The organism is Paenibacillus sp. FSL E2-0178 (assembly GCF_038593005.1).
Classification (GTDB): Bacteria; Bacillota; Bacilli; order Paenibacillales; family Paenibacillaceae; genus Paenibacillus_AQ; species Paenibacillus_AQ phytohabitans.
The window spans coordinates 3,573,860-3,631,173 of sequence record NZ_CP151953.1 but is presented as its reverse complement, the minus strand read 5'-3'; the positions used below and the strand labels follow the sequence as shown (position 1 = coordinate 3,631,173).

General features: G+C 53.6%; 54 protein-coding genes (2 of these 54 running past the window's edge). 31 read left to right on the top strand and 23 right to left on the bottom strand.

Annotated features, from left to right (window positions below):
• The 4 genes from rarD to MHI42_RS15850 form a co-directional block, all read right to left on the bottom strand.
• Positions 1–244, bottom strand: partial view of an EamA family transporter RarD gene (rarD, locus tag MHI42_RS15865; protein ID WP_340989131.1) — the start only. It extends 635 nt beyond the left edge of the window; only the first 244 of its 879 coding nucleotides appear in the window; it begins with the start codon at positions 242–244; the stop codon falls past the left edge of the window.
• A 193-nt stretch (positions 245–437) separates the two neighbouring features.
• Positions 438–788, bottom strand: coding sequence for a nuclear transport factor 2 family protein (locus MHI42_RS15860; protein WP_076247214.1), 351 nt, complete (start codon positions 786–788; stop codon positions 438–440).
• A gap of 138 nt (positions 789–926) precedes the next feature.
• Positions 927–1,709 (bottom strand): YwqG family protein, encoded by a 783-nt coding sequence (locus MHI42_RS15855; protein WP_342424409.1) that lies wholly within the window; start codon positions 1,707–1,709, stop codon positions 927–929.
• 207 nt (positions 1,710–1,916) lie between these two features.
• Positions 1,917–2,834: a helix-turn-helix domain-containing protein gene (locus MHI42_RS15850; RefSeq protein WP_171720617.1), complete on the bottom strand. Its 918-nt coding sequence runs from the start codon at positions 2,832–2,834 to the stop codon at positions 1,917–1,919.
• A gap of 127 nt (positions 2,835–2,961) precedes the next feature.
• Here MHI42_RS15850 and yicI point away from each other — a divergent pair, with 127 nt between their 5' ends.
• The 3 genes from yicI (at position 2,962) to MHI42_RS15835 (ending at position 7,183) form a co-directional block, all read left to right on the top strand.
• The gene (gene yicI / locus MHI42_RS15845) at positions 2,962–5,283 is read left to right on the top strand and encodes an alpha-xylosidase (protein ID WP_342424408.1); all 2,322 of its coding nucleotides are present in this window, start codon (positions 2,962–2,964) and stop codon (positions 5,281–5,283) included.
• Positions 5,284–5,635: 352 nt separating this feature from the next.
• Positions 5,636–6,811, top strand: a complete 1,176-nt coding sequence (locus MHI42_RS15840) for a GDSL-type esterase/lipase family protein (RefSeq protein WP_342424407.1) — start codon at positions 5,636–5,638, stop codon at positions 6,809–6,811.
• An 87-nt stretch (positions 6,812–6,898) separates the two neighbouring features.
• On the top strand, positions 6,899–7,183 hold the full coding sequence (locus MHI42_RS15835) for a hypothetical protein (protein ID WP_052421674.1): 285 nt from the start codon (positions 6,899–6,901) through the stop codon (positions 7,181–7,183).
• A 52-nt stretch (positions 7,184–7,235) separates the two neighbouring features.
• Here the strand turns inward: MHI42_RS15835 and MHI42_RS15830 are convergent, their stop codons facing one another.
• From MHI42_RS15830 to MHI42_RS15820, 3 genes are all read right to left on the bottom strand, one after another.
• Positions 7,236–7,331 (bottom strand): YjcZ family sporulation protein, encoded by a 96-nt coding sequence (locus MHI42_RS15830; protein ID WP_231575287.1) that lies wholly within the window; start codon positions 7,329–7,331, stop codon positions 7,236–7,238.
• Between the two features lie 138 nt (positions 7,332–7,469).
• Positions 7,470–9,131 (bottom strand): helix-turn-helix domain-containing protein, encoded by a 1,662-nt coding sequence (locus MHI42_RS15825; protein ID WP_342424406.1) that lies wholly within the window; start codon positions 9,129–9,131, stop codon positions 7,470–7,472.
• On the bottom strand, positions 9,128–10,966 hold the full coding sequence (locus tag MHI42_RS15820; protein ID WP_342424405.1) for a histidine kinase: 1,839 nt from the start codon (positions 10,964–10,966) through the stop codon (positions 9,128–9,130). Before MHI42_RS15820 ends, MHI42_RS15825 begins: the two co-directional genes overlap by 4 nt.
• 134 nt (positions 10,967–11,100) lie before the next feature.
• On the opposite strand from MHI42_RS15820, the gene MHI42_RS15815 reads away from it, so the two are divergent.
• From MHI42_RS15815 to MHI42_RS15800, 4 genes are all read left to right on the top strand, one after another.
• A complete protein-coding gene (locus MHI42_RS15815) occupies positions 11,101–11,982 on the top strand; it encodes a sugar ABC transporter permease (RefSeq protein WP_171720612.1) in 882 nt (293 codons plus the stop codon).
• The gene (locus MHI42_RS15810; RefSeq protein WP_171720611.1) at positions 11,983–12,816 is read left to right on the top strand and encodes a carbohydrate ABC transporter permease; all 834 of its coding nucleotides are present in this window, start codon (positions 11,983–11,985) and stop codon (positions 12,814–12,816) included.
• 58 nt (positions 12,817–12,874) lie between these two features.
• The gene (locus tag MHI42_RS15805; RefSeq protein ID WP_342424404.1) at positions 12,875–14,176 is read left to right on the top strand and encodes an ABC transporter substrate-binding protein; all 1,302 of its coding nucleotides are present in this window, start codon (positions 12,875–12,877) and stop codon (positions 14,174–14,176) included.
• Positions 14,177–14,369: 193 nt separating this feature from the next.
• Complete coding sequence (locus MHI42_RS15800; protein WP_342424403.1) at positions 14,370–16,403, top strand: beta-galactosidase; 2,034 nt, start codon at positions 14,370–14,372, stop codon at positions 16,401–16,403.
• A 21-nt stretch (positions 16,404–16,424) separates the two neighbouring features.
• Here the strand turns inward: MHI42_RS15800 and MHI42_RS15795 are convergent, their stop codons facing one another.
• Positions 16,425–16,658: a hypothetical protein gene (locus MHI42_RS15795; protein ID WP_342424402.1), complete on the bottom strand. Its 234-nt coding sequence runs from the start codon at positions 16,656–16,658 to the stop codon at positions 16,425–16,427.
• A gap of 153 nt (positions 16,659–16,811) precedes the next feature.
• On the opposite strand from MHI42_RS15795, the gene MHI42_RS15790 reads away from it, so the two are divergent.
• Positions 16,812–17,723, top strand: a complete 912-nt coding sequence (locus MHI42_RS15790) for a LysR family transcriptional regulator (RefSeq protein ID WP_171720608.1) — start codon at positions 16,812–16,814, stop codon at positions 17,721–17,723.
• A 77-nt stretch (positions 17,724–17,800) separates the two neighbouring features.
• Here the strand turns inward: MHI42_RS15790 and MHI42_RS15785 are convergent, their stop codons facing one another.
• Positions 17,801–18,637: a helix-turn-helix transcriptional regulator gene (locus MHI42_RS15785; protein WP_342424401.1), complete on the bottom strand. Its 837-nt coding sequence runs from the start codon at positions 18,635–18,637 to the stop codon at positions 17,801–17,803.
• Positions 18,638–18,755: 118 nt separating this feature from the next.
• Here MHI42_RS15785 and MHI42_RS15780 point away from each other — a divergent pair, with 118 nt between their 5' ends.
• Positions 18,756–20,786, top strand: coding sequence for a beta-galactosidase (locus MHI42_RS15780; RefSeq protein WP_171720606.1), 2,031 nt, complete (start codon positions 18,756–18,758; stop codon positions 20,784–20,786).
• 63 nt (positions 20,787–20,849) lie between these two features.
• On the opposite strand, the gene MHI42_RS15775 is transcribed toward MHI42_RS15780, so the two are convergent.
• The 4 genes from MHI42_RS15775 to MHI42_RS15760 all read right to left on the bottom strand — a co-directional run bounded on the left by MHI42_RS15775 (position 20,850) and on the right by MHI42_RS15760 (position 25,834).
• Entirely contained in the window at positions 20,850–22,040 is a 1,191-nt protein-coding gene (locus MHI42_RS15775) for a Ger(x)C family spore germination protein (RefSeq protein WP_171720605.1), read from the bottom strand.
• Entirely contained in the window at positions 22,033–23,136 is a 1,104-nt protein-coding gene (locus MHI42_RS15770; protein ID WP_342424400.1) for a GerAB/ArcD/ProY family transporter, read from the bottom strand. The genes MHI42_RS15775 and MHI42_RS15770 overlap by 8 nt, the downstream gene beginning before the upstream one ends.
• Positions 23,137–23,168: 32 nt before the next feature.
• Positions 23,169–24,833 carry a spore germination protein gene (locus tag MHI42_RS15765; protein WP_171720680.1) on the bottom strand — a complete coding sequence of 555 codons (1,665 nt, stop codon included), beginning with the start codon at positions 24,831–24,833 and terminating at the stop codon, positions 23,169–23,171.
• A gap of 254 nt (positions 24,834–25,087) precedes the next feature.
• Complete coding sequence (locus tag MHI42_RS15760; protein ID WP_342424399.1) at positions 25,088–25,834, bottom strand: hypothetical protein; 747 nt, start codon at positions 25,832–25,834, stop codon at positions 25,088–25,090.
• Between the two features lie 248 nt (positions 25,835–26,082).
• Between MHI42_RS15760 and MHI42_RS15755 the strand changes: the two genes are divergently transcribed.
• Positions 26,083–26,640, top strand: coding sequence for a DUF1273 domain-containing protein (locus tag MHI42_RS15755; protein WP_342424398.1), 558 nt, complete (start codon positions 26,083–26,085; stop codon positions 26,638–26,640).
• A gap of 13 nt (positions 26,641–26,653) precedes the next feature.
• Positions 26,654–26,974: a YciI family protein gene (locus MHI42_RS15750; RefSeq protein ID WP_052421675.1), complete on the top strand. Its 321-nt coding sequence runs from the start codon at positions 26,654–26,656 to the stop codon at positions 26,972–26,974.
• Between the two features lie 18 nt (positions 26,975–26,992).
• Here MHI42_RS15750 and MHI42_RS15745 read toward each other — a convergent pair whose 3' ends face one another.
• Entirely contained in the window at positions 26,993–28,450 is a 1,458-nt protein-coding gene (locus tag MHI42_RS15745; RefSeq protein ID WP_342424397.1) for an amidase family protein, read from the bottom strand.
• A gap of 210 nt (positions 28,451–28,660) precedes the next feature.
• Here MHI42_RS15745 and MHI42_RS15740 point away from each other — a divergent pair, with 210 nt between their 5' ends.
• Positions 28,661–29,563 (top strand): DUF6612 family protein, encoded by a 903-nt coding sequence (locus tag MHI42_RS15740; protein ID WP_342424396.1) that lies wholly within the window; start codon positions 28,661–28,663, stop codon positions 29,561–29,563.
• An 85-nt stretch (positions 29,564–29,648) separates the two neighbouring features.
• Here the strand turns inward: MHI42_RS15740 and MHI42_RS15735 are convergent, their stop codons facing one another.
• The 4 genes from MHI42_RS15735 to MHI42_RS15720 form a co-directional block, all read right to left on the bottom strand.
• Entirely contained in the window at positions 29,649–30,389 is a 741-nt protein-coding gene (locus MHI42_RS15735; protein WP_342424395.1) for a hypothetical protein, read from the bottom strand.
• A 438-nt stretch (positions 30,390–30,827) separates the two neighbouring features.
• Entirely contained in the window at positions 30,828–31,322 is a 495-nt protein-coding gene (locus MHI42_RS15730) for a hypothetical protein (RefSeq protein ID WP_171720597.1), read from the bottom strand.
• Between the two features lie 97 nt (positions 31,323–31,419).
• The gene (locus tag MHI42_RS15725) at positions 31,420–32,823 is read right to left on the bottom strand and encodes a HAMP domain-containing sensor histidine kinase (protein ID WP_342424394.1); all 1,404 of its coding nucleotides are present in this window, start codon (positions 32,821–32,823) and stop codon (positions 31,420–31,422) included.
• Complete coding sequence (locus MHI42_RS15720; RefSeq protein ID WP_039305880.1) at positions 32,820–33,500, bottom strand: response regulator transcription factor; 681 nt, start codon at positions 33,498–33,500, stop codon at positions 32,820–32,822. The genes MHI42_RS15725 and MHI42_RS15720 overlap by 4 nt, the downstream gene beginning before the upstream one ends.
• A 188-nt stretch (positions 33,501–33,688) precedes the next feature.
• On the opposite strand from MHI42_RS15720, the gene MHI42_RS15715 reads away from it, so the two are divergent.
• The 6 genes from MHI42_RS15715 to MHI42_RS15690 all read left to right on the top strand — a co-directional run bounded on the left by MHI42_RS15715 (position 33,689) and on the right by MHI42_RS15690 (position 38,251).
• Positions 33,689–34,405: a YceI family protein gene (locus MHI42_RS15715; RefSeq protein WP_342424393.1), complete on the top strand. Its 717-nt coding sequence runs from the start codon at positions 33,689–33,691 to the stop codon at positions 34,403–34,405.
• A 535-nt stretch (positions 34,406–34,940) separates the two neighbouring features.
• Positions 34,941–35,270, top strand: coding sequence for a nucleoside triphosphate pyrophosphohydrolase (locus tag MHI42_RS15710; RefSeq protein WP_144026174.1), 330 nt, complete (start codon positions 34,941–34,943; stop codon positions 35,268–35,270).
• A gap of 105 nt (positions 35,271–35,375) precedes the next feature.
• Positions 35,376–36,374 carry a Gfo/Idh/MocA family oxidoreductase gene (locus MHI42_RS15705; protein ID WP_342424392.1) on the top strand — a complete coding sequence of 333 codons (999 nt, stop codon included), beginning with the start codon at positions 35,376–35,378 and terminating at the stop codon, positions 36,372–36,374.
• Positions 36,367–36,741 carry a hypothetical protein gene (locus MHI42_RS15700; RefSeq protein WP_171720592.1) on the top strand — a complete coding sequence of 125 codons (375 nt, stop codon included), beginning with the start codon at positions 36,367–36,369 and terminating at the stop codon, positions 36,739–36,741. The genes MHI42_RS15705 and MHI42_RS15700 overlap by 8 nt, the downstream gene beginning before the upstream one ends.
• The gene (locus MHI42_RS15695; RefSeq protein ID WP_342424391.1) at positions 36,738–37,661 is read left to right on the top strand and encodes an ADP-ribosylglycohydrolase family protein; all 924 of its coding nucleotides are present in this window, start codon (positions 36,738–36,740) and stop codon (positions 37,659–37,661) included. The genes MHI42_RS15700 and MHI42_RS15695 overlap by 4 nt, the downstream gene beginning before the upstream one ends.
• 83 nt (positions 37,662–37,744) lie before the next feature.
• Entirely contained in the window at positions 37,745–38,251 is a 507-nt protein-coding gene (locus tag MHI42_RS15690) for a hypothetical protein (RefSeq protein ID WP_342424390.1), read from the top strand.
• A gap of 241 nt (positions 38,252–38,492) precedes the next feature.
• Here MHI42_RS15690 and MHI42_RS15685 read toward each other — a convergent pair whose 3' ends face one another.
• Positions 38,493–39,194, bottom strand: a complete 702-nt coding sequence (locus MHI42_RS15685) for a class I SAM-dependent methyltransferase (RefSeq protein ID WP_342424389.1) — start codon at positions 39,192–39,194, stop codon at positions 38,493–38,495.
• A gap of 35 nt (positions 39,195–39,229) precedes the next feature.
• Positions 39,230–40,339: an ATP-binding protein gene (locus MHI42_RS15680; protein ID WP_342424388.1), complete on the bottom strand. Its 1,110-nt coding sequence runs from the start codon at positions 40,337–40,339 to the stop codon at positions 39,230–39,232.
• 285 nt (positions 40,340–40,624) lie between these two features.
• On the opposite strand from MHI42_RS15680, the gene MHI42_RS15675 reads away from it, so the two are divergent.
• The 11 genes from MHI42_RS15675 (at position 40,625) to MHI42_RS15625 (ending at position 50,017) form a co-directional block, all read left to right on the top strand.
• Positions 40,625–40,999, top strand: coding sequence for a Na-translocating system protein MpsC family protein (locus MHI42_RS15675; RefSeq protein WP_171720587.1), 375 nt, complete (start codon positions 40,625–40,627; stop codon positions 40,997–40,999).
• Positions 41,000–41,145: 146 nt separating this feature from the next.
• The gene (locus MHI42_RS15670) at positions 41,146–41,931 is read left to right on the top strand and encodes an ABC transporter ATP-binding protein (RefSeq protein WP_042210734.1); all 786 of its coding nucleotides are present in this window, start codon (positions 41,146–41,148) and stop codon (positions 41,929–41,931) included.
• 33 nt (positions 41,932–41,964) lie between these two features.
• The gene (locus tag MHI42_RS15665) at positions 41,965–42,852 is read left to right on the top strand and encodes an ABC transporter permease (RefSeq protein WP_342424387.1); all 888 of its coding nucleotides are present in this window, start codon (positions 41,965–41,967) and stop codon (positions 42,850–42,852) included.
• A gap of 90 nt (positions 42,853–42,942) precedes the next feature.
• Complete coding sequence (locus MHI42_RS15660; RefSeq protein ID WP_342424755.1) at positions 42,943–43,944, top strand: ABC transporter substrate-binding protein; 1,002 nt, start codon at positions 42,943–42,945, stop codon at positions 43,942–43,944.
• Positions 43,945–43,991: 47 nt separating this feature from the next.
• On the top strand, positions 43,992–44,630 hold the full coding sequence (locus tag MHI42_RS15655) for an isochorismatase family cysteine hydrolase (RefSeq protein WP_039305844.1): 639 nt from the start codon (positions 43,992–43,994) through the stop codon (positions 44,628–44,630).
• Positions 44,627–46,069 (top strand): MFS transporter, encoded by a 1,443-nt coding sequence (locus MHI42_RS15650; protein ID WP_342424386.1) that lies wholly within the window; start codon positions 44,627–44,629, stop codon positions 46,067–46,069. The genes MHI42_RS15655 and MHI42_RS15650 overlap by 4 nt, the downstream gene beginning before the upstream one ends.
• Positions 46,070–46,330: 261 nt before the next feature.
• Positions 46,331–47,107 (top strand): Cof-type HAD-IIB family hydrolase, encoded by a 777-nt coding sequence (locus MHI42_RS15645; RefSeq protein ID WP_342424754.1) that lies wholly within the window; start codon positions 46,331–46,333, stop codon positions 47,105–47,107.
• A gap of 22 nt (positions 47,108–47,129) precedes the next feature.
• Positions 47,130–47,648, top strand: a complete 519-nt coding sequence (locus MHI42_RS15640) for an NUDIX domain-containing protein (RefSeq protein ID WP_342424385.1) — start codon at positions 47,130–47,132, stop codon at positions 47,646–47,648.
• Positions 47,645–48,394 carry a WecB/TagA/CpsF family glycosyltransferase gene (locus MHI42_RS15635; RefSeq protein ID WP_342424384.1) on the top strand — a complete coding sequence of 250 codons (750 nt, stop codon included), beginning with the start codon at positions 47,645–47,647 and terminating at the stop codon, positions 48,392–48,394. Before MHI42_RS15640 ends, MHI42_RS15635 begins: the two co-directional genes overlap by 4 nt.
• Positions 48,395–48,442: 48 nt before the next feature.
• Positions 48,443–49,585: a 3-dehydroquinate synthase gene (gene aroB / locus MHI42_RS15630; RefSeq protein ID WP_342424383.1), complete on the top strand. Its 1,143-nt coding sequence runs from the start codon at positions 48,443–48,445 to the stop codon at positions 49,583–49,585.
• 99 nt (positions 49,586–49,684) lie between these two features.
• The gene (locus tag MHI42_RS15625) at positions 49,685–50,017 is read left to right on the top strand and encodes a hypothetical protein (protein WP_340989083.1); all 333 of its coding nucleotides are present in this window, start codon (positions 49,685–49,687) and stop codon (positions 50,015–50,017) included.
• Between the two features lie 116 nt (positions 50,018–50,133).
• On the opposite strand, the gene MHI42_RS15620 is transcribed toward MHI42_RS15625, so the two are convergent.
• Genes MHI42_RS15620 through MHI42_RS15610 form a run of 3 tightly spaced genes read right to left on the bottom strand, consistent with a single transcriptional unit; the run spans position 50,134 to position 53,061 of the window.
• Positions 50,134–51,936 (bottom strand): hypothetical protein, encoded by a 1,803-nt coding sequence (locus tag MHI42_RS15620; protein ID WP_342424382.1) that lies wholly within the window; start codon positions 51,934–51,936, stop codon positions 50,134–50,136.
• 56 nt (positions 51,937–51,992) lie between these two features.
• A complete protein-coding gene (locus MHI42_RS15615) occupies positions 51,993–52,916 on the bottom strand; it encodes a hypothetical protein (protein ID WP_342424381.1) in 924 nt (307 codons plus the stop codon).
• Positions 52,909–53,061 carry a hypothetical protein gene (locus tag MHI42_RS15610; protein WP_342424380.1) on the bottom strand — a complete coding sequence of 51 codons (153 nt, stop codon included), beginning with the start codon at positions 53,059–53,061 and terminating at the stop codon, positions 52,909–52,911. Before MHI42_RS15610 ends, MHI42_RS15615 begins: the two co-directional genes overlap by 8 nt.
• Positions 53,062–53,303: 242 nt before the next feature.
• Between MHI42_RS15610 and MHI42_RS15605 the strand changes: the two genes are divergently transcribed.
• Together MHI42_RS15605 and MHI42_RS15600 are read left to right on the top strand one after the other, a co-directional pair.
• Positions 53,304–55,127, top strand: coding sequence for a vWA domain-containing protein (locus MHI42_RS15605; RefSeq protein WP_342424379.1), 1,824 nt, complete (start codon positions 53,304–53,306; stop codon positions 55,125–55,127).
• Between the two features lie 89 nt (positions 55,128–55,216).
• Positions 55,217–57,314: the 5' portion of a tubulin-like doman-containing protein gene (locus tag MHI42_RS15600; RefSeq protein WP_171720577.1), read on the top strand. It continues 1,292 nt past the right edge of the window; the window shows 2,098 of its 3,390 coding nt (coding positions 1–2,098); its start codon is at positions 55,217–55,219; its stop codon lies beyond the right edge, outside the window.

The following is a 57,314-nucleotide window of genomic DNA, read 5'->3' as shown; positions in this document are numbered from 1 at the left end:
AGTTCATGCTGATGAAGAAGGAGCAGAGGACAACTGCTACGGTGCTTTTGGTGCTTGAAAAGATAGTCTTCAGCCGCCCCCACTGCCGCGAGCACGTAACCAGTACAGCTACAAAAACGAAAGCCCACACAATCCGGTGCCCAAGTATTTCCCATGCGGGCATAGCCTGGAACAGCCGCCAGTAGAGCGGCAGAAACCCCCAGATGAGATAGGATAGAACGGCATAAATAATGCCTTTTTTCATAATGACACCCCTGCTCAAAGAATCAGAAGAATGGAAATATTAGGTTCAATTCGTTCATTATATCAGGCATTCCGCATCCTGTATTTAGCTGAGCTTCGCTCCGTAAGCACGATAGACGAAATGCTCTGTGTTGAACAACAAAAAGGAGCCGCGTGACTGCGGCCCCTTCACATTATTAATGAAATCTGTATCGCTACTTAAGCGTAATGTTAAGTAAGCTGATTTTACCGCCCTGCACCTTGAACTCGTGTCTGAACAGCTGCGGAGCGGGAACGCGGTTCTTGTTAAATTCCCCTTCCATCTCTGCTGTCACAGCGACGGACTCCCCGGATTCTTCTATTTCCATGATCGTATAGCGGACCTTGGCAGAGAACAGCTCTGATTCTCCCCAGGCCTGTATAGCCTCCCTGCCCGCAATCTCTTTACCGTTATCCTTAACGCTGGCGCCGGGAGTGAACAATTCAATGAAGGCCTCAGGCTGATATTGGTTAATGGCATTGTAGAACTCCTGTACCTCACTCGGCATAGTGACATGTTGATTCATGGTGATCTGCCTCCTGTAAGTAGAGTAGCGGAAGCGGCATGGCTCCACCCTTACACGTAACTTAAACGTATCCGGGCATTGGTAAGCAGATTGGAGGGTGAATAGGGAGGGTGACCGATCCTATCGAACCCGCTGACCTCACGTCCCCACGCGGTACGTATAGACATTCTCGAAGAATAATTTTTTGAAATCATCCGCTTTGATGAAAAAATGCAATAAACCGGACAAGTCCCATTCCATCCCGATCTGATCATCAGAATCAGCCTGGAGTAATAGAATCTCATCGCTGGGATGACCTCCGTATTGCAGTGCTGTCATATGGCCCAGGAAACGGAATCCGATTCCACGGTCGTAAGTAATCAGGAATTTCGGTTTGAATTCCAGGGAATAGCGGTTCAAGTCCGTTTCGTTGTTCATCAGATGGTTGGCTTCCAGATAATCTGAATCGGGAATCGTTAATTCAAGCTTTGTTTCGAGCAGCGCGGATTTGAATATTTGATCTTCCGATAATGTCATCGGTGGCTCCATTCGAACCAATTCTGTAGTTTCAGGGGAGTAATATACAACATTATTATTCTTCTTGTCTGAATCATAATCATCGCTGTTATACCATACCTCAGAATCATACACGTAGAAGAAGTAGAGAATTCCGGTAGCCGGATACCCCGGGTTAACCAAATTCATAGGGAACTCTTCAAGATTGATTTGAGCGACAAACGACATGGGATGGTTCTTCCACGAAGGCCATTGAAAGGAAGAGGGCATATCAGGATGTCCCCCGATTTTGCTGGCGCCAAGCTTGATTTCTGTTTCATCTGTCATTTGTGGAACCATGTAGAATCCGGGCAGAATGTGATGTTTTAATGTATCCCAATACTTATCAAGACCTGCTTCTCCCAGCATCAAGCGGATCTCACCCATTGAAGGGTCTGTGATTTGATCAGATGCCAGCGGGTGCTTGTATATGGAGGTCTCATTGCTGCCTGCTGCATTACCCGTTATTAAGAAGCGGAGCAGTAGTATAAACGCTGTTATTATCTTAAATGTATTCAAGGTTTCTCCCGCCCTTCTAAATTGTTATTCTACACGGGCAGGTTAAATTTGTCAGTTCAAATTATCCCATTGATCTTACGGATAAAGCTGACCCTGACCGGCTCCCGGAATAGCATCCTTGCGGAATTCGGAAGGCGAGCAGTTCATCGCTTTGCGGAAGACTTTGATGAAGTAGCTGACGTTGTCGAAGCCGACATCCATGGCGATATCGGAGATTTTGCGGTCACTCTGCTGCAGCAGGGCTGCGGCCTGGCGGATCCGGTAGGAGTTGATATAATCGACGGGCGTCTTGCGGGTCATGCTTTTGAAGAACCGGCAGAACTGCCCCTCACTCATCGGAATCAGTTCGGACAGATCGCGCGTGCGGATTGGCTCCTGATAGTTGTCCTGGATATAGAGGATGACTTTCTTCAGCCGGTCGATCTTCGTGTTATCGGCGCCTGCAGACTGGCTGTAGTTCACCGAACGTCCCGGCGGCGCAATCTGTGAGAGCATGATCAGCAAAGTTCCTTTCATAAAGGACTCGAATCCGGGCATTTTATTATCATATGCCTCCATCATCCGCTCCAGGTGCAGCAGAAGCTCCCCTTGCCAAGGTACGGAGGAGGTGATGTGACGCGGAAAACTCTGGCGTTTCTCCTGAAGCGGCAGAATTACAGTCTGCTGGATGGTATCATATTGGGCGCTGGCCAGGAGATCGGGGTGAAAGACAAGTGCGCAGAACCGGCAGGGAGTGTCCAGAGCCGCATAGGCGGCATGAATATCACCGGATTCAATAAACACGGCTTCGCCGGGGCGGAGCGTGAAATAATCCGTATCCACCTGAAAGAGAATCTCGCCTTCAAGCAGCAGGAAGAACTCCGCTTCCTCATGCCAGTGGGTATCCAGGACAGGGGCTCCGGCCGGGAGCTCTATCCAATAGGCGGCCAAGGGAAACATAACATCCCCGTGTTCACGGTCTTCTTTGAGCAATCGCTGCGATGTGCGGTCCATTATGGCCCTCCTTGTGGGTGAAACATCAAAATAGTGTTATAAATTAGCTATATTATAGTAGTTTTGTGATTTTGTTATCGTTATAATGCAACTATAAACACCAAATTGAAGGGTGGCAAGTGCACACATGAAATTTACAGACGGCCTTTGGCTGGTTCGCGACGGAATCACAATCAATGGTGCAGTTCAGAACTATGCGGTGGAAAAAACTGCAGAAGGTCTGACAGCAATTACGCAGACAACTCCGATTACTGGACGTGCAGCAACACTGAATTCCACACTGCTTACCGTAAAATTCCATTCCCCGCTTCCGGGTGTGGTTGGGATTAAGATTATTCATAATGACGGCGTTATCGACCGCGGTCCTTCCTTTGAATTGACTAAGGGAACAGGCGATCATGTTCAAATTGAAGAAACCGAAGCACAGACCGTGCTGATCAGCGGCGGACTCCGCGTGGTCATTAACAAGGGAACTCACTGGTCGGTAGACTTCTACCGCGGCGACGAGCGCATTACAGGCAGCGGTTACAAATCGATGGCCTATATCACTGATCAGGACGGCAACACGTTCATGCGTGAGGAGCTGGATATCGGCATCGGCGAATTCGTGTATGGTCTGGGTGAACGCTTCACTGCTTTTGTGAAGAACGGCCAGGTAGTTGACCTGTGGAACAAAGACGGCGGTACAAGCTCCGAGCAGGCTTACAAGAACGTTCCATTCTATGTTACCAGCAAAGGCTACGGCGTATTCGTGAACCAGCCTGAACTGGTGTCGTATGAAATCGCTTCGGAGAAGGTGAAAAAAGCCCAATTCAGCGTAGCTGGAGAGAGCCTGGAATACTTCGTTATTGAAGGGCCGACCATTAAAGAAGTTATTACCAAATATACTTCCCTGACCGGCAAGCCTGCGCTTCCACCGGCATGGACCTTCGGCCTGTGGCTGACGACTTCGTTCACAACGGACTACGATGAAGCTACGGTGAACTCCTTCGTAGAAGGAATGGCTGAGCGCGATCTGCCGCTGCATGTGTTCCACTTCGACTGCTTCTGGATGCGCGAATACCAATGGACCGATTTCCAGTGGGATTCCCGTGTATTCCCGGACCCTGTGGGCATGCTGAAACGCCTGCATGAGAAAGGGCTTAAGATCTGCGTCTGGATCAACTCCTACATCGGACAGCGTTCACCGCTGTTTGAAGAAGGCAAGAAGAACGGCTATCTGCTCAAAAAACCGAACGGCGACGTGTATCAGACGGATCTGTGGCAAGCGGGTATGGGACTCGTGGACTTCACGAACCCTGCGGCTTGTGAATGGTATGCAGGTTACCTGCGTGATCTGGTGGACATGGGCGTAGACAGCTTCAAGACCGACTTCGGCGAGCGCATTCCAACGGATGTTGTTTACTTCGACGGCTCTGATCCGCACAAAATGCACAACTACTACACACAATTGTATAACAAGGTTGTCTTTGAAGTACTGGAAGAGAAGCTTGGCAAAGGCGAAGCAGCCGTGTTCGCACGTTCGGCAACCGCTGGCGGGCAGCAGTTCCCGGTTCACTGGGGCGGCGACTGCTACGCCGACTACGAGTCCATGGCAGAAAGCCTGCGCGGCGGCCTGTCGCTCGGCCTGTCCGGCTTCGGCTTCTGGAGCCATGACATCGGCGGCTTCGAGAACACTGCTCCTGCGCATGTCTTCAAGCGCTGGCTGGCCTTCGGCCTGCTCTCCAGCCATAGCCGTCTGCACGGCAGCACCTCGTACCGTGTGCCTTGGGCTTACGACGACGAAGCCGTGGATGTTACCCGCTTCTTCACCAAGCTTAAATGCAGCCTGATGCCTTACCTGTATGATGTAGCCGGACAGGCACATGAACAGGGCTGGGCTTCGATGCGGGCGATGGTGATGGAATTCCCTGAAGATCCGACCTGCGAGGTGCTGGACCGCCAGTACATGCTGGGCGATTCCCTGCTCGTGGCTCCGATCTTCCAGGAGAACGGCGAAGTGAAATACTATCTGCCGGCTGGACGCTGGACGCATCTCCTGAACGGTGAGACCGTAGTGGGCGGATCATGGCGCAAAGAGAAGCATGACTTCTTCAGCCTGCCGCTGTTCGTACGCCAGAACTCCCTGCTTGCCGTGGGCAGCGAAGACAGCCGTCCGGATTATGATTTCGCTGAAGGCGTGAAGTTTGGCTTGTACTCCCTGGAGGATGGCAAGGCTACATCGGCGACCGTACGCGATATCAACGGCGCTCCTGAGCTGAAGGTAGAAGCTGCGCGCAGCGGCAGCAAGGTAACCGTAACTGCAGAAGGCAGCGGCAAAGCATTCACCTTTGCGTTGAAGGATCTCGGCGCTATCGCTTCCGTAGAAGGTGCTGAACAAGCAGATGAAACTACAGTGAAAGTAAACGCCGGAGCTACATCCGTATCGTTCACGATTACGCTGAAATAAGCTTATACCGCCTTATACTCAAGCTCTCTGATGACAGGGGACATTCGTCCCCGGTGTATCAGAGAGTTTTTTGAGGATTGAACAGCGGTAATCCTGCACGGAGTACAACATTTTCCTCATATTATCGATCCTAATCCGGAATTGTTGTATGCAAGGCAGCATTTCTCCTTCTCTCGGCGGCTTTGCGGAGGAATTCATGTATTTCGTACAACATTTCTCTCAAACAGCCTAATATTCAAGCATGGAAGTTGTAGAACGTACAACATTATTGCCTTTTTCCATTTATTACAGGTAAGCTGTGAACGAACTAATAATCTCATTTTTGTCAGCAACGATAGGAGAATAGAATGCTATGAACAATAAAGTTAATACAGGAGTGTACAGCCAGTCTGAATTCACTTCAGCAACGGCAGTATCCGCAGCCGCTAATCATATTATGAACTCGCCCGAGCCGTTCACCCACACGTACCGGATCTATGTCCGCCTGCGGGAGAATGGCAGCCTGACACTGAAGTTCTGGCACAGCAATGCTGTAGACTCCACATGGAACCTGGGAGAGGAGGCAGCTGCCAGTGAACCGGGCGGGGAGTGGAGCATCGAAGCGGCATATGTTGCCGATGGCGGAGCCGTGCCGGATGGTACAGTTGTGCCAGGTTCGCAGGTTCCGGTAACCTTCGGTGGCGAAGCCTCGCGGAACGTTGCTCCGGGCGAGCAGTTCTGGAGCGATGAAGCGCTGCTGGAGCTGCCGGAAGGGCATTACCTGGCCTTCACCTGGACGCTGAAGACGGCAGCTGCCGGGAAGTCGATCCCCTTCAACGTGGAGGGGATGCTGGTCTCCGGCTACGATGCGCCGGGCAATCTGGCTGCTCAGGAGACAGCTGAAGCGTTCAGTGAATCGGACAAGCTGCAGGTCCTGCCTAGCTTCCTGGGATACAAGAAGGATGTAGCGAAGAAGCTGGTCTTCCTGGGGGATTCGATTACGCAGGGAGTGCGGACCGCGAAGGATGAATATTCCTACTGGGCGGCAAGAATTGCTGAAGGATTAGGAACGGAGTACGGGTTGTGGAATATCGGCTCCGGCTGGGGACGGGCCTATGATGTTGCCACGGATGGGGCCTGGCTGGACAAGGCGCAGCAGGGCGATGAAGTGCTGATGGTGCTCGGAGTAAATGATCTGGATATCGGCAACCGTACGGCAGAGGAGCTGCTGGGGGATTTGGCGCATATTATCTCCAAGATTAAGGAAGCACGGCCTGAGACTGCTGTGATTCTCAGCACCGTGCCGCCATTCAATTTCGAGGGGGAACGGGAAGTATACTGGCGCAAGGTGAATGAGACGATCCTGGCGAACCCTCCTGCCGGTGTAGACCGCGTGTTCGATATCGCGGCGGTACTGTCTGTACCTGCTCCGGCAGATCACAGAATCAGACCGGAGTATATGAGCGACGAGTTTGACCCGCATCCGAACGGCAATGCCGGCAAGGCAGTGGCGGATGCATTTCTGGAGTGGTACGGGAAACAATTGTAACGAACTTCTTGAATGCACTAGGCATACTATGTAGTACTTTATCAGAAGGGTAGTGTGCCTGTAGTGAGCATTCAAGCGGGAGTACCAATGCAGCCCAAAGTGCTGTATCAAGCAGATCAAAATTATATTCAGAGTCTGAAGTCTGTTCGGCATCACTTGCACAGTGTATGCAGACAACATGTGAACCAGATTGTCCGGGTGCAGACGATTGACGGCCAGGTCGTTACTGGGAGAATTCTCGGCTGCGATAGAGGATTGTTATACATGGGGGTACAGAATCATCATGGAGCAGGACGCGCCTTCGGAAGCAGCGATGAAGCCATCCTGACCCTGGTACTGTTCGAATTGCTGGTTATAGTTTTATTGTCTTAACTCAAAAGATAAGAGCCTGCGTAAGCAGGTCCTTATCTTTTTTTATGATTGGTTAGAATGTTTTGAGAATGATCACCAGCAGAATGTAAAGGACTAAGATTGTAGTGGTAGAAGTAAAAAGTCCACCGACATTTCCGCAACCGCTCATCGCCTTACCTCCTTCGCAATATCATCTTTCAGAACCATGATATGCACTTTTGGTCATTCGGGTATAGACCATCGACCAATTTAAAGCTCAGAGCCGGGTAAGAAATAGAAGCGGAAATGGATAATGTCTTCAATGCATTCAATGCTCCGCCTGCCCCCGGAAATCCTTCGGCGAGCAGCCGATCTGCTTCTTGAACACCTTGCTGAAGTATTTGACGTCATGGAAGCCGACCATCTCCGAGATCTGCGCCAGCTTCAGGTTAGGATTCTGCATCAGCAGCTTGGCCTTCTCGATGCGGACGCTGCCGATGTAGTCGGAGAAGTTGATGCCATATTCCTGTTTGAATTTGCGTGAGATATACTCGCGGCTGACATAGAATTTGCCGGCAACCTCCTGCAGGGAGAGGTCAGACGGGTAGTTCTGCTCGATATATTTAACGATCTCCGTCATCGGGTTCCGCTCTTTCATGTGTCTGGCTGAGAGCGTCTGGGACAGCTGCTGCATCAGCGCAAAGGACCAGTCGCGCCAGGCGAACAGGGAGAAGGAATAACCGCTTGGCGGCGGTGAAGGACTTAGGAGATCAGCCTGCTCAAGCTCGGCCAGCACACTGTCCGACTGGGTTCCCAGCGCTTCCCGGACCAGCCGCGAACGGAACAGGAGAGCATCTGCCTTCCACGAATTCAGCATTTGCGGGGTAACGACACCCCGGCGGCTGAGCTCGTGGGTCCAGTGCTGCGCGGCAGCAGATAGAGCTTCTGCTGTGCCGCTGATGACCGCCATACGCCAGTCCTCCTGGACATCGGCGAAGTTCAGAGGTGCCTCTGCCTCCGTGTTGGCGGATTCCCGGCTGTCTGGCGCCATGCCGCCGGCTCCCGCACCCGGGGAGAAATGGCAGTAATCCTCATGCCGTAACAGGTTCCGCCGCAGCAGGGCTTCGGCAGCTTCTGTGCGCTGCGCCGGCAGCTGTCCCGGGAACGCGCCTGCGGTGCTGATTCCGAAATGCATGCGGAACTGCAGGGTACGGTAGATCCCCTGATTAATCCGGCTGATCAGCTCGACAACAGATTCCTCCAGATCCCAGAGAATGATGGCGATCTCCGGCGGCCCGCCCCAGTACCGGAAGGCAATGCCCTTACGCTGCAGCTGCAGGAATTCATTGCAGATATTCACGATGGCGTAGTACATCAGCTCACTGTCGCCCCCGAACCGTTTGAGCAGCGGATTGTTGCCGCTGTCCGTCTGCAGAAGGATCAGCCGCGCAGCCCGGACACTCTGCGGTATGATCCCGTCACCGGTCAGCCTGCGCAGCGAAGCCTCGGCATTGACCTTATCATCGATCAGCGCGGAGAGCAGCTTCTCCCCGTAGATCGGCTTGATCTCATTCAGCCGGAGGCTCTGGAGCTGACGGTGGCTGCGCTCCTCTTCTTCGGAGCGCCAGGCGGCTACCGCCTTGGATACCGCAGTGTTAATCATATCTGCTTCAATCGGCTTCAGAATATAGTCAATGCCGCCGTGGCGGACGGTCTGGCGCACGAAGTCGAAATCATCATGCCCGCTGACAACAATGAATTTGGTGTTGCCTGCGAATTCATCCACCCAGGTCATCAGCTCAACGCCGCTGCCTGACTCCATCATCATATCCATAATCACCAGCGCAGGCTTCTCCTTGCGGATCAGCCCGATGGCTTCATTACCGTTCCCTGCTTCCAGAATCTCATCAATCTGATGCGCATCCCAGTCCACCAGCAGCCGGACGGCCTTCCGGACTCTTGCTTCGTCATCCACAATAAGCGCCTTCATATCCGTTCACTCTCCACTAATATATCAATTTGAAGCCGGATGATGACCCCGCCTGCTGGCAGATTGTCCACCGTCAGAGAGGCATCATCCCCGCATACCAGCCGCAGCCTGGCCAGCACATTCCCAAGGCCGATTCCCGCACCGGGAGCATCGCGTCTGCTATAGCTGTCCTGACCGGAATTCTTGAGCATGTCGAGCTCTTCAACAGCCCTTGGCTGCTGCAGCTCCTTGCGCAGCGTCTCCAGCCTTGCGGCCGGAATTGAGAGGCCGTTGTTCCAGATACTGATTTCCATCCGGCCGGGGCTCAGTCTGGCTGCTGTAATCTCAATGAATCCGTCTGTACGGGCGAGGTTGAATCCATGCTTGAAGTAATTCTCCACAATCGGCTGCAGGATCATTTTGGGCATCAGCGCGTGCAGCAGGGAGTCTTCCATATCGTAGCGGAAACTGAACTTATTTTCAAAACGTTCCTTCTGCAGCTCAATATAGGCTTTGACATGCTCCAGCTCATTCTGTATCGTCACAATCTTCTCATCATTATACATGCTGTAGCGCATCATCTTGGCCAGTGCCGAGAGCAGGCCGTAGATTTGCGGCACCTTCAGCTCAAGGGCGAGCGTGCCGATGATCTGAAGCGTGTTGTTCAGGAAATGCGGGTTAATCTGCGACTGCAGCGCCCTCAGCTCATTGGTTTTGTTCGACAGCTCCAGCCTGTATTCCCGCAGAATCAGGTTGTTGATCGTGTCCATCATACTGCGGAAATGCTCCGTGACTACACCGATCTCATCTTTTCCCGCCGGGCGGATATCGATCTCCAGGTTACCGGTCTGGACCTGATTCATATAACGGGTCAGCTGCTTAATGGGAGCCGTTATCCGGAAGGAGATGAGAATCGTCAGCGTGATGATCATGCTCATCAGCACGAAGAGCAGCAGCAGGTTAATGCCGGCAGCCTCTTTGGCTTCGCGGAACAGATAGGAGACAGGGATCTGCTTGACGAGCGTCCAGCTAAGGCCGATGCTTTCGACTTTTTGATAAATGAACACAGAGTTGTCCTGCTCAAAATACCCTTGGGTCCCCGTGCTGTCAGCTATCTGCTTATTGTACCACGCTGCATCCAGCGGTTTGCCGAATGTGCCGGCGTCAGGCCCATACACCAGTCTTCCGGCGCTGTCTACCAGATAGATGGTTTCCTGATCCTGGTCGTACAGCTGGTCTACTATATCACCAAGAGCTGCCAGCTTGACATCAATCGAGAGATAGCCGAGTGCTTCAGAGGAAGGGATGCGCTCAATTCTGCGGTGCATCGTAAAAACAGGCTCCGGCACGAACTGCGTTAACGGCAGCTTTAGCCCGTAGGCGTTGCTGGTATGGGTACTCTGCACCTCAACCGGAGAGGTTCCTGTAATATTGGACTCCTGGTAGGGCAGGTTTTCCAGCCAGCGCTTGGGCGTTGTATTATCGGTAATCAGTGTAGATTTACCGTCTTTGACACCGTATAAGTACACCTGTGAGATGTTGGGCAGCGAGGTGGAAATGTAACTGAGTGAGTTGTAAATTGCGATATCGGAGGACAGGTCGTCGTGCCCCGCTTCCAGCAGCCGGTAGAATTCCGAGTCAGAATACACGCTCAGCGACAGGCGGTTGATCTCCCCGATCAGACTGTTAATGTTCTTGTAGCCCTGATAGAGCAGATTCTTATTCTCATCGACCGCCCGGGTTCTCAGGGAGTTGGTCGTATAGGAATAGCTGACGAACATAGTAGCCATAATACAGATTAATGTAGGCAGGAGTAGAAAAACGATCAGTTTCGTGCGGATACTGTTCCATTTCATGAGGTGCTTGTCACATCCGATCAATATTTTACACCTTAAAGATCACATGCGTAGGTGTAAGGGGCTCTGCAAAAAACAGATAATATGTTTAGATCATAAACAAGTGAGTGAGTAAAAGAAAGGGGGGCCATTAAATGCGCGGCAATAAGTTGTCCCAATTAGGTCAACAAGTATTTTTCGTTGGCCCGGCATTATTGTTTTTTACCTTGATCACGATTATTCCTTTCCTGATGGGGATGTACTACTCCTTCACAGACTGGAACGGCGTATCGGGTAATGTTAGCTGGGTCGGCTTTGAGAACTTTAAAATGATTTTTACCAATGATCCCGATTTCTGGTCATCCTTCTGGTTCACCGTGAGATTCACGGCCCTTGGAGTGATATTGACCAATGTAGTGGGCTTTTTCCTGGCCTATCTGCTGACCAAACCTCTAAAAACACGCAATATGCTCCGGACCATTTTCTTCATGCCGAATGTGATCGGGGGATTGCTGCTTGGTTTCATATGGCAGTTCATCTTCATCAAAGGCTTCGCTACCATGGGGGATATGACAGGCTGGTCCTTCTTCAACCTTCCTTGGCTCGGTGACGCAACAACCGGCTTCTGGGCAATCGTCATGGTGTTCATCTGGCAGTCCTCCGGTTATCTGATGGTTATCTACATCGCTTCGCTCAGCAACGTGTCCAAAGAAGTGCTCGAAGCTGCCGAGATTGACGGCGCATCCCGGATGCAGGTGCTTCGCAACATTATCGTGCCGCTGATTATGCCTGCGGTGACGATCGGCTTGTTCCTGGCGATTTCCTGGTCCTTCAAAATGTTCGACCTGAACCTGTCGCTGACCAAAGGCGGGCCGTTCAAATCGACGGAATCCGTTGCTATGAATATCTACAATGAAGCCTTCCTGAACAACCGTTACGGTCTGGGTACGGCAAAAGCGCTGTTATTCTTCGTGATTGTCGCACTGATCACAGTGATTCAGGTCCGTGTAACGAAGAGCAAGGAGGTAGAAGCTTAAATGAATGCTAAATCAAAAGGCAGATGGAATATCGGAATTGAAGTGATTATGATTCTTCTGGCGCTTCTGTTCCTCTCTCCTTTCTATTTCCTGCTGGCGAACTCGGTGAAATCCTTCGGTGAGATCCTGAGCGATGCGGCCAGCTGGCCGCAGACCTTCATGTGGTCGAACTATACTAATGCCTGGAAGCTGGCCCGGTTCTCCGAGGCCTTCCGCAACTCGCTGATTGTTACGATCATCAGTGTGGTGCTGATCTCGCTGTTCAGCGCTATGGCGGCTTACCGCATGGTGCGTGCCAACAACCGGTTCAACCAGGTTCTGCTGCTGCTGTTCGTAGCCGCTATGGTCGTTCCGTTCCAGACCATCATGATTCCGATCCTGAAGGTTGTTAACATTCTGCATGTGAACAACTCCTTCACGGGTCTGATCATCTCCAATCTGGGACTTAGTATTCCGATGGCGATCTTCCTGTTCCACGGCTTCATCAAGTCTGTGCCGCTGGAAATTGAAGAAGCGGCAACCGTGGACGGCTGCAATCCGATCTCGGCCTTCTTCCGGATTGTGCTTCCGCTGCTGAAGCCGATGCTGATGACGATTATCGTGCTGAATGCCCTGGGCATCTGGAATGACTATCTGCTTCCATCGCTGATTCTTCAGGCACCCGGACTGCGGACCATTCCGCTGGCGACCTTCTCCTTCTTCGGGCAGTATACGAAGCAGTGGGATATGGCGCTTCCGGCACTGACTATCGGGGTTGCTCCCATCGTGATTTTCTATCTGTTCATGCAGCGTTACATTGTTGAGGGAATAGCGGCTGGCTCGGTGAAGGGTTAATTCACCGGGCTCCCGTTCCACATATTAAGCAGTTAACTTATTCAAGGGGGAAATAAAAATGATGAAAAAACGCTCTGCAGTGATGCTGTCCAGCGTCATGCTGATGTCTGTCGTGCTTGCAGCATGCGGCGGTAACAACAATACCGCTTCAAATAATGCATCAAATGGAAGCGCTGGCAACTCCGGTGAAGTGAAAACGGTTAAGATCTTCCAGTTCAAAACCGAAATCGTAGAAGGCCTTAACGAGCTTAAGGTTGAATTCGAGAAAGAACATCCTAACATCAAGCTGGACATCCAGACTGTCGGCGGCGGCGCAGACTATGCGGCAGCCCTGAAGACTAAATTCGCTTCCGGCGATGCTCCTGATATTTTCTCCAACGGCGGTTACGCTGAATTCGATCTGTGGGGAGACAAGATCGAGGATCTGTCCGATCAGCCTTGGGTCAAGGATCTGATTCCTTTGGCTGCAGAGCCTATGACCAGAGACGGTAAAACCTATGGTATGCCAATGAACCTTGAAGGTATCGGTTATGTATACAACAAGGACCTGTTCGCGAAAGCCGGTATCACTGAAACGCCAAAAACGATCACTGAGCTGGAAGAAGCGGCTAAAAAGCTGCAGGCGATCGACGTTATTCCCTTCGGCAACGCATATCAGGAATGGTGGCTGCTGGGTATCCAGGGCATCAGCGTAGCTTTTGCACAGCAGGATAATGTGGATGAATTCATCAGCGGCCTGAATGCCGGAACTTCCACCATCGTAGGCAACGAGAAGTTCAAGGACTGGAGCAACCTGCTTAACCTGACGGTGAAATACGGACAGAAGAATCCTTTGACTACCGATGCCAACACGCACCTGGCTATGTTCGCTAATGGCGAAGTTGCCATGATGCAAGAAGGAAACTGGGCGCAGACGCTGGTTGATAACATTACGCCTGACATGAACATCGGCATGTTCCCTATGCCAATCAGTGACGATCCTGAGTTGAACGATAAGCTGTCTGTAGGTGTTCCGGCGAACCTGGTCGTAAACAAGGATTCCGGATCTAAGGAAGAAGCCAAGACTTTCCTGAACTGGCTCGTAACTTCTGACATGGGTAAAGAATATATCTCTAAAAAGTGGAAATTCATCCCTGCCCTGTCGACTATTCCAGTAACAACTGAAGATGTAGGCCAGCTTGGTTCCGATGTATGGAACTATGTTCAAGAAGGTAAAGTTTACGGTCTGCAGGCTTCGAAATTCCCTGATGGTGTAACTCAAGAATTCGCAAGCAGCATCCAAGAGCTGATCGCGGGCAAAGTGGATGAAGCCGGCTGGGAAAAAGGCATGCAGGCGGGTTGGGACAAGCTGAAGAAATAATCAGTACCTGCAAGCAAATCATTCTAATGTAATACTAAACAGAGAGTCCTTCTAGGGACCTAACCCGGATAAAGTGGATTTGCCAGGACGCTCCAGTCTATCTCAGCATATGAGGTGAGGCGGGGGCGTCCTTTGGGTTATCCGGAAAACAGGCGGCTGGCTGAGATATACTCTATTTATAAAGTGTCTGTGCATGAATGAGGAGAGGGAGCTGATGGAGGTTATGGAGCTGAACAACTACAGCAAGGTGCAGATCGGTGTGGACTATTATCCCGAGCACTGGGACGAGTCTATGTGGGAGAGCGATATCAGGCTAATGAAGGAAACCGGAGTCAAAGTAGTCCGGGTCGCGGAATTTGCCTGGAGCCGGCTTGAACCGGCGGAAGGGGAGTTTGATTTCACCTGGCTGGACCGGGCGCTGGAGCTGTTCCATGCGTACGGGATTCAGATTGTCATCGGGACGCCGACAACAACACCGCCGCGCTGGCTGACCTCTGCTTACCCGGATGTGCTGCCCGTATATGCGGATGGAGGCGTGTACCATCCGGGAGTGCGCGGACACCGCTGTTACAACAGCGTATCGCTGCGTAAGTATGGCACCCGGATTGTTGAAGCGCTGGCCCGGCATTATAGCAGTCATCCTGCCGTAACCGGTTGGCAGACAGACAATGAATTCGGCATGCTGGATTGCCACTGTGACAGCTGCAATCTGGCGTTCCGCAGCTGGGTTCAGAAGAAATACGGCACAACTGAACAGGTGAATGCAGAGTGGGGAACAGTCGTCTGGAGCGGGGAGTACAGCAGCTGGGATGAACTGACGGTACCCTATGGCGGCTCGCCATTCCAGAACCCCTCCATGCTGCTGGATTTCCAGCGCTTCCAGTGGGAGGCAGCGGTTGCCTTCCAGAAGACGCAGACAGAAGTGCTGCGCGCGGTCTGCCCGCAGCACTTCATCACCCACAACTTCCACAGCTATCCGCAGCGGCTGGATATGCACGGGCTGGCTGAGGACCTTGATGTCGCAGCCTTCGACTATTATCCGAACCCCTCGCCGCAGAAGCAGGCTACCGCGCCTTACAGCGGGGCGTTATCCCTGGATCTGACCCGCGGCATCAAACGCCGCAATTTCTGGATCATGGAGCAGCTCAGCGGCCCGCCGGGCTGCTGGTTCCCGATGTGGCGGACGCCTTATCCGGGGCTCATCCGCGCCTATAGCTGGCAGGCGATTGCCAGAGGTGCGGATACCGTGGTGCATTTCCGCTGGAGAAGCGCAGCTGCCGGGGCGGAACAGTTCTGGCACGGGCTGATCGACCACAGCAATGTACCCGGGCGGAGATTTGCTGAATTCGCCCAGTTATGCGGTGAAGTGAACCAACTGGCTCCGCTGCTGGAGGGGAGCCGCGTAATTAGCCAGGCGGCTATCCTATATTCGCATGAGCAGATGGCAGCGCTGCGGATTCAGCCCCAGGCGGAAGGGCTGGACTACTATGAGAACATCAAGCAGTACCACCGGGCACTGACCAGGCTTGGCATTGGCTGTGATGTTATCGGCTGGCGGCAGCCGCTGGAGGGATACAAGCTGGTGATTGCCCCCAGCCTGTATCTGCATGATGAAGCAGCCGCGCAATTGCTGGAGGACTTTGCGGCAGGAGGCGGAACAGTAATTCTTACCAGCCGCAGCGGTGTGAAGAATATGAACAACATCTGTGTGATGCAGCCGCTGCCGGGACTCTTCTCCCGGGCGGCGGGCGTAACGGTGGAGGAATATGATCCGGTGGGAGGCGAGGTCCATTTGCTTCGCGGCTCTGACGGAACCCGGTATGAATGCAGCCAGTGGTGCGACATTCTGCGGCCGGAGGGAGCTGAGCCGATCGTCTGGTATGAGGATGATTTCTTTGCAGGTGCTCCTGCGGTTACGGTGAACCGCTTCGGGGCGGGCAGGGTTTATTATATCGGCACCCATGCGGAGGAGAGTTACTGGGTGAAGCTTCTGGGTGATCTTGCACCGGAAGCGGGTCTTCCCCTGTTCCCTGAATTGCCGGACGGCGTGCAGGCCTTCACACGTACAGGAGACAAGGGAGAGCTGCTGTTCCTGCTGAATCTCAGCCGGACGCCTCAGACAGTAGGGCTAGACAAGCTTTACCTCAGCGCTCTTACCGGTACCCTGATGACTGGCCCGGTAGAGCTTGCGGCGTATGGTGTAGAGATTCTGGAGACTGAAGGCTGAAGCTTGGCGGGGTACTGATACTCAGGCGGAAGGATGGCGTCTCTTGTCCAGCATGCGCGAGAGGAAGGGGATGACCACGGCTCTGGATTGCGGAGGATTCATTCCTGCAGGCTGGTCCTTCGGCGGAGTCTGAGGATCTTCTTGCCGGAGCATGTCCAGCAGGTCATAGACCGTTGTGATTTGATCCGAAGCTATAGCTAATTCTTTACCCTCCGGGTTACCGGGGACCTTGAAATTCCATTGTTTGTTTCCCATGGTTATCACTCCTTATTCGTGTGTGCCCTTCGGCGGAGACAGCATGTTTCTTTTATATTTCCATCATAATCTGCGCAGCGGATCATGTATAATGAAGGGAAATGATGGTGGCCATCACTGCGGCTGATGGGTGATCCGGGGGAGAGATGCGGTATGGATATGGGTCTTCTAAAAGTATTTCTGGCGGTTGCTGAAGAAGGTAGTATCTCTAAAGCAGCCCAAAGCCTAAACTATGTGCAGTCGAATGTGACAGCCAGAATTCAGCAATTGGAGCAGGAGCTGAAGACTCCGCTCTTCTACCGGCACAGCCGGGGGATCACGCTGACTTCAGCGGGACAGACGTTCATGGAATATACGGTCAGGATTCTTAAGCTGCTGGACGAAGCCAAACAGGCGGTGCTGGATTCACCGGTGCCCAAAGGCTCGATTACGGTCGGCTCGGATACGACGGCTGCTGTCCGGCTGCCTGCTATCCTGTCCGCTTACCGGGTCTGTTACCCTGATGTTGAAGTTCATCTGCAGGTGGGACGGGCGGGGGAGCTTATTGATTCTGTCCTGCAGCATACCGTGCACGGCGCCTTTCTGGACGGACCGGTGGAGCATCCGGAGATTGTCCAGGAGCTGCTCATCCATGAGCGGATCGGCCTTGTGATTCCGGATACGATGGATTATCAGGGCATCCGCTCTGTGCATGACAAGACACTGCTGATGCTGAATTCAGAGTGCCTGTACCGGAGCAGGCTGGAGAAATGGCTCGCCGAAGAGGGCGGCCGGCTGGGCAAGGTGATGGAATTCGGGACGATGGAGGGACTCCTCGGCTGTGTGAAAGCGGGAATTGGCTATGCGGTGCTGCCTTTATCCTATTTCACCCGGATGAATGTAACGGAAGGGATCCGCATTTATCCGTTTCCGGAGAAGTATGCGGAGGTTCCGACAGTGTTCATCCGGCGGCGCGACCTCTATATGACGAGCGCTTTCCGGGAGTTTATAGAAGAGCTTAAGGCTGGGCTGCCTGAAGCGGTGAGCGGGGCAGATATGACGGCGGACACAGCGGCAGAGCTGTGAATTAACAGCTATATAATCAAACAGCGGCACCCCGGCTGGCTTAGCTGCGGGTGCCGCTGTTTATGTCTGGAGATGGATTAATGCAGCTTCCTGAACTGCTCCGGCGTAATCGCCGACTGCTTGCGGAACGTAGCCACGAAGTGGCTGACGTCGCGGAAGCCGACGCGCTGTGAGATTGCTTTTACCGTAAGCGCAGGCTGGGTGACAAGGAGCTCCTTGCTCTTGCGGATTCGCAGCCGGACGAAATAGGCATAAGGGGAGAGGCCGAACGTCTGCAGGAACAGGCTGTTCAGATAACGCCCCGATACATCAAGCTGGGCCGCGAGATCATAGAGACCAACCTCGGGATCGCCGTAGTGGCTGTCCATCCATTTCAGCAGCGGCTGCAGCTTGTCCACATTGCGGGAGATCGCTGTGTTATTGTGCAGCTGCCCGTACTTGTTCAGCGTCAGCAGGAAACGGTAGGCGTCGGTCGATTCACCCAGGTTGAACATGTCTCCGGAAGTGTCATGGCGGTCCAGCATGTCCTTCAGCATATGGCGGAGCGGCGATTCATTCTCCCAGCGGTACAGAAGATTGGTATTCATCGCGAGCGAATCCAGAATATGCCGGGCTGAAGTCCCGCCGAAGGTGAGATAATAGGTGCACCATACCTCGGAAGAGAGGGATTCATAGCCGTGCGGTATACCCGGCATCAGGAGAATGCCGCTGCCTTCGGCGAGTGTTATTTTTTTGTTGTCGAAATGAATGATTCCTTCACCGTACGCGGTTTGCAGCCAGTGGTAGGTATGATAGCCTTGGGGGCGGGAGACTTTCTCCTGATCGGGGTTATAGCCCATACTATCCAGGGTAATCGGAAGCTGCTGGCCGCTCTCCTGGGCGAACACGATTCTGCGCACGGTGCTAACTGGCATAAATGTCAACTCCTGTAGTTCCATATTATTATATGATTGATTTTTTATTTTATATATAAAGCGCTTAGTTTAATGCTTAAAATAAGAATATACTTATACTATAAAGGATGTGCAAAGTATGATCAACGAGAAATTGCCGAAGATCTGGTATGGTGGAGATTATAACCCGGAGCAGTGGGATGCCCCGGTATGGGCAGAGGATGAACGGATGTTCAAGCTGGCAGGGATCGATGTCGCTACGATCAATGTGTTCAACTGGGCAACGCTTCAGCCGTCCGAAGATACGTATGATTTCAGCGGTCTGGATGAATTAATCGACCGTCTATATAAGAATGGAACCTATGTATGTCTGGCTACTGCAACCGGGGCGCATCCGGCCTGGATGGCTCACCGCTATCCAGAGGTTACGCGGGTGGATGTCCAGGGCAGAAAGCGCAAATTCGGCGGACGCCATAACTCCAATCCGAACAGCCCGGTGTACCGCGAATATGCTGCACGGCTCGCCGGCAAGCTGGCGGAACGCTACAAGGATCATCCGGCGCTGCTGATCTGGCATATCTCCAATGAATACGGCGGATATGATTATTCCGAGCAGTCTGAAGCGGCCTTCCGCGTCTGGCTGCAGGAGCGTTACGGTTCGCTTGATGCACTGAACAAAGCCTGGAATACCCGCTTCTGGGGACATACCTTCTATGACTGGGAAGAGATCGTAGTCCCGAACGAGCTCAGCGAAGAGTGGAACGGCAACCGGACGAACTTCCAGGGGATTTCGCTGGATTACCGCAGATTCATGTCCCACAGTCTGCTGGAATGCTATAAGCTTGAGCATGCTGCGATCAAGGAGCATAGCACGAATATTCCGATTACCACCAACCTGATGGGCTTCTATCCGGAGCTGGACTATTTCGAATGGGCCAAATATATGGATGTTATCTCCTGGGACAACTATCCGGCGCTGGATACACCGGTCAGCCATACAGCTATGACGCATGACCTTATGCGCGGGCTGAAGAACGGCCAGCCGTTCATGCTGATGGAGCAGACGCCAAGCCAGCAGAACTGGATGCCGTACAATTCCGTGAAGCGTCCGGGCGTGATGCGCCTGTGGAGCTATCAGGCGGTGGCGCGCGGTGCGGACACGGTGCTGTTCTTCCAGCTGCGCCGGTCGATCGGTGCGTGCGAGAAGTATCACGGTGCGGTCATTGAGCATGTGGGACATGAGCATACGCGGGTATTCCGTGAATGTGCCGAGCTTGGCCGGGAGCTGGAGCTGCTGGGTGATGAGCTGCTGGATGCACGCAGCGCGGCGCAGATCGGGATTGTCTATGACTGGGAGAACCGCTGGGCGCTTGATCTCTCCAGCGGCCCGACCGTTGCACTGGATTATGTGAAGGAAATTCACAGCTATTATGATGCACTGTATCAGCAGAATATTGAAGCGGATATGATTGGCGTAGAAGAGGACTTAACGAAGTACAAGGTTGTAATTGCACCGGTCCTGTATATGATCAAGCCGGGATTCGCGGCGAAGGTTGAAGCTTTCGTTCAAGCGGGCGGAACGTTCATTACCACCTATTTCAGCGGTATCGTTAACGAGAACGATCTGGTTACCGTTGGAGGCTACCCTGGCGAGCTGCGCAAGGTTCTGGGCATCTGGGCTGAAGAGATTGATGCCCTGCTGCCGGATATGCGCAATGAAATTGTGATGAACCAGGAATGGGGTCAGCTTAACCGTTCTTATTCCTGCGGTCTGCTCTGCGATCTGATTCATTCTGAAGGTGCGGAGGTACTTGCACAGTACGGCACTGACTTCTATAAGGGGATGCCGGCCCTGACCGTGAACCGCTTCGGCGAAGGCAAAGCCTATTATGTAGCCACCAGTCCCGATGCTGCATTCCTGCGCGCATTCCTGGCTACGGTGAGCGCAGAGAATGGCATTGCCCCGCTGGTGAGTGCGCCGGAAGGCATTGAATCCGTTCAGCGGGTGAAGGAGGGCGTATCCTACCTGTTCCTGCTGAATCATTCCGCAGAGGAGCTTAGTGCAGATATCGGCACCGGCGAGCGGACAGATCTGCTGACAGGCAAGAAATGCAGCGGTTCCACTGTAGTTCCGGGCCGCGGAGTAATGATTCTGTCGGATAAACAGTAAATTCAATATCTCATAATGCAACGCCGCCGCCCGTGTCCTTAGGGCGGCGGCATTTTGCCGTTTCTAATTGGTAAAAGAGCCGAAGTCTGTAATCTTCAGATCAACATTGATATGAATGGGGGTCCGGCTGAATACATCATCCCAGTGATCCTCTGACTTTCTCCATAATGCCGGCTTCTGGATACTGAGCCTGTCGCTGAATCCGGCGACATCGGCCTTGTAGTCGGACTGCAGCTTCTGAATCAGCGCCTGCATCATTTGCTCCAGCTTTTCCTTGAACAGCTTTTCTGCTTTTTGTGCGTGCTTTGTGGCGGAAGGGTATTCCTCGGCGTTCCAGGTTTCGCTGAGCCTTCCTTCCGTTGTGATTTTAACGTCAAAGGCCAGATTGCCGCCGTCGGTGACGGCAGTGATTTTACTTTTCATGGCCTTCATTTCATAGGTCATCGGCTGATTGTTCCAGTCGTAGGTTTTGATGACCCCGGTCTTGCCCTCGTTGGTGAGCCAGGACAGACATTCGGTATCCTCCTGATTCAGCATTCCTACCCAGTGACCTGTATCTCCTTTAATAATACCGGCACCCGAGAATTCTACTTCGCCATTGGCTGTCACCAGGTTCTGCAGCGCATAACTGCGTTTGGAATACATCAGGGCGTCCATTTTGGATAAAATCACCGGATCCATCAGCTTGCTGGTCCTCTTCTGATTACGGATCATATCCCGGATATGAAAGGCAGGGATTTCATTTTTTTCCTTGGAGACGAGTGTCTCCCTTGCCCGGCCCTGGCTCAGGAATACCATCGTACTGGGGCGGATATCATTATCACGAAGCACGAAATCCATTAACTGATTCATTTTCTGCTGCTTGAGCAGCTCGCTGGAAACCACAATAACCTTGAGGTGATGCCCGATAATCGGCCGCTCACGGCGGATGGAGTACTGGCGGAAGATCTCCAGTACAGAGTCTCCGGTTCCTGTCACGTTCAGATAGGGAGAGCCGCTGCTGGTATCCGAACTTTCTATGCCGCCTACGGAATTAGCAGGAACCATCTGAATGGTAACTGTAATCTTGTTCCGCTTGGGATAAGTCGCGCCTTGTTCCTCCAGCGCCTGCTCCGTGGGGGTGAGCTCCCCGGTATCCAAAGCCAGGCCGGCGTATAAGGCCAAATCTTCGATCTCCTTGCTGCTCCAGCAGGAGGTCTGAGTGGCGAGCAGCATCAGACAGCACAGTATAAGGAGGAATCTTCGACTATACATGCTGCTTCAGCCCCTTCACACGGATGAGCCAGATAACCGAGAGCAGCACAGGCAGCAGCAGGAACAGGACAATCCCCATCTTGCCGATGGCATCCCCGAAAGCGAATAGGTCGGTCATAGATTTGGGCAGCATCGCCGATAGGAACAGAACCGGAACCATAGCATAAATAATCGGATGAATCTTAATCTTGAAGATCTGTGAAATGCCAAGCGTGGACTGGAAAAAGAAGCTGCTGAAGTTGCAGAACATCTGCATCAGCCAGATGACCATGAACGGGAATTCCATACGCTCGAAGAAAAAACCGGGTACCTCGAAGCTGCGCATCAGATCGATGGTAGGCCAGGTACTGGTGATGGCGGAATCAACGGAAATGCCTCCGATAACCATGACCACGGTCAGGAAATAGAGTCCCAGCGGGATTGCGAGGCCTCCAAGCATAGCTTTGACCGCCAGTTTGGGCTTCTCCATGAACGCTACAAGTGTCATCGTAACTTCTACGCCGGTGAATACGAGCACTGTGGATTTCAATCCTGCGAACACAGGAGGCAATCCGTTGCCCAGCACAGGACGCAGATGGTTGATATCAAACAGCCGCACGCTGAGAATAAAGGAAATAAGCAGGATCATAATACTGATCGGGAACACAATCGTAAAGACCCGGGCAATAGAGTTAATACCTCCGTATACCAGATAGGTGCTGAGCCAGAGAAAAGGAAGAATAACTGCCCAGATGGGGGTTCCCTCCAGCAGAAAAAACAAGGTGACCTCGGCCAGCGTGCGGATTTCAAAGCCGGCAATAATGATGAAATAAAGCACCAGCAGCACACACAGGCCTCCGCCGAATACCCGGCCGGTAATCTGCGCGGCATATTGGAATACAGTTTTGCCCGGAAACTGCTGGCTGATCTTCACCATAATGAATACAACCAGCATCACAATGGCCCCGCCCAGCAGGACGGATATCCAGGAGTCGGGGGTTTTGACAGATTCGCTCACACTGCGCGGAAGCGTAAGAATCCCCGCGCCAAGCAATGTATTGTTCAAGAAAACGGCTGCTTGTGTAGCCGTGATTTTATCATCGGTGCGTACGAACATTAAGTCCTCTTCCTCCTTGCGCGCAGGCGCGGTTATGATTTTCGTTTATCCTGTTTGGTTTTCATCATCACCGGTCTGCGTTTCATCAGAGCCATCGGAGCACGCAGGAACAGATCTTTCCAGTCACTCAGCCGGAAAGGGGATACCGGCGTCAGATAAGGCACACCGAAGCTTTTGAGCTTGGTGAGGTGGCAGCAGATCAGCAGGAAGAACAGAATGGTGCCGTACATTCCGAGTACTGCTGCGAACAGCATACCGGCGAAGCGCAGCAGCCGCAGCGTAATGCCGGCGCTATACATCGGAATGGAGAAGGATGAGATGGCGGTTACGGCAATAACGATAACCAGGAACGGACTGACGATGCCCGCCTGTACGGCGGCATCGCCGATGATCAGACCGCCGACGATACCCATGGCCGGGCCGATGGGCTTCGGCAGCCGGATGCCGGCTTCCCGCAGAATCTCGATGGCAATTTCCAGAATCAGTACTTCAATCAGTGAAGGGAAGGGGACGCCCTGCCGGGTCTTGATGATGGTGATTGCCAGCTCCGTCGGTATCAGCCCCGGATGAAAGGAGATGAACGAGATATACAGGGACGGGGCCATCAGCGCCAGGAAGGCGGCTGCAAAACGGAGCAGCCGCAGCAGTGTGCCGGGAAGCCAGCGCTCATAATAATCCTCCGGCGATTGCAGCAGCATACTGAAGGTTACCGGTACAATCAGTGCGAAGGGGGTTCCGTCCAGCAGAATAGCAATCCGTCCCTCCAGGAGAGCGCTAATGACCCTGTCCGGCCGTTCAGTATTCTGGACCTGCTGGAAAGGGCTGAGATAGTTGTCTTCAATCAGCTGCTCGATATAGCCGGATTCGGCGAGGAAATCGATATCGATTTTGCGGATGCGGTTCGTAACCTCCTCCAGCAGCTCGGGGTTAACGATATCCTTCATATAGGCCAGAACTATATCCCGCTGAATGGTGTTGCCTGCCCGGTAGGTCTTCATCTCGAGCTGGTCACTGAAGCCCTGGCGACGGAGCATGGAGGTGTTCTCGCTTAATACTTCAGAGAAGCCCAGTCTAGGCCCGCGCAGCAGGGCTTCAGAGACCGGCTCCCCAATCGTGCGGTTGGCTCCTCCGGGCAGCTCAATCAGCAGACCGCCGGGCAACCCTTCAATCAGCAGGGCCGTGTGGCCGAAGAGGACAGATTTATTGAAGCTCTCCACACTGTCCGCTTCATTAAGCTGGCTGAAGGGCAGCAGCTGGTTGGCAATCTCTGCAGAGGACACCGGGCCGGCGGGTATCTCGTACATCAGGAACTGCATAATCCGCATATTAAGAATCCTGTCATTCTGCATGCCGTCTACGTAGATCAGTGCTCCCCGGCCTCCGCCATTCGCGATTGTGAATTCCCGGATATGCAGGTCGCTGTTGGCACCGATAGCCTTCTGCACCGCGAGCAGGTCGGTAGTATAGTTGCCGCTGAAGGGGATTGAAGCCGGTGTGCCCGATTTTGCCCCGGCTGCAGACTGTGCTTGTGAACGGGGAACGGTCCTGGTGCCGTAGCCAGCCTGCCCCCGTCCGCTCCCTACCAGCAGGTACAATGATTTATACAAGTATCCGAGGACAAGCGGAACGAGCAGCGCAACACCCGCCTGAACAAAGATTGCCCAGCCGGGTATATAGGATACAATGGAAGCGAGCAATCTGATCATCCCCCCAGCCGCAGAAATTAAGAATCCGTGTTCATGAAGTTTTCCAAAGTTTGCTTCGATTTAGTCATTTCTCTGAAAAATATAAATAAAAACCGGAGGCGCTCCTGTGGAAGCGCCTCCGGTTTTTATTTAAGATAAGAATTTAATGGAATGACGGGGGCCGCCTTTCCGCCCGCTAACGGCCTCCGGAATTACCGAAAACCGAGTCACCGGGTCACCGGACTACTGGAGGCCGGCTCTTACTGTTACTTGCCGGTAGCCGTGCCGCTTGCCTCAGCATCGCCTGCCGGTGCCTTGCCTTGACCCTGTCCCCGTCCGCCGCCGCCCATTCCGCCACCGCCGAAGCCGCCTGTACTGAGCGTGATTTTCTCAGCCTCGGTGGTATCCGTCTTCAGCGTATATTGGATGATGTCATCGGCTTTCAGATCGGACAAGGAAAGTGCAGTCTCCGTCTGAGCGCCGTTGTCGAAGGTGACCGATACGTACTGGGTATCGCTTCCTGTTGTGATATCGGTGGTCTCTTCGGAGAAGTTCTGCATCATGCCGCCACCCATCATGCCGCCGCCTTGACGTCCGCCGCCCTGCGCAGCGTCTTTGCCTCCCCCGTCTGTGGGCTGTCCGCCTTCAGGGGGAGTACCCTGCCCCTCCGCCGGGGCGCCGCCTGCCGCGTTGCCGGGAGCCGCTGCCCCGCCTTCCGGCGCAGTTCCCTCTCCGCCGTTCTGCTGCCGTGCCGGCATATCAGCGGTGTAGAGCGTGATGGTGTTTCCGCTGATGCTCTTGATTTTGCCGATATTCATTCCGGCCCGGTCCATCCGGTTCTGGCCTGCCCCGGCAGTCCCGTCCGGCTGAGCCGCCTTGCTGCCGCTCTGGGTCTGGGCTGTCTGAGTATCGCCCGAGGTTGCTGCCGCCGGAGCTGTATCCGAGCTGCAGCCGGCAAGCAGGATCGCAGCAAGCAGGCTGCCGGCCATCATATAAGGCACATGTTTTTTCATATCCATAGTCCTCCTAAACTGTATGGTGTGTATAAACTTCATCGCCTGTTGTCGTATAAAGCTGGCATAAAAAGCCTGGGATTAGGTTTAACACTGTCCTGAAGGACAATATATCAGCTGCTCCTGAAAGCAAGCTTAAAGTTAGGCAGAGCTTTCCCGGAAGTTTCGCTTGGTGAAATGTTATATAATGCATAATAGAGTGGATATGACAGAGAACAGGAATGAAGCGTTCAGGAAAGAGGCAGCACATGAAAACCTTACTGGTAACAGGCTACCGCGCGCATGAGCTCGGGATTTACGACAGCAAACATCAGGGTATTCCTTATATTAAGAAGGCGCTCGCCAACCGGCTCGCTCCGCTGATAGAAGAGGGGGTAGAGTGGGTTATCACTCCCGGCCAATACGGCGTCGATCTATGGGCCTGCGAGGTTGTGCTTGAGCTGAAACGGCAATACCCCGGACTGAAGCTGGGGATTATTACAGCCCATGCCGCCCCGGAAGAGAAGTGGAAGGAAGAGAAGCAGAATGAATACCGCCGTATTATTGCCGGAGCAGACTACTACGGAGCTGTGAGTAATGCACCCTATGACGGCAGCTGGCAGTTCAGGGCGAGAGATGATCTGCTGTTCCGCAAAAGCGACGGGATTCTGCTGTTCTACGATGAGGATGCTGCGGAAGGCAGTGCGAAATTCACCAAGGAACGGGCAATGAAGCTGCACGCTGAAGGTGATTATGAACTCTATCTGATGCATGCCGAGGAGATTCAGAACATTGCCGACGAAGAGAGCCAGCGCGGTTACGAATGAGGAGGAGAGCAGGTTGAGTGAAAAGCAGGCTGAAGAGGATATTTGTTATGTAATATTGCTGAGCCCGACTGCACAGGACCGCAGAGATATGGATATCATCCGGGCGCATGTCAGACATCTGCAGGAGCTGGAGCGCAGCGGACAGCTGGTGCTGTGCGGTCCCTTCAGTGACAGTCCCGGCGGAATGGTCATTATCCGCGCCGCTTCCCGTGAAGAGGCAGCTGAGATTGCCGGGCGGGACCCTTATGTACTGTCAGGTATCCGCAGCTATGAACTACGCACCTGGGGCCTGTCCCATGAAGGCAACAGGCACATGGGCATAGCCGCCGATTAGGCGGCTTACAAGAAAATTTTAGATGAAGCTCTGCAGCGAAGGCGCCTTGCGGACCTTGTAATTCTGCTCGTAGGCATAAGCCAGCCGGATGAGCACCGGTTCCTCATAGGCCCGTGCCGAGAAGGTTACGCCAAAGGGAGCACCGGCTGAGGTGTATCCTGATGGTACTACGATAGACGGATAACCGGCTCTGGACGTAATTCTTGCACCGAAGTCAGCCGGGAACAAGAGGGCATCCAGCTGATGCTCCCGCATAGTCGCATCGATACCCAGTTCCTTGCAGAGCCGCAGATCCGTCGCACGGTCGCGCAGATACTGCGGCTCCGTGAGGGTGCCGGAGGTTGTGTATTCGGCATCCAGCAGGGTGGCTTGCCCGAACTTCAGTGTTTCTACCGGATGGGCATGATTGAAATCAATGATATCCTTCAGGGTTCGCATGGGAGCGCCCGGGCCCAGTTTTGCCAAATAGGCGTTAAGTGAGAGCTTGAATTCATTCAGCACTACAGAGGAGTAACTGATCTCCCGTGCAGTTGTAATCTCTGCCGGATCAATAATGGTCGCCCCGAGCTCGCGCATTCTGTCCACTGAAGCATTGAACAGCGCGAGCTGTTCGTCTGTAAGCTCCTCGAAATAATAATCCCGCGGAATCCCGATGCGCGCACCCTTCAGGCCGTCTGCATCGAGGAAGACCGTATAATCCGCGTGCAGTCTGCCTGTATTCGTACCCATTGAGGCATCGCTGTCGTCCTGTCCAAGCAGGGCATTCAGCAGAAGTACAGCATCGCGGACGGTTCTCGCCATAGGTCCGGCGGTATCCTGCGTATTGGAGAGCGGAAGAATGCCGGAGCGGCTGATCATTCCCACAGTAGGCTTGATGCCGATGACCGATCCAAGGTTGCCGGGATTGAGGATCGAGCCCGAGGTTTCCGTTCCTACGGACACGGCGCAGAAATTGCAGGCAACCGCCACTGCAGATCCGGCGCTGGAGCCGCCTGTCGGCGTGGAGATATTATAAGGGTTAAGCACCTGACCGCCCCGGGAGCTGAAGCCTGAGGGCATGCCGTTCGTCATGAAATTGGCGAATTCCGTCATGTTGGCCTTGCCCATAATAATCGCCCCGGCTTCGCGCAGCCTGGTAACAATGAAGGCATCCTCCTGCGCAAAGGAATCCGCCAAAGCCAGCGAACCCGCACTGGTATGCATTTTATCCCCTGTGTTGATATTGTCCTTCAGCAATACCGGTATACCGTGCAGCGGTCCCCGGGGCCCCTGAAGCTGTCGTTCCACGTCCAGGGATTCAGCGATGAACAGCGCATCCGGATTAATCTCCAGCACGGAATTGATCGTCAGGCCGTTTTTGTCATGATCTGCAATGCGTTCAAGATACATAAGGACTAATTGTCTGGAAGTGATTTCTCCGGAATCCAGAGCGGCCTGAATCTCCGGTAGGGTAGCCTCTACGATTTCAAAACTCATGCGGGTTCACGCTTCTTTCCCTCTAGGTTTTTTAGGTTTTCTCCTTCATCTAACCATAGTTTTCCCTGTCTTCATAGTGTTGTTTTTGCTGTCCGGGTTACTCTTACAGTCCATGTTAGTTCTTAAAGAAATGTTAGAGGCGTATCTCCTGTGGTTAATAGTTGACATGCACTCACACATCTTGCCAATAACGATTAGGAGGATTACAACTTGAGAAAATGGACTGCATTATTCATGGGGGTTATTCTGTCTGCTGCCTTAACCGCATGCGGCAACAATGAAACGGCTCAGCCGGCTGCTGATGCTTCTGAAGCCCCGGCAGCAACTGCCGGTACAACCGCCACTACAGCCCCAGCCGAACAGACATCCGCCGGCGTTCCGGCTCTGGAGGAACTGCTGCAGAAGACGGCTGCTGCACAATCGGAATTGAAGAGCTTCGCCATGAACTCGCAAATTCAGCAGAATATGGTGGTGAAGCAGGGCGAAACCAATCAGGAACAGGCCATTGAGATGGCAGTGAACGCTGAATATACTAAAGATCCGCTGGAAATGCATCAGGAGATCGTTATGACTCTGGCAGGCCAGGGAGAACAGAAGATGGAGCAGTACGTAACCGCAGACGGCTTCTTCTCGCTGACGAACGGGCAGTGGGTTAAGATGCCGGCTGCGATGACTGAGCAGTTGACCGCTGCCATGCAGCAGTCTGCAAATCCTGAGAAGCAGCTGGAGCAGTTCAACCAAATTGCTGACCAGACGAAAATCACCGAGGAAGGTGACAATTATCTGATAACAGCTGAAGTATCGGGCGAAGAAGTGAAGAATCTGGCGAAGAGCTATCTGAACCAGAGCGGCAGTGTAGACAGCCAGATGACTGCGATGATGGAGCAGATGAATATCAAGAGCATGAACATCGCTTACACCGTGGACAAGAAGACTTATTTCCCGACTTCATCGGATGTTAATCTGGTCATGGATATGAGCAGCGGTGAACAGACCGTCTCGATGGATATGAAGATGAAGGCAACCATTAGCGATCATAACAAAATCACGGAGATCAAGGTTCCGCAGGAAGCTCTGGAGGCGCAAGAGGCTCAAATGCCGGCAACCCAGTAACCGGCCCCAATTAAAGAACAGGCAGAACAGGAGGACCCGTACACCGGGTCCTCCTGTTTGGTCAGGGGAAATGCTGATTACATGATTATAGGCCGAATGGGGATATACTGTTGAACAGTCCATAGGCCGCTCCGGCCAATACCGACATTATCAGCTTGTAGAATATATATCCGGTTGCGACATTTGCGGTAGCAATCAGGTACAGGGTATCGATTCCGCGGTTGGAGGTGTTAAGCGGATACTGAAACGCCACGGTGTTGATGCTGACAAAGACGAAGAGAAATGACAGAATAAGCAGGAGAACCGAGAAGGAATACAGGCTGAGGATCAGCGACAGGATAGCCAGAACCAGCAGCGCTACAGCGGGAACGAGCAGAGTGCCGAATCTTGCGATCAGCAGCTTGAGATCGAAGCTGACTTTTTCCAGCCGGAGTGCGGCATAAGTAGTCCCGCAGCCAACGGCAATTCCTGCAGCCGTTAATAGAAGCGGCTTCAGAAATCCGGGTCCTATGATTGGCGAGATATCCCATTTAATGAACCAGGTGAGAAAATATAGTGCTGACAGTATTGCCGTCAGTCCCATTGTAATCAGACTGTTCAGCAATTGGGCGGCCTGGACCTCTTTCATCGTACTGTAAGGACGGGTTAGAGCACTCAAGAAAAATCCCCAGTACTGTTTGCTGACCTGCTTAGCCTGCCTGACGCGTTCATCATGGAGCAGATTGTCCCATTGCCCGGATGTTCTGCGCTGGGGCTGCGGTTGCCCGTTATCTGGATTAGGCCCTCCGGGATTCGTAAAGGGAGCTCCGCCTTCCGGATTGTTCATTGCTCATCCTCCTTAAGAAAAATATGGAAATCATAGCATTGGCTATAGTATAAGGGGGTTGCCCTATAAATACTATAAATTTGCCAAAGACATAAACCGCCCATACCGGATTCGTTGGCGGGAGAACCTGAATTTCTTAAGTTTCACAGGGTTTAGGCTTAATGGGCTTAATTGTTGTACGCAGTACAGCTTAGCTTCCTAAATACCTGGGTGTTCGGACAGATTGTTGTATGAAATACAAGAATTGTCCCGCTTCACCGCTATGTGGGAAGAGGAATGCTGCCTTTTGTGCAACAATTTCCGATTATAGCCGGGATTACGAGGGGAATGTTGTATTATGGGCAGGATTTTAAAAAGCCTGTATCCCGCAGATAAAATGCGGTTTACAGGCTTTGCGTTGAATGTACCTTACAGGGAAGCTGGCGGGTAATCAGGAAGTTACTCCTGTTCCCGGACAAATCCCTCTTCCGCCAAATACTCCTCGGCTTCTTCTACGGTTTCGAAGGCCATCTCCAGCTGTAGACCTGCATAGAGGTACCACAGATCTTCCTCGAATCTTAGACTCAGCGTGTGGCCATCCTCATTCTTCCATAGAGATTCAGCACCAGTCTGCGCTTTTTTCTTTCTTTTGGCCGGAGCAGGGGCATCGGGAATGAACATGGATAGAGACGTAATCGAAGCATCCACCAGTTCCCGCAGCTCAGCTTCCGAATAATCTCTGATGTTCACCAGACCTTTGTCATCACTCTCATAGCCCCGCAGCAGGCCGGCATATACGAAGCCGTTGCCGTTCGGGTGGATATAGGAAGCGACGGTCTTCTTGTCGTGCCGGCTCTCCTCGAAGTGGTAGTTCACCCGCCCAAGCGAGACATTTCGCCGTTCCAACTGGGGGTAGGAATCAAGAATAGCTAATTTCTGTTCAAAAGTAAGCATATGCAGCCTCCGGTTCGCATTTTCGTCAGTTGATTATACCATGCCGGCGGGCAGTGGACTATATAGCCTGCCGGAACTGCTCCGGCCCTTAAGCGGCTCAACCGGCAAGCGGCAGCCGCAGCACGAACGAGCAGCCCTGCTGCGGGGCGCTGCCCAGCTCAAGGCTGCCGCCCATGCCTTCGGCGAGCAGCCTGCTGAAGGTCAGGCCAAGCCCGAGTCCGCGCAGCACGCTCTGCTTGGCAGTGCTGCGGAAGAAGGCTTCGAAGATCAGCTCCCGGCTCTCCGGATGAATACCCGATCCGTTATCTGTCACCGTAATTTCGGCGCTGCCCTGCGGCGTGGCCGCAAGCTCCAGCGTTAATTGAAGCTTGCGGTCCTGTGCCTTCGCCTGCACGCTGTTGTTCAGCAGATTGACGATAATCTGCTGGATACGCAGCGGATCTCCCCGCAGAAACAGCCGGCTCTCCGGCAGATGAAGAATGGGCTCGCAGACATCCTCCCCTTGGGTCAGCTTCCATTGATAGAGGATTTCCTCCAGCAGCGGAGCGGCCTCCAGCCTATCATGACGGACAGCGACTATGCCTGCTGTCAGCGCGTTATAGTCGAGCAGATCCGCGACCATGCGCTGCAGCCGCTCGGCTTCGAGTAAGGCGATATCGAGGAACTCCCCGGCCTCCTCCCCCTCGACCACACCCTCGCGGACCGCATGAAGCAGTCCTTTAATGGAGGTGACTGGGGTCTTCAGTTCATGTGACACTCCGGCCAGCATGACGGCCCGGGACTGCTCGAACTGCTGCAGCTTGCCCGCCATCTCCTGGAAGGATACCAGCAGTTCATGGATTTCCCGCTCCTTGGCACCGGTCTCCAGCACGATGTTATACTGGCCGCCGCTGATCTGTGCAGCAGCGGCAGCGACCCGCTGAATCGGCTTGGCCAGCTTGATCGACAACAGGTAGATCGTCAGCCAGCTTAAGATGATCAGGAAGACAATGATGATCGAGAAGAAGGTGATCTCTTCCTGCGGGATATGGCGCAGGGAACGTTTGGACTGCAGGACAATTACCTGCCCGAGCGTTCCCGGATCTCCCTGGATCTGCGCAGCAGCGGCCTTGAACTCCGGGCTGCGGGAATCCGTCAGCGTATCATTCAGCTTATGCCGCATCTCTTCATCCGTCAGCGGAGGCTGGGAGTACAGCAGCTCGCCCGAAGGTCCGGTAATGATGACGCACATCTCCATGGTTACCTTGAAGAACCGCTTGCGGTCCTCGACCAGCTTGTCGAGGCCCTGGGTGATGGCGAGCTGTCCGTCCGTGCCGACGCTGCGGTCGGCAATCTCCTGGGCCAGCAGGCCGGTGGTCTGCATCCGGTTGTTCATCGCCTCCTGCTGAATCCACCAGAAGGTTACCAGCGCCGTCAGCAGCAGCCCGATACTGATAATCAGCAGGTAACGGACGGTCCAGTAGGAGAGGATCGAAGTGGGTTTCTTTGTTCTGTTATTCATGTTGTCCATAATTGATAACCTGTTCCTCTCAGGGTACGGATCTCTCCTTCGCTGTCCGGCCAGTGCGAGAGCGCCTGGCGCAGTCTTTTGATGGAGAGGTCAACGGCCCGGTCACTTCCTTCATAATCCATTTCCCACACATGCTCCAGCAGCTGGTCCCGGGTGCAGATCTGATTCGGGCGTTCGGCCAGGAACAGCAGCACGGACATATCGCGCGGGCTAAGGCTGACCTCAGCCCCGTTCAAGAACACACTGCGCGCAGAGTAATCAATGAACAGGCTGCCGAAATGGCGCTTGCGGCTGCCGTCCGACCACTGCGAGGGGCGGCGCAGCACCGCATTCACGCGGGCGACAACCTCCTCGGGGATGAACGGCTTCGACATATAGTCGTCGGCACCGCCGTCCAGTCCCGCCAGCCGGTCATTGATGCCGTCCCTGGCCGTGAGCATAATGACAGGACAGCTGCTTTTCTCGCGGATCAGTCCGAGCAGCTCGAAGCCGTCCATATTCGGCAGCATAATATCAAGCAGAATCAGCGAGGGCGGCGCCACCTCGAAGGCTTCCAGGGCACTCCGGCCGTCGGCGGCACGGGTGACGTGGAAGCCCGCTTTTCGCAGATAAGCACTGAGCACCCGGGCAATCGCCTCCTCATCCTCAACAATCAGAATGGATTTCATCTATTCAGCCTCCTTCACAGCCCCGGCGGAGAATGCTTCTCCCAGGGCTACGGCTATGTGTTAGTTAAAATTACGACAATTCTACCATATCGCGGGCTGCTGTGCTTTGACTTCTTCCCGACATATTGCTTTGTTAGAATGGGAACCAAGCCTGATAGGCATACAGAGAATTGGATGGAGGGAATAAGATGAAGAAGAAAACAATCGCCTTAGCCGCAGCCGTAGTCGTTATCGCAGGAGCCATCACAGCATTCATGTTACTTAACAATAGCCTGGGCAATAATGTTGAGATCGAATCTGTTATTCCTGCGCAGAGTCAAGGAACCGAAACCCAGGAAGCAGGAACTGCGAACGCGGCGGCAGCGACTGGTGCTGCAGTTACGGCAGAGCAGCTGAACGGTGCCTGGAGCATTGCAGATACGTCCAAAGTCTACTGGTCAGTGACAACTTCCAAAGAAACTGTTAACTTCGTAGACCCTTCCGTTACCGGCACCTGGAATGTGAACCTGGAGGATGCCAGCTCGATGACGGGCGAAGGAACTGTAGAGATGAGTGCGCTGGATTCCGGCAACGGCCAGCGGGACGAGCATGTCAAGGGTGCAGACTTCCTGGCAGTAACGGATTTCCCGGAGTCCACGTTTACCGTGACTTCCTTCTCGGAGCTTCCGGCGGAATGGACAGAGGGCACAGCGGTGCCGATTGAGCTCCAGGGTACGCTGACAGTCAAAGGGATAGAGAAGGACGTTACGTTTGACTCGCAAGCCCTATACAGCGGCGGACAGCTTATGCTGTCAGGAACAACCATGGTTACCTTTGAAGATTTCGGCATGAGCAATCCGCATTCGATTGTGCTGGATACCGAGAATAACCTTGAGGTGCGCCTGGAGCTTGTACTGAGCAAATAATATAGAATTAGATTGTTTATAAGAAACTCTCCCCGTCACTGCGGATTCGCGGCTGGCGGGGAGAGTTTTTGGTTCGGGTATATATACAAACCTAACAGTGGCCGGAAGTCAAACATTCTCTGCAGCCACGGCTAATCCCCGCAGTGGAATTTTCCCTGTTCAATCTATATAGTGCCTGGGGTGTGAACCGTCAATTAACGGATTCTGAGTCCGTTTGGCCAGCGAATACATCTGATTTGCTGCAATAGAGGATTCTCAGTCCTTTTCACCGGCGGATGAGTTGATTTGTTAAACATTTGATGGTGTACTAAAGGGGGACCTCTATACCCGCTTGCGGGTTCAGAACAAACTCTTCACCCTCCATTTCGAAGGCGGCACTGCCCGGTAGAACAAAGGGGAATTGGTGTGACTGCTGGTGATATTGCTTCACTTCTGAAGTATGAGCTAGCTTCAATGAAGTTTGTAGTTGGATTCATCCGGTGATCGTACATAAATATGTCCATAAATTCAATACATCCCGAAGGAGACAATGAAATTGGCGGATTATCCGAAACTGGTGCGTGACGGAATACCGGCGCTGATTGCGGCGAACGGGCAAACCTGCAGGACAAGAATCATGGACGAGGAGGAATATATACGGGAGCTGCGTGCGAAGCTGCATGAGGAGCTGGCAGAGTATCTACGGGAGGACAATGACGGACAAGCGCTCGAGGAGCTGGCGGATCTGCTGGAAGTCATCCGGGCTTTGGCGGTAACCCATGGCGGGGACAGCGGTATTCTGGAACAGATCCGTGCAGACAAAGCGGAGCGCCGCGGCGGATTCAAGGACCGGATTCTGCTGCTGCAGGTGGAGAACAGGGGCTGATAGTATTGACCCGGCGGACGGCGGGAAGCGGGCAACATGTACACACCAGGCACATTTTGATAGAATTGTAGGGACTAAGTTTCATTTAAGAGGAGGATTTAACTAATGACAGAAGATAACGCTTACACGATAAAATGGGGCATTCTCAGCACAGGCTGGATCGCCCATCAGTTCGCTACAGATTTGGCCCATGCCAGCAATGGTGTGGCTTATGCGGTTGGATCGCGCACGCAGGAAAGCGCAGATGAGTTTGCCCGAAATCACAGCATCCCCGTGGCATATGCCACCTACGAGGAATTGGTCAGCGATCCTGAAGTGGATGCGATTTATATTGGAACGCCGCATCCGTTCCACAAAGAGAATGCGCTGCTCGCATTGCGCGCCGGTAAAGCCGTGCTCTGTGAGAAGCCTTTTACCGTGAACAGTGCAGAGCTTGAAGAAATCGTGGCGTATGCCCGCCAGCAGAAGCTGTTCCTGATGGAGGCTATGTGGAGCCGCTATATTCCGGCCAATGCCAAGGTTAGAGAATGGCTCGCAGCGGAGCGCATCGGCGAAGTGCGGCTGGTCAAAGCGGATCTTGGTTTCCGCGCGGACTGGAATCCGGAGGGGCGTCTGCTGAACCCGGCCCTTGGCGGCGGAGCCCTGCTGGATGTCGGCATCTATCCCATCTCCTTCGCGTCGATGGTATTCGGACCTCACCCGGAAGCCGTCTCCAGCACTGTACATATCGGCGAGACTGGTGTGGACGAGCACTTCTCCCTGCTGCTGTCTTACGGCGGAGGCAAGTCGGCTTCCCTGAACGGCGGGATTCGCCTGAAGCTGCATGAAGAAGCCTATATCTATGGAACGGAAGGCTATATCGTAGTCAAAGGCACGCTGGTGAATCCGAAATCGGCTGAGCTGTATATTGGCGGGGAGCTGGTGGAGACCTTTGAGGATGACCGTGCTTCGATCGGGTATTCTTTTGAAGCTGAGGAAGTGGGACGTTGTCTCCAGGCAGGGCTGACGGAAAGCCCGGTAATGACGCTGGATGAGTCCGTTGCGATTCTTAAGCTGCTGGACGGCGTGCGTGAACAATGGGGGCTTAAGTATCCCGGTGAATAAACTGAACCTGACGCCCTTATCCCGCAAGCTTCTGCTTCACACTGTAATCTATCTTGTATTGTTTCTGGTGATCCCGTATTTTCAAAGCGGCGGTTCCGGGGTAATGGAGGATCTTGGCAGCTGGCTGCTACTGCTGGTTCTGGTGAATCCCACAGCCGTGCTGATCCTTGCTGCGGATTCGGGACTTAAGCTGGGTTTCAACCTGCTGGTATGCCTGCTGCCGTTGCCGCTGTTCGTGTTATCCATCTACGTGTTGTTTGACGGAAGCGGTGCGTTGTTCTATGGCATCATGTACTCCGTAATCGCTCTGATCAGCAATAGTATAGCTGCAAGCGTAAGAAGGAGGAAAAAGGGGGGAACCAAATGACATTGAATGCTGACCGCTATCAGGGCTGCCTGCAGGGTCTGGCCGCTGGAGATGCGCTGGGAACGACCGCTGAGTTCAAAGCACCCGGAACCTTTGAGCCGCTTACGGATATTGTCGGCGGCGGGGTATTTGGTCTCCAGCCGGGACAGTGGACCGATGACACGTCAATGGCGCTCTGCCTTGCGGAGAGTCTGCTTACGAAGCAAACATTTGATCCTGTGGATCAAATGCAGCGTTATGTGAAGTGGTACCGCGAAGGCAAGCTTAGCAGTACAGGCGAATGTTTCGATATCGGCAATGCGACACGCGCGGCGCTGCATCAATTCGAAGCCGGCGGCGAAGGGTTCAGCGGATCGGATGATCCTCATTCTGCCGGGAACGGCTCCATTATGCGGCTTGCGCCGGTGGTCATGTACTATGCAGAGAATCCTGCAGAAGCTATCCGCTATGCGGCGCTCAGCTCAAGAACGACGCATGGCGCTGTTGAATGTCTGGATGCCTGCCGTCTGCTCGCGGCGTACATCCTTGCCGGACTGCACGGGTGGAGCAAGCAGGACATGCTGGCCCCGGAGGCTTACCGTGATTGGCTGAATGAAGACAGCCTGACACCGCATATGCTGAATATTAAGTATGGCTCCTACCGGATCAAGGAGCCGCCGGATATTCAAGGCTCGGGATATGTAGTAGAGTCGCTGGAGGCGGCACTGTGGGCTTTTCACAAATCCTCCAGCTTTGCGGAGGGCGCGCTGCTTGCTGTGAATCTCGGCAATGACGCCGATACCACAGGGGCGGTCTACGGCCAGATCGCCGGAGCGTATTACGGGCTGGATGGCATACCGACAGAATGGCAGAGTAAGCTGGCCATGCGTGAGCTGATCAGTGACTACGCCGGGCGGTTGTTTACAGAACGGGTGGAATAGAAGGAAATAGGCTGCATGAGGCAGGCTGAGCGCATCTATAACGGGCACTCAGCCTTTTTAATTATGGAAAGGGGAGAATGGATATGGGCAAGGGTTGGCGGAAACTGCTGATATGGCTGCTGATTAACATCATCCTGGTAGTATTGACGGATGGGATGACATTCACATATAAAACCGGCGGAACGATATCCGGCAACGGCAATCCGGGAATTATCATGCTTGCGGCAGGATGGCTGTTTGGTATTATTCTTTTGTGCAGTGCGGGCATGGTGCTCTACCGATTATTCCGGTTGAAATCCGTATTCAGCATACCAAGCCTGGCAATTGCCGTATCTGCGCTTATTGTGCTGCCGCTCGCCATCTGGCTGGAAACCGGATATATCGATGCGTTGAGAGTGCATCTGAGGGGGTTTACCAGAGATGAGGACTCCGTCGTATTCCGCTTCGGCTGGATTAACCAATATACCAACAACCTGTTCTATAATGCTTATATTCTGGCTGGCGGGATCGCACTGGTTATCCTTGTGGCGTGGATTGCAGCACTGCTGCGGCGGAAAGCCGATACACAGTCACGGAGAAATTCCGGTTAGTCGGGAGCGGAGAGCAGCGTCACTCCTACGTACGGCGATCCTTTCGGCGGGGGCTTAAGAGAAAGACAGGTAGAGATGAGCCGAATGTATGCGAAAAATCGAATACAATGTGCCAATGATAGGGTTGATGAGCCGAATGTATGCGAAAAACCAAATACAATACGCTAACGCTAGGTTTGATGAACAGTACACTTACGGCAAGCCTGGCATGGTGTGGATGTGGATAAGGACAAGTACTCCGTTAATTTTTTCTGAACAAGGCGGTCCACAGAAAAGCTTCACCAAACAGCGCATCCTCCTGATCCATCTGGCGCATGCGTCTGAACTCTATAAGCTCCAAACCGCTGAAGAAGCTCTTAAGTTTATCCTCGCTGAAGCCTAATCCGCCCCGGAGGCTCCGCTGCCGGTACACTTCCCAATCCGTGATCTCCGCACCCATGGCGCCAGCCGCGAAGCAGACCAGTCCGAAATACCCCCCAGGCTTGAGCGTCCTGTTCACCAAATCGAGAAAGGTAACTCTCCGGTGGGGGTAGATGTGATGGAAACATCCGCTGTCATAGATGAGGTCGTAGCTGCCTGGCTCCAGGCTCAGGTCAAAAATATTGCTGCGGGCGAAATTCACCTCCACCTGATGTTTGCGGGCGCGTTCCCTTCCCCAATCTACCGCTGCCTGAGAGATGTCAATGGCATCCACGGCGTAGCCCTGCTGAGCCAGATAAACCGCATTTCTGCCGCCCCCGCAGCCTAATTCCAGAACCTTGCCGGGTGTCATGTGCCGCTTGCTTACGTATTCAACCAAATTCTCATCCGGACTGTCCTTGAAGAAAGGAATCCCTTTATTCCGGTCCCCGTAGAACTGATCCCACCATTGCCCTTCTTCCCGAAAAAGAGAGTCCAGCATCTTCAGTGTATCCTCATGACTATAGATCGTTTCAAGTGTCATATAGAAGCAGTCTCCTTTCATTTCATTCGCCCGGCTTAGTTGTTAATGAAGATGGAGAGCCCCGGATATGCCTTCATCAGCTCAGCACTGTGTTCATTCAGCCGTGTCTGTTCAAAGCCTGTGCCCAGAAATTCCTGATCCGGCTTAAAAGTCACACTTGTCCCCGTATCCTTCGCGATTCCAACCGTCATCAGTCCGGACTGCGGCACACCATGCCTATATTCCTGGCGGTACATTCTGCCGCCGCGCCGGATATCAACGGTAAGTCTGCCGGAGAGTGCGTTGACCACGGCAATGCTGATCCCCTGCTCTGCACCGGGGACCTTAAAAGCTCCGTCTCCATTAAATCTATGAATATCGGTCAGTATGGATTGAACAGCTGGCATATTGGAATTCGGCAGAGACGCTACCGGAATTCCCCGTCCATTGTCCATTACGGTGACACTCCCGTCATCGTGCAGGAATATCCCGATTTCGCTGCAATATCCGGCCGCATGCTCCATCACCGGATTCTCGATAACGGCCCACAGCAGGTGATGGACATCGAAATTTTGTGCAGGGCCCAAATAAATCCCCGCGTTATTTCTCGTTCTCATCGTGTCCATATAATCGCTTGTATCCTCCAGAGTACTAACCGAAGCGAGCAGCAGGAGGAAGGGGAGGAGGCGGTGGGAAGGGAAGGCATAACGGCCTCCGTTCTCCTGCACTAATAAATCTGCGCCAGTCAATGCTTTGAGATGATGATACAGCTGGCCGGTAGTGCCCATACCCAGACGCTCCACCAGTTCAATGCCCGTAAGCGGCTCCTGAATGACGGATTTCAGAATGTCCAGCCGTTGACGGTTGCCTAATGCCGCCAGTACTTTGGCTGATTTCTCGTTGTTCACTTCGAGCAGTTGTTCCACTGGACGCTCCTGGGGTTCCCAGCGGTAGCTTTGTCCGTTAAGACGGGCATGGCCGGAATAAAATACAGATCCGGGTCCCGCGCCGGGCTGCTCCGCTTCTGCGGCTGAATTCACAGATTCCGGCGAATCAGCACGGCCTGCGAAGCTTCTCCGCTGAGTATTCCAATGCTGGACGGCGGCCTGAAGCTCGGCCACCTGCTGCTTCAGCGTATCCAGTTCGCTGCTTAAGTCACGGGTCATGAAAGAAGATCACCTGCTTTCAATGTTATGTAATTACGTAGTTACGTAATAATTGTAATTCATTAATATTATTTTGTAAATATTTAGGATGATAGCTTTTAATGTGTAAACTAACTTCACATATGCTCCGAAAAAATAATTAATGTGTTAATTTATCTCCCGTAAATTCATTGACAACTCTACCTTTTTATCTATAATGATGTATAAGCGGTGGACAATGATGCAGTTGTTGACGTTCTTGTGACATAATGTAACATTATTAATAGCTATGAAGGTGTGATCGCAATGATCGCTTCCGCCGGACAATGGAAACAGGATATTTTAAGGATTTATAACGAAATCAACAAGAAGCTGTTTAACGCCGGCGTCAAGCAGCAGAAGGTTGACTTCGTGGGGAACAAGATTATTATTCTATCCATTAACAGCCGGGTGCCCGTACTGAAGGTGCTGGATACCCATGATGCCACAGCAAGCCGCCAGATTAATCTGGTACTGCATGAAGTATTCAAGTGTGAAATCAAGCAGGCATTTCTGGATGAATTTCAAGTGAATATCAAGGCCGTTCTTAAAGATTATGATGTGGAGACCGAGTATTCCGGTACGATCATAATTTTGGAGAAGGACCTCGAGCATTACCTGAACGTTACGTTGGAACTCTGATCTTCCGGAGAGCCGGCCTGCCGTCAGTTTTCGGACATTAGCCCTCTGGGGCTGTGTCTAAAACTGGCGGCTTTTTGTTTATCTGTTGTTTGTCCCGAGTTCATCCCGGCTGCCGATGCTATTAAACCTAATAAGGAGCTGATTCTATGAAAGCAAAGATTGAGATTGCCGGTGTAAGCAAGTGGTTCCGCCGTGACGGCCAGGAGATTATCGCCATGCAGGAGACGAATCTCTCTATAGAGCAAGGCAGATTTGTCAGTATAATCGGCCCCAGCGGCTGCGGCAAATCCACATTGTTCAATATCATAGCAGGACTGATTCCGCCGTCTACCGGCCGCGTGCTTGCTGACGGTGAGGATATCGTTGGCAAGACCGGATATGTCGGATATATGCTGCAGAAGGACATGCTGCTCCCCTGGAGGACGATCCTGGATAACATTATTCTGGGCATGGAGATCCGCGGGGTGCCGCGTAAGGAAGCGGTAGCCCGGGCCCAGCCGCTGATGGACCGTTATGGACTGAAGGGCTTCGGCGGCCATTATCCGGCAGAATTGTCCGGAGGCATGCGCCAGCGGGCAGCGCTGCTCCGCACGCTGCTGTACGACCGGGATATTATTTTGCTGGACGAGCCCTTTGGCGCACTGGATGCCCAGACCCGGCTGACCATGCAGAACTGGCTGCTGGAGATCTGGGAGGATTTCCGCAAGACGGTGTTATTCGTCACCCACGATATTGATGAAGCCATCTACCTGTCTGATGACATCTATGTCTTCTCCGGGCGGCCGGGCAGAATCATCTCCAAGATTTCTGTGGATATGCCGCGCCCGAGACATAAGGAGGATACGGTATCTGCGTCATTTATGGAGCTCAAAGCCCATCTGCTGGACCTGCTGTCAGGCGGAGGCGAGGAGCCGGCAGCCCATATCTCGTAGAGCTTACAAAACTTGTTGAAGGAGAGAACAACTATGGAGAGTGTGCAAAAGAAAGGGTATGTAATTCACAAGCTGGAGCCGGCCCCAATCCATTCGGTCAAGCCTGAGAAAATGCAGAAGGAACCCGTCATCGTGGATGAAGAGGGTGCAAGGCGCCGGACACAGCGGATTGTCGGAATCGGGCGGCTGACGGTCGGGCTGCTGATCGTACTCTGCTGGGAGCTGTTTACGCGGATCGGCTGGATGGATTCATACTATTGGAGCAGCCCGGTACGGATTCTCAGCACAACATGGACACAGGTGACGCAGGGTACTCTGCTGGAGGATATCGCTTATACCTCCAGTTCGACGATTCTGGGCTTCATCGGCGGAACCCTGATCGGATCGCTGCTCGGTTTATCCTTCTGGTGGTCACGCAGATTCGCCGGCATCAGTGAACCGTTCCTGATCCTGCTCAATGCCATGCCGAAGCTGGCGCTTGCTCCTGTGCTGGTGATTCTGCTGGGCATCGGATTCTACTCCAAGGTGGCGCTCGCTTTTGCCATGACGGTAGTCGTTGCCGCCTTATCGGCGCACAGCGGCGTGCAGAGTGTGGACAAGGATATGGAGAAGCTGATGTATTCGCTGGGCGCGAAACGCCATCAGGTATTCACCAAGGTAGTCATCCCCTGGGCGATGCCCTGGATGATCAGCAGTCTGCGGATTAATATTGCCCTCTCGCTGGCCGGTGCGATTGTCGGGGAATTCATTGCTTCCAGCCACGGGATTGGCCGCATGGTGATCTACGCCGGTACGATCCTTGATATCAATCTCGTCTGGGTGGGAGTTGTAGTCTTGTCCGTTCTGTCGATGGTGATGTATGCGGGAGTGGTCCTTCTGGAGAAATGGCTGTCCAAGGGATACGGGATGAAGAAGGCTTGAGACCTAAGCAATCCTATATAAGATAAAGGGGAGAATCTGATGATGAATGTAACCAAAGTGAAGCTGTCCGCCGTCCTGCTTGTCTCTGTAATGATCCTGCTCTCGGGCTGCAGCGGTAAAAGTAATGCTGAAGTTGAAGCCGCAGCTGCCGGCAACGAAGCGGGGAAACTCAAGAAGCTGATCATTGCCGAGCCGCTGCACTACACAGGTTATCTGCCGCTGTACGTGGCGCAGCGCGAGGGATATTTTGCGGATGAAGGGCTTGAGGTTGAGATGCTGCAGGCTGCCGGAGGAACACATGTGACTTCGGTAGTCAGCGGGGATGCCTGGGGCGTCATCGGCGGTCCGGAATCCAATGCACTGGCGAATATCGGCAACTCTGACCCGATCGTATCAGTCAGCAATGTGGTTAACCGTGCGAATGTCTATCTGATGGCCAAGAAAGGGACAGCCCCTGCGGGCAGTTCTGATGAAGAATTGAAAGCCTTCCTGCAGGACAAGAAATTGAATGCCGGACGGCATGGCGGAACCCCGAACCTGCTGACCCAATATCTGCTTCTGGAGCTGGGGCTTGATCCGCAGAAGGATGTGCGGCTGCTTGAACCGGCGGATGGCTCCACCGTGGTGGCGATGGTTCAGCAGGGTGCGGCGGATATTGCGAACGGCGCCGAGCCGCAGATCAGTGACGGGATCGCCAAGGGGGTCTGGGAAGAACCTTTTTACAAGTTCCATGATATGGGCGACTATGCCTACTCTGTGCTGAGCGTGAAGAAGTCGACACTGGAGAAGGACCCGGAAACGGTGCAGAAGGCGGTTAACGCCGTTGTGAAAGCACTGAAGGCCATCCAGGAGGATAAAGCTCTGGCGATGAGTGTCCTGAAGGCTGAATTCCCTACACTATCCGATGAAGCGGCACAAGCTGCGCTTGACCGGGCGTATGCCGATCGGCTCTGGAGTCCGGATGGTGTGATTACCGAGGAGGCGCTGGATAAGGACATGAACGTGATGATTAAGACGGGGATCTACAAAGGCGAATACACCTACGAGGATTTGGTCGATATGCAGTTTGTGAACAACATAGCAGTGAAATAAGCTAAGCGTCTTGCCATAAGCCTTCAAAAACTAAAGAGGTGAAGATGATGGAATTAACTGCCGATCTAATTATGCCTGATAAAACCGCACTTATTATAGTAGATGTACAGAACGATTACTGCCACGGGGAAGGCGCACTTGCCGCTGGCGGAAATGATGTGTCAGCCGTACGCGAGATGATGCCGCAGCTGCATGGGCTGATCGCGGCAGCGAGGACACAGGGCGTACCGGTGATCTATATCCAGACCTTCCATGAAAAGGCGACCGATTCGCCCGTCTGGACTTCCCGCTCCGGGCGCGGTTCGCTGGGGGTCTGCCGCAGAGGAAGCTGGGGGGCTGAATTCTACGAGGTGGCCCCGCTTCCTGAGGAGATTATTGTCAATAAACACCGGTATAGCGCTTTTATCAATACCCGCCTCGATTCTGTGCTCCGTTCGCAGCGGATCGAAACCCTGATTATGACAGGAGTGAGCACCAATGTGTGCGTGGAGTCGACGGCAAGGGACGGCTTCATGCTGGATTATCAGATTGTGATGGTGCAGGACGCCTGTGCTTCCTATTCCCGGGCCGCTCATGAGATGACGCTGGAGAACATGAAGGGCTACTTCGGCGTGGTAGCTTCAGCCGCAGACATTGAAGAAAGCTGGAAAATGTGGAATCAGCCCGCCCTGCAGCGGATGTTATGAATTTACCGGTAAGGTCTTCAGGACAAGCTGTGAACCATTCGGCGGTCAAGGTGGTCATCTGCCTCGGGGCCTTTCTGTCCAATCTGTCTGCCGGTATGTTCAATATTTCGCTCATCGATATTGCGGCTGATCTGCGGTTCCCGGTGGCCTCTGCCCAGTGGATCGTCAGTATCTATCTGCTGGTGATCTCGGTGCTGCTGCCTGTAATGGGACGGCTGGGAGACAGGTTCGGCCGCCGTAAGGTGCATAATCTGGGCCTGTTCGCTTTCGCGGCGGGAGCCCTGGGCTGTGCGCTTGCCCAGAACGAAGCCATGCTGCTTGGCTTCAGAGTCATGCAGGGAGCCGGGGCCTCCATGTATCAGGCGACCAATATGGCCCTCATTGTCTCTGTATTTCCGCCCGGGCAGCGGGGCAGGGCGCTGGGGCTGATGAGCACCTTCGTCGCTGCCGGCTCCATGGCAGGCCCCGGTCTGGGCGGCTTCCTGATCCAGTGGTTCACCTGGGAGAGCAACTTCTGGCTGCTGGCCGGAGTGGCGGCGGGCGTAGGCATGCTTGCGCACAGGCTGATTCCCCGGGATACGGAAACGGCCGGAGGCAGGCTGGATCTCGCCGGAGCCGCCTGGTTTGCGGCCTGTCTCTCCTCGCTGATGATCGCCTTCGATCTCGGCGGCCGCTCCTCCTTCCTGTCTCCGCCTGTGCTGCTGCTGCTGGCGGCTTCAGCGGGAATGGCGGCCGCTTATACGGCACATGCCCGCTTCTCCCGCAGCAGGGATAAGAGGCGCACGCTTGGTGAATTCCCGCCAGCGGACAGCGGTGTCAGCCTGTTCACTAACCGGAGCTTTGCCGCCGGCATCGCCATTACGGTTATCACATATATGGCGGCCTTTGCCGCACAGCTGGCTTTGCCCTCGCTACTGCGTATATCGGGGGCCGAGCCAGCCTGGGTGGGGCTGATCATGATTGGATACCCGCTGGCGCTGGTGGTGACCGCTCCTGTCAGCGGGAGCATCGCGGACCGCAAAGGGCCGCTCGGTATCCTGACGGCCGGACTGCTGCTGATGAGTGTCACGCTGCTGGCGCTGGGCTTCGGCTCACCTGTGCTGAGGACAAGTGCAATGGTGCTGCCGGTTATGCTGCTCGGCTGCGCAATGGGGATGATTACTTCACCTAACACAAGTATTGTTATGGGGCTGGCGGCGAAACCGCAGCTTGGCCGGGTCAGCAGCCTGCTTGCCTTGTCGCGCAACATTGGCATGATGTTCGGCACGGCGGCAGGCGGACTGATGATTGGCGGCACAGGTAGTCCGAACGGGAGCTATCTGGCCGTATTCGTAGTCTGTGCAGCCGCCGTAGGCCTTTCTTCAGTCTGGCAGCTGTATTCTTTCCGTCACAACAGCAAGCGCAAAGGGGCGGAACAACTGCATATACCCTATAAATAAGAAGGAGCCTCTGCCCGCCGGGCAGAGGTTTTCGTGCTGAAACAAGAAGGAGGCCCCGCTTCTTTAAAATGGTTTGTTCCATCGGCAAATGACATGGCGGGAGCATCAGGAGCTTTGCGTCCGCGGATGCGGAGAAGCCATAACCGGCTAAAGTAATTTTCAGCATTGAAAAGAAACACCGATGTTGGTATGGTGGAATTGCCCGTGTAAATATATGGGTATCTTTCGGAGATTCATTGGATGGGAGTTGTTCTCTACTTCATGTACAAAGTGGTATTTTTTGATGTAGACGGTACGCTTTTGAGTGAAACTGACGGACGTATGCCGCCGAGCACGAAGGAAGCCATTGAGCAGCTTCTTGTCAAAGGGATAAAAGTGGTGGTGGCTACAGGAAGACCGTATAGCTTATGTGCGGAATTGCGTAATCTGGGAATAGAGACGGTTATTTCTGCAAACGGAGCGCTCATTACAAGCCATGAGGAAATTATATATAGATCTGCGATTCAGGCAGAGACTGTACGGGAACTCTCGGAATTCGCTGCATTGCATGGGCATGGAGTAGCCTATTTTACAGACAAGTTGTCAATGAACGGCATTGGCCTGGAGGATGAGCGGATATTGAGGGCGTTGAAGGAAACCTTGAGTCTCGAATGTTATCCCCAGAACGCAGAATCTCTGACTGGTGAAGTATACTGCATGTGCCTGTATGCCGATGAGAACGAGATGCTGAGGTTCACGGAACAGTTCCCTGCGCTAAGGTTTGTGCGTTTCCATGACTATGTATTGAATGTCCTCGAAGCTGCAGAGGTGTCCAAAGCTGTTGCGGTATCGAGAGTATTAGAACACTATAATATCCCGGCTGCTGAGGCTATCGCATTTGGTGACGGCGGGAACGATATGGATATGCTGGAGTGTGCGGGGTTGGGCATTGCTATGGGCAACGGCACAGAGCGCCTGAAGCAGAGGGCGGACTTCGTAACTACCAAAGCAAGTGAAGGCGGAATTGCCTATGCACTGCAGGTATTTGGTGTGATTTAGATGAAGCTGGAGGCGACCGCTGATGCTGCTTAGACAAATGGCTGTAGCTTTGTTATTCAATGGGAATCATGAGGTGTTGTTTCTTCAAAAGAAAACGGAGGCCAAATTTCTCTCCGGGCACCTCGTCCCTGTCGGGGGACATCTCGAAGAGAATGAGATCAATGATCCGCAGAAGGCCTGCCTGAGAGAGATTGAAGAAGAAACAGGATTAACTTCTAACAGCATTAACGATCTGTCGCTGCGGTATATCATTCACCGGGTGAAGGATGACCGGGAGATCCGCATTCAGTATATTTTTACAGGTAAGGTTGCAGCAGGGAGCAGGCTTCTTGAAAGTGAAGAAGGGCGGCTGGAATGGGTGGGGTGCGGCGGGCTTGAGCAACATAGTGTAACCGCTTCAACCAGAGAGGTACTGGGACATTATCTGGTAACAGGCATACATAACAAGCTGGTTTATACCGGTTCAATGCATTCGGTTCGGGGAGAGCCGCGGGTGCAGTGGGCCATTCTGCAGGATTGGGAAGGACAGGTGAAAAGATGAAGGACAAGGTTTCCATTCTCGGAGTTCCATTCTCCAAGCTGACGCTTGAACAGACAACCTCGCTATTGGACAGCCACATCGGGGGCGGACAGGGAGGGCTATTTCACCTGATTACAGCGAACCCGGAGATTACATTGGCCAGTCAATCGGACGGGAGACTCCGCGAGATCATCTGCTCGGCGGATCTGATCGTGCCAGACGGGATCGGGATTGTAATGGCAGCACGAAGACAGGGAAATCCCATTCCGGAGCGCGTGACCGGCTACGATCTGCTGCTGAGCCTGCTTGCGAAGGGGAATGAGCGCGGCTGGAGTTTCTATTTCCTCGGGACGGATGAGGTGACCAGCGGACAAGCGGTGGAGAGAATTGCCCTGCGCTATCCGCAGGTGAAGATTGCCGGAAGGCATCACGGATTCTTTACGGCAGCCGAGGAGCCAGGAATTATCGCCGGTATTCAGCAGGCCCAGCCGGATATTCTCATTCTTGCGATGGGCGCTCCCTACTCGGACAAATGGCTGTATAAGCATAAGGAGGCGCTTAGCGGGATTAAGCTAGTGTTTGGCGTAGGCGGTAGTCTGGACGTAATCTCGGGCAAAGTGAAGCCGGCACCGGCCATCTGGAAAAAGCTAAATCTGGAGTGGGCCCACAGGCTCCTGTTCGCACCCGTTGCCAGAGGCCAGAAATCACGCTGGCGCAGACAATCCGCCCTGCCCAAATTCGTCTACCGGACGATGATCCGCAAATGAAGGAGACGATTCAATTGAAGAGTGTTGAACAGGAAAGGGGCAGAGTTCATGTCTAAGAGCTTTGAAGTGGTACTCAAAAAAGTAGTCGATCACTCTTACATTATTGAGATTGGCGAGGGTCTGTTCGGTTCCCTGATCCGCGATCTGCAGCAGGGACTTCTGCCGGATGTAAGCAAGTTCGCCGTTATTACCGATTCTACGGTCGAGCCGCTGTATGGCCGTCCCTTACTAGAGCTGCTGCGGCAAAGTGGCTTTCAGGCGGATTTATTTTCTTTTCCGGCTGGAGAGAGCTCCAAAACCCGTGAAACCAAGGCGCTGCTGGAAGATCAGCTATTAAGCCAGGCCTACGGGCGGGATTGCTGCATTATTGCCGTGGGCGGCGGAGCCGTAACGGATCTGGCCGGATTTCTGGCAGGTACCTTTGGCCGCGGGGTTCCTGCCCTGAATTATGCAACCACTCTGCTGGCAGCGGCAGATGCCTCTGTCGGCGGCAAAACCGGCGTGAATACACCTGTCGCCACGAACCTGATCGGCGTGTTCCACCAGCCCCGCAAAGTCTACATAGACCTGGCAGCATGGCGCACCCTTCCGGCCCGTGAGTTCCGCAGCGGCCTGGCGGAGACCATCAAGCATGCCTGCCTGGCGGACGAGACTTTCTTCCGTTACCTGGAGGAGAATATCGGCAGGATCATCTCAGAACAGGGCGGGCTTATCCTGGATGCGGACGTATGCGGGCATATCGCGCTGACGAACTGCCGGATCAAATACGAAGTGGTAGAACAGGATGAGCATGAGAGCAACCTGCGGCAGATTCTGAATCTGGGGCATACGGCGGGCCGGGCGCTTGAGGCGCTCAGCGGCTACCAGCTGCTGCATGGCGAGGCCGTTGCAGTCGGGCTTGTCATTCAGGCCAGGCTGGGTGTGAAGTATGGATATATGACGGCTGAACAGGCTGATCGTGTAGTCTCGTTACTGAAGAAGGCAGGCTTGCCGACGGAAATTCCGGATTTTATTACTAACAGGGCACTGGCGGACAAGATGTACACGGACAAAAAAGTGCGCAGCGGCCGCATCCGCTTCGTCTTCCAGGACGGCATCGGGGAGATGAAACGTTTCGCGGACGGCTCCTATTCGGTTCCTGTTGAAGAGGCGGATATCCTGGAGCTGCTGGAGGAAATGCGCGGCAACTGAAGCCGTATTAAAGAGTGCTGAGCTTTATTTTAACCGATCGGGAAGCCGCCCCCTCCAATCTGGGTATATGTAGTTAAAGGGAACTTAGGAGGAATCGATATGGGCAACCCGCTGAAGGAATTCAAGAACAGCATTAACGGGCTGAAGCAGTCGCTGGACGGTGTGAAGCAATCGGTGGACGGGCTGAAGGCTCCGGTGGATGAGTTCAAAACGAATGTTCAGGAAACGCTGGACGAGGCGAAGTCGAGATCGGAAGGTGTGAAGTCAGAGCTCGGACGGATGAAGCAGGCTGTGAGGGAAACGCAGGCGGTGCTCACTGAGGTGAAGGATACCCTGACGGCATCGGCGGATGTGCTGTATACCCGCAAACGATATTTACGCTTATTCGGCCGCAAAAGAAAACTGCAAACCGCCAAGGCCGGGCGTGCTTAAGCCAGTCAGCAGTTAGACTTGGGAATTAGGGTTCCCCCAAAAAAGACGCAAGAGACAAACGGCAGAATCACCGTTCATCTCTTGCGTCTTCTGGCATGACCGGAACATCAGCGGGCTCAGGGCATCTGAATGCTTAAACTACCAATCGAATCTACAATAAAGACAGGTACATACTGCTCTCCGGTATCCGTCTCCACCTGATCATAGCCGTTCTCGAACTGGCCGCTGACGACAGCTAATCCGGTAACCCCGCCGGTTTCGCCTTGAAGGATCAGATAACGCCCGTTCGAGCTGGCGACCGTTCTTCCGGCAGAGTCGATATATACATCACAGGAGAGCGTCACCTTCTCATAAGGATGAAGCTCCAGCTGTGAAGCATCAATCATGGTGTACGTATTCTCCCGGTAGATTTCCGAGAACTCATACACGCCGTTCATTTGGCGGAAAATGGCCGTCTGCCCGTCTTGACCGTCTGCAAGGTCCGTATCTGCTACGCGGATGGAGCCGTCTTCTGCCATCAGCTCATAGCCGCTGCCGGCAAAGCTGAACAGCTGCGAGATCCCCTCGGGCCTAATGGTGTAGGCGGTGAACGTACGGCGCCCGTCCTCTCGGCTGCCTATAGCTGTAACTACTGGTGCTTCTGAATAGACAGACAATGACTCGTCAAAAGTAAGCTCTATCAGTGCAGCCGCATCCGGAACGGTGCCGCCGGTGCGGGTGGAGAGGGCTCCGTCATCGCTCATATCGGCGTAGACCAGCCTGCCGCTGGCGTCCACTCCGGCCACAGCCACCTTAGCGCCATAGCGTCCGGTGACGGAGGCCGTAAGGGTATAGCTGCCCTGCACATCTCCGCCGGGCAGCAGCCGAACCGGTTCAGCGGTATTCCAGGCGAGTGTCGCAGCGGCAACCGCCTCGGAGGTGTCCTGCAGCGGATTCAGATCCCCATAGAGCCGGATGGCTTCGGCATATTGCCCGCCCCGGACCTGGCGCGCCGCCTCGCGGAGCAGCCTGGTGGTGCTGCTGTCGATTAGCTTCAGCACTTTGGAAGATTTCAGGCCAGCTGACTCTGCATACTTGCGGTAGGCCACAGCGTGTCCGGCGAAGGCGGCGGTACGATCGCCGTCCAGGTCCTTGTTCAGGATAAGTGTGGTACTTTCCTGAACCTGATCCGCTATCCAGTCTGCCGTATAGCTGTGACTCTTATAAGCTTCTTCCATAGACAGGGCACTGTCCAGCATAGGCTGGAAGCTTCCGGCTGCCGCGAGAGCCTTCAGCCAGGCGGTGTCATGAGCCTCGAATTTCGCGGCCAGTAATTCTTCCTTGGCCCCGGCCCCGCCGTAATAGGCCTCGGGGATTTGCAGCAGGCTCCATTTGACGCTCTCTGCGCTTCCGGCGCCGGTCGTGTTACTCGCTGCGTTCTTCTGGCTCTCCGTGAGCCCGGCAAGAAACTGCTCCTTGAACTGCCGGAACCCTGCCGTCATCTTCTCCGAAATGCCTGAATCAGCGGACAGCTGGCGATAATAGACTTCATAAGGTCCTCCCGTAACCATATACTTGCTCTTCAGGCTGAGCAGGGAGGCATAACTCTCCATATATCCGGTGAAATCCTTGACCGTGAGCTGGTCTTCCAGGGTTAATACCAGTCCCCTTAGGCTGCTGCGTATAGCCGTTATGGGAGCGAGCTCTTTAAGCCGTGCGTTAATCTGTTCTTCCTTGTATAAGATTGCCGTATTTGCCGCCGCCAGCCGGTACTGGTTCTCGGCAGCGATAAGCTCTCCTGCAGCATACAGCCGCTCAGCCTCACGCACGGTCTGAATCTTGTCCTCTATCCCCAGAGCCTTCTGTCCCAGCAGAACCAGCATGAAGATACACAGAATGATCATAATATTCCGCAGGGTTAATGCTTGTTTGATCGTCATATAGTATAGCCCCTTTATTCGGATATAAGGATTGCGCGTGCTGCCAGCTATCATCCTTATACTTCAGGGTCCCACCGGTACTTGAGCTCGCGGATTTCCGCCACCTTGGCATCCAGGCCGTTCCACGGCTCATAGGGGTTCGCAGCAATCAGCCGGGACAGGCGCAGGAAGCGGTCCTTGGGCAGCTCCTGTACATATCTTCCGATCAGTCCGGAATAGAGCAGCGCATAACGCTTCAGGCGTACTGCTGCCCCGGCAACGACAGTCAGAATAGCCAGCCCTTTGTCCATTTCGAGAATCTGCACTTCGTAGTTCTTAACATAGCGGAGGGTGCGGTCTTTAATCAAATCGGGCCGGACCTTGGCGATTTCACCAATATATTCAGCGAGCAGCGGCTCGAAGTCCTTCAGCAGCAGCTGTTCCAGCTCCAGAACCATGTCCTTGCGCAGCTGGAAGCCGTGCAGCAGGGCGACGCGCTGGCGGGAGATCCGGTCTCCGCGCAGCAGAATGGAGATCTCGCGGAGCTTCTCATAAGCGAGGACATCATTCTCGCGGAGGACGGATACTGCCTCCTGGCGGTTAAGCTCCAGATCTTCCTTAATTCTGAGGATGTTCCGGCCCAGCAGCTCGTTAAGGGCATACAGATTTTCGTTCTGCCGTACTTTCCGCTGCGTATAGTAGACCAGTCCGGCTATCACGATACCGCCTGCACCGCTTAGCGCCATCTGCTGCAGGCTTTGGCCGAAATAGACCGAGGCCAGGGTCAGCAGGAGGATGAGCAGCAGCCGGGTATGCATCTTGCGCCCGGCAATGGATACCGCCTGCTTCTCCACGGGGATCAGCGAGGCGCGGCCGCAGCGGGTGCAGCGTTCCTCGCCCAGGGCGGTGTAACGCCCGCAGCGGCGGCAGATACGGAGCTTCTCATAAGAATAGCGGGGAGCCTTGAACGGCCGGAAGGTAACAGGTTTCTTCTTACTCACGGGTAGTTTCGCCTCCGTTCAGTGCAGCAAGGAGCCGCTCGTCTATGTCCTCACGGGTAAGCGGCTTCCGCTGGCGTGAAGCGTATAAGGAGATCTGAATAACGGCATAGAGGAACGTTACTCCGAGTATGACGTATGTAATCATGGAACTCTTCCTTTCTCTCTGGTTACGGTCTTTTAATCAAATATTCAGGAACACGGCGTATACTTAGAATAATCCATCCGCTTCAAGATGGCGATTCTACCAGACGGGAGTGCCGGTCCAGCGGTCACTATGTTGATGTTTACAAGGTTTAATTATATCATAATGGCATACTATTTACAGAATTTAGCTATGCTGCCGGATTTGCCAGATCCGCCGAATTTAACACAAGAGGAGCCCTATTTATGCTTCGTACACACCGTAACCCCAGAACGATCAAGAATAGACTGCAGCGCATTTTTCCTGCATTGCTGCTGATCCTATGCATCGCTGTCCTGCCTTTCGGAGGCGCAGCGGCCAGTGCTGCTTCTGCCGCGCCGTCCCATATTGATGCTGTACTGCTGATTGATGTCAGCAACTCGATGAACAAGAGCGACAAGAACAAGATCGCGAATGAAGCGATGAAGATGTTCATAGATATGCTGTCCACGCAAGGAGACAAGGTAGGGATCGTTGCCTACACCGACAAGGTGCAGCGCGAGAAGGCCCTGCTTGGCATCACCTCTGCCGGGGACAAACAGGATTTGAAGGATTTCATCGACGGGCTGAACCGTGGACCCTACACGGATATAGCGGTCGGAATGGAAGAAGCTGTGAAGGTGCTGGAGAACGGCAGCGATCCTGGCCATGAGCCGATGATCGTGATGCTGGCCGACGGCAACAATGACTTAGATGAAGCCAGCGGCGCTACGCAGGCCCAGTCCGATCAGGAACTGAAGGCGGCTGTAGAAACTGCGAAGCAGAAGGGGTATCCGGTCTATACGATCGGGCTCAATGCGGATGGTAAGCTGAACAAGGATATTCTGTCTAATCTGTCCGATCAGACAGGCGGCAAGGCATTCACAACGGATTCCGCGGATGATCTTCCGCAGATTCTCAGCGAGATTTTTGCCAGCCATCTGAAGCTGAAGGTCGTGCCGGTGCCGTCGATTACGGCGAATGGCGACTATCAGGAAGTGACGGTCAATGTGCCGAACGGCAGTGTGCTGGAAGCGAATATTTCAATTATGTCCTCGCAGCCTGTAACGGCGAAGCTGAGCGATCCGTCAGGGAAGGAAGTAGCGATTCCCTCGGATGCTGTGCTGCTGTCCAAGTCTTCTACCTACACGCTGATCAAGCTGCTCTCGCCGGAGCAGGGAGATTGGAAGCTCCAGGTCAAGGGTGTGGCGAAGGACAAAATTGATATCAATCTGGTATTCAACTATGATCTGGAGCTTAAGATCGATGCGCTGCCTTCCCAGTCCTACCGCAAAGGCGACACCGTCGATATCTCCTCGCATCTGTTCAGCAACGGTGCTGAGGTTACAGAGAGCAGCTTGTACCAGGATATGAAGGCTGTACTGCTGGCCACAGATGTGGATACCGGCACGGTGCAGGAGATTCCGATGGACAATTCGGGCGCTGAGTTCAAGAGTGCTTTTGAAATACAAGACAATCATGCCTACGAACTTAAGGTCCGGGCCGAAGAGAGCAGCTTCTACCGTGAGAGCGATGTGCTGACGATCAACGCCAAGACAGGAACGGTGGCTACAAGCCCTCCGGCCACGGGGGCAGGCACTGGTGAAGAACCGGTAACGGATGCCAAGTCCTCGTACACTCTTTACTATATTATAGGCGGGATTGTACTCCTGCTGGCTGCGGCCGCCGCATTCTGGCTGCTGCGCGGCAGATCAAACCGCGGGTTTGTCGGACAGCTGGTCGTGGAAGTGCTGGACGGCAATACCGGAGAGAAGACCTATCCGCAGTATAAGAAGCTTGCAGGCTTCCGCGGCAAATTCACATTGCATCAGCTGCTGCAGCTGGCGCCTGAGCTGAAGGAGAGCGAGAAGCTGGTCTTCACTCCGGGGAACAATGACCGGCTGATGCTGCGCGGGGGAGAAGGAATTTCTGTGGAGCGGTCAGGGCGTGCCGCCGATACCTCGCGGGGCCTTGAGATGAAGAGCGGTGACCGTGTATCGGTCTCCCTGCAGACGGTAGACAAGACGATATTACTCGAATATTTGATATAACAGCAGACTAAGCGTAAGCTTCCGAAGTGAATTTTGAATGAAGCATGTTCAGGAAGAAGTGCTACGCATAACTTTTAGGAGGATAACCTATGAAACCGGTAGTAAGAGAACATATTCAGCAGCTCGATGTATCGCTTGGCGGAGGGATCGTCAGCGACAAAATAAGAGTGGACACCATAGACAACCCTATTCTGATTATCGGACTTGGCGGCACGGGCATCGATGCCCTGCTGCGCTTGAAATACCAGATTAACCGCCGCTTCAAGCTGCCTGAGGATCCGTTGTCCAAGAAGAAGCGGGATAAGCCCGACAATGTGGAATTCCTGGCGTTCGAGACCAATGAACAGGACCGCGGCAAAAAATACAAAGGCATCGGCCTCGACCCGCAGAATGAATTCGTGCTGCTGGCCAATGCCGAGATCGGCGGACTGCTGCAGAACCGCAGCATTCTTGATTCGTACATTACAGACTGGCTGTCGCCGGAGCTGAGCATCACAGACGGGATGAACGGTGCCGCCGGGGTGCGCCAGGCCGGACGCCTGCTGCTGTTCACCAAGATTAATCAGGTCGTGGCTGCGATTGATAAGAAGATCAAGACGCTGTCTGTCGGCACCAGCAAGAAGCTGATGGTTTTCCTGCTTACCGGCTTGTCCGGCGGAACAGGCAGCGGTGCCTTTCTGGATATTGCCTACATTGTCCGGGGGATTATTGAACGCGACTATGGCGCTGCCGGTATCGACCGCGTGAATACGCTGGGTTACCTGTTCACCCCGGATGTGAATCTGGCGAACAAGAGCCTCAGCGAGCACACCCGCGAGTATATCCGCAAGAACGGTTATGCTGCGCTCAAAGAGCTGGATTACTGGATGAATGTGGACAGCCGGGGAGAACGGTTCCGCCAGCAATACGGCAATATTCTGAGCGTCAATTCGCCGCTGCCTCCGTTCAATCTGTGTCATCTCATCTCGGCGACGAATACGGAAGGCAAGCTGCTGGAGAATGCCTATGATTACTGCATGAATGTAACGGCTGAGAATATCACCAACTTCATGGCCAGCGAGGAAAAAGCCTCCGGCGAGGAATTCGCCATCCATGACTATATCAGCAACATCCGCACCAACATTGCGCAGATGAACAAGACGTATCCTGCGAATTATGAATACAACATTATCGGCGCTTCCTCGGCGGTGCTGCCGATTGAGGAAATGACCACATATCTGGCCTTCCGCCTCTTCGACAAGATGGACAAGATGTTCCATCACGCCCCGGGGCAGGAGGATGTGGAGAAGATGGCACGCAAGCTCGGCATTGATCTCGATACGATGATCAAGACCTTCGAGTCCCGTGTGCCGGAGCCGCTGCCCGGCTATCAGAACAGCGAGCGCCTCAGCCATGCCAATGTGGTGAAGAACCAGGTGGTCAGCATGGATACGGAGCTGGAGCAGAACTTCCTCGCCCGTGCGCGGGAAGAATACATCAAAGCGAAGAAGCAGCTGCCGGGCGAAATTACCGGACGTTTCGGCGAGGAGCTGGAGCGGATCTTCCTGCATCCGGAGCAGGGGCCGTTCTATGTATCCCGGCTGCTCTACACGGAGAAGGGCTTCTGCATCCTGAAGCTGATCCAGTCTTATATTGAAGCGCTGCGGGAGAGCCTGCTCCGTCTGCCGCGTGATATCGAGACGGCGCAGGACAGTGCAGAGGAGAAGCTGGGCGATGCGCGCAGCGCTTTTGTCTCCAAGGAGAAGAAGAAGAATGCCTATATCGAAGCCAAGATCAATGAATACTGGCTGCATGCCGATGTGGAGCGCACCGAGCAGATGATCCAGTTCTACGAGGATCTGTACGAGCTTCTGAATGAAGAGAATAGCCGGATCTACGGCGTATTCACGGAGATTCTGACGGCGCTCAGCTCAATCTTCGAGAAGAATGGCGACATTCTGATCAATGGCGAAGAGCAGGCTGATCATAAGGGCAACAAAACCTACTATTGGAATATCGTCAATGTGCCGGATATTTCGGCAACCATCTCCAAGGTGATGGACCAGAAGGACGGCGACGATCTGATCCGTGATTTCACACGCGAAATGCTGAAGCATTCCGGACGCTGGGTCAAGGAGCAGGAGATTGATATCGTCCGTTCGATCTCTGAATTCCTCAGCGACAAGTTCGGTGATCTCATTACCCGTT

Excerpts from the sequence above, each read along its gene's own strand:
- MHI42_RS15860 (WP_076247214.1), bottom strand. The coding sequence starts at position 788 with ATGAATCAACATGTCACTATGCCGAGTGAGGTACAGGAGTTCTACAAT.
- MHI42_RS15855 (WP_342424409.1), bottom strand. The coding sequence starts at position 1,709 with ATGGGTGAGATCCGCTTGATGCTGGGAGAAGCAGGTCTTGATAAGTAT.
- MHI42_RS15850 (WP_171720617.1), bottom strand. The coding sequence starts at position 2,834 with ATGGACCGCACATCGCAGCGATTGCTCAAAGAAGACCGTGAACACGGG.
- yicI (WP_342424408.1), top strand. The coding sequence starts at position 2,962 with ATGAAATTTACAGACGGCCTTTGGCTGGTTCGCGACGGAATCACAATC.
- MHI42_RS15840 (WP_342424407.1), top strand. The coding sequence starts at position 5,636 with ATGAACAATAAAGTTAATACAGGAGTGTACAGCCAGTCTGAATTCACT.
- MHI42_RS15835 (WP_052421674.1), top strand. The coding sequence starts at position 6,899 with ATGCAGCCCAAAGTGCTGTATCAAGCAGATCAAAATTATATTCAGAGT.
- MHI42_RS15830 (WP_231575287.1), bottom strand. The coding sequence starts at position 7,331 with ATGAGCGGTTGCGGAAATGTCGGTGGACTTTTTACTTCTACCACTACA.
- MHI42_RS15825 (WP_342424406.1), bottom strand. The coding sequence starts at position 9,131 with ATGAAGGCGCTTATTGTGGATGACGAAGCAAGAGTCCGGAAGGCCGTC.
- MHI42_RS15820 (WP_342424405.1), bottom strand. The coding sequence starts at position 10,966 with ATGAAATGGAACAGTATCCGCACGAAACTGATCGTTTTTCTACTCCTG.
- MHI42_RS15815 (WP_171720612.1), top strand. The coding sequence starts at position 11,101 with ATGCGCGGCAATAAGTTGTCCCAATTAGGTCAACAAGTATTTTTCGTT.
- MHI42_RS15810 (WP_171720611.1), top strand. The coding sequence starts at position 11,983 with ATGAATGCTAAATCAAAAGGCAGATGGAATATCGGAATTGAAGTGATT.
- MHI42_RS15805 (WP_342424404.1), top strand. The coding sequence starts at position 12,875 with ATGATGAAAAAACGCTCTGCAGTGATGCTGTCCAGCGTCATGCTGATG.
- MHI42_RS15800 (WP_342424403.1), top strand. The coding sequence starts at position 14,370 with ATGAATGAGGAGAGGGAGCTGATGGAGGTTATGGAGCTGAACAACTAC.
- MHI42_RS15795 (WP_342424402.1), bottom strand. The coding sequence starts at position 16,658 with ATGGGAAACAAACAATGGAATTTCAAGGTCCCCGGTAACCCGGAGGGT.
- MHI42_RS15790 (WP_171720608.1), top strand. The coding sequence starts at position 16,812 with ATGGATATGGGTCTTCTAAAAGTATTTCTGGCGGTTGCTGAAGAAGGT.
- MHI42_RS15785 (WP_342424401.1), bottom strand. The coding sequence starts at position 18,637 with ATGCCAGTTAGCACCGTGCGCAGAATCGTGTTCGCCCAGGAGAGCGGC.
- MHI42_RS15780 (WP_171720606.1), top strand. The coding sequence starts at position 18,756 with ATGATCAACGAGAAATTGCCGAAGATCTGGTATGGTGGAGATTATAAC.
- MHI42_RS15775 (WP_171720605.1), bottom strand. The coding sequence starts at position 22,040 with ATGTATAGTCGAAGATTCCTCCTTATACTGTGCTGTCTGATGCTGCTC.
- MHI42_RS15770 (WP_342424400.1), bottom strand. The coding sequence starts at position 23,136 with ATGTTCGTACGCACCGATGATAAAATCACGGCTACACAAGCAGCCGTT.
- MHI42_RS15760 (WP_342424399.1), bottom strand. The coding sequence starts at position 25,834 with ATGAAAAAACATGTGCCTTATATGATGGCCGGCAGCCTGCTTGCTGCG.
- MHI42_RS15755 (WP_342424398.1), top strand. The coding sequence starts at position 26,083 with ATGAAAACCTTACTGGTAACAGGCTACCGCGCGCATGAGCTCGGGATT.
- MHI42_RS15745 (WP_342424397.1), bottom strand. The coding sequence starts at position 28,450 with ATGAGTTTTGAAATCGTAGAGGCTACCCTACCGGAGATTCAGGCCGCT.
- MHI42_RS15735 (WP_342424395.1), bottom strand. The coding sequence starts at position 30,389 with ATGAACAATCCGGAAGGCGGAGCTCCCTTTACGAATCCCGGAGGGCCT.
- MHI42_RS15730 (WP_171720597.1), bottom strand. The coding sequence starts at position 31,322 with ATGCTTACTTTTGAACAGAAATTAGCTATTCTTGATTCCTACCCCCAG.
- MHI42_RS15725 (WP_342424394.1), bottom strand. The coding sequence starts at position 32,823 with ATGAATAACAGAACAAAGAAACCCACTTCGATCCTCTCCTACTGGACC.
- MHI42_RS15720 (WP_039305880.1), bottom strand. The coding sequence starts at position 33,500 with ATGAAATCCATTCTGATTGTTGAGGATGAGGAGGCGATTGCCCGGGTG.
- MHI42_RS15715 (WP_342424393.1), top strand. The coding sequence starts at position 33,689 with ATGAAGAAGAAAACAATCGCCTTAGCCGCAGCCGTAGTCGTTATCGCA.
- MHI42_RS15705 (WP_342424392.1), top strand. The coding sequence starts at position 35,376 with ATGACAGAAGATAACGCTTACACGATAAAATGGGGCATTCTCAGCACA.
- MHI42_RS15695 (WP_342424391.1), top strand. The coding sequence starts at position 36,738 with ATGACATTGAATGCTGACCGCTATCAGGGCTGCCTGCAGGGTCTGGCC.
- MHI42_RS15690 (WP_342424390.1), top strand. The coding sequence starts at position 37,745 with ATGGGCAAGGGTTGGCGGAAACTGCTGATATGGCTGCTGATTAACATC.
- MHI42_RS15685 (WP_342424389.1), bottom strand. The coding sequence starts at position 39,194 with ATGACACTTGAAACGATCTATAGTCATGAGGATACACTGAAGATGCTG.
- MHI42_RS15680 (WP_342424388.1), bottom strand. The coding sequence starts at position 40,339 with ATGACCCGTGACTTAAGCAGCGAACTGGATACGCTGAAGCAGCAGGTG.
- MHI42_RS15675 (WP_171720587.1), top strand. The coding sequence starts at position 40,625 with ATGATCGCTTCCGCCGGACAATGGAAACAGGATATTTTAAGGATTTAT.
- MHI42_RS15670 (WP_042210734.1), top strand. The coding sequence starts at position 41,146 with ATGAAAGCAAAGATTGAGATTGCCGGTGTAAGCAAGTGGTTCCGCCGT.
- MHI42_RS15665 (WP_342424387.1), top strand. The coding sequence starts at position 41,965 with ATGGAGAGTGTGCAAAAGAAAGGGTATGTAATTCACAAGCTGGAGCCG.
- MHI42_RS15660 (WP_342424755.1), top strand. The coding sequence starts at position 42,943 with ATGATCCTGCTCTCGGGCTGCAGCGGTAAAAGTAATGCTGAAGTTGAA.
- MHI42_RS15655 (WP_039305844.1), top strand. The coding sequence starts at position 43,992 with ATGGAATTAACTGCCGATCTAATTATGCCTGATAAAACCGCACTTATT.
- MHI42_RS15650 (WP_342424386.1), top strand. The coding sequence starts at position 44,627 with ATGAATTTACCGGTAAGGTCTTCAGGACAAGCTGTGAACCATTCGGCG.
- MHI42_RS15645 (WP_342424754.1), top strand. The coding sequence starts at position 46,331 with ATGTACAAAGTGGTATTTTTTGATGTAGACGGTACGCTTTTGAGTGAA.
- MHI42_RS15640 (WP_342424385.1), top strand. The coding sequence starts at position 47,130 with ATGCTGCTTAGACAAATGGCTGTAGCTTTGTTATTCAATGGGAATCAT.
- MHI42_RS15635 (WP_342424384.1), top strand. The coding sequence starts at position 47,645 with ATGAAGGACAAGGTTTCCATTCTCGGAGTTCCATTCTCCAAGCTGACG.
- aroB (WP_342424383.1), top strand. The coding sequence starts at position 48,443 with ATGTCTAAGAGCTTTGAAGTGGTACTCAAAAAAGTAGTCGATCACTCT.
- MHI42_RS15625 (WP_340989083.1), top strand. The coding sequence starts at position 49,685 with ATGGGCAACCCGCTGAAGGAATTCAAGAACAGCATTAACGGGCTGAAG.
- MHI42_RS15620 (WP_342424382.1), bottom strand. The coding sequence starts at position 51,936 with ATGACGATCAAACAAGCATTAACCCTGCGGAATATTATGATCATTCTG.
- MHI42_RS15610 (WP_342424380.1), bottom strand. The coding sequence starts at position 53,061 with ATGATTACATACGTCATACTCGGAGTAACGTTCCTCTATGCCGTTATT.
- MHI42_RS15605 (WP_342424379.1), top strand. The coding sequence starts at position 53,304 with ATGCTTCGTACACACCGTAACCCCAGAACGATCAAGAATAGACTGCAG.